Genomic DNA, 50,678 nt, shown 5'->3' on the forward strand with positions numbered 1-50,678 from the left:
AGCCGTAGCCGGCTGACAATGCCGGAGGCATCCGCGACCTGCCCGAAGGTCTGCAACTGCTCGTCGAGGCGCCGGCCATTATAGGCCGTCAGGCCGTGGGTGTCGTACTCGACGCCGATCCGGGCGCCGAGCAGGTCGAGTTCGTTGAGCAGATTGCGCAGGTCTACCGCCGGATTGGCGCCGTTGCGGTCCGTCCACAAAACGATGTTGTCGATGATCGAGGTGTGGCGCGCCTGGCGCAAGTCGGCCGAACGCGTCAGCAGCACCATCGAGCCGTCGGCCTTGACCACCAGGCACTGGAAAAAGCAGAAGCCGAAGGTGTCGTAGCCGGTCAGCCAATACATGCTTTCCTGGGCAAACAGCAGGACGGCGTCGAGCTTCTTTTCGGCGATCTCGATCATCAGTCGATCGCGCCGCGCGTCGAATTCCGAGCGTTCGAAATGCAGCGCCATCAGTCAGCCTCCAAAACGATTGCCGAAACCTGCCGCCCGTAGTCGGGCTCGTTGCGATGCGTGCTGCGCCGATAAGAGTAGAAAAGCTCTTCCTCGGCATAGGTGCAGCGGCCAAGTCCCTCGGCGTTGACGCCAGCCTTGGTCAGCCGGTCGACAGTGTAGCGGTTGAGATCGAACATCGCGTGTCCGGCATTTGCGGAGGGCGCGAAATAGCGGGCATTGCCGGCATCGGCGTCGACGAAGCGGGCGACGAATTCCGGTCCGACTTCGTAATTTCGTGGGCCGATGGAAGGACCGAGCACTGCGACGATGCGGTCGCGCCGGGCGCCAAGGCTTTCCATTGCCGCGACGGTGTTTTCCAGCACGCCGGTGAAAGCGCCTTTCCAGCCGGCATGGGCGGCGCCGATAATGCGCGCCTCGGAGTCGGCGAAGAGGACCGGTCCGCAGTCGGCGGTCGAGGCACCGACGGCAATGCCCGGCCGGTCGGTGACAATGGCGTCGGCCTTGGGCCGCTCGCCGGCGAAAACGTCCCTGGCAATGACGACGTCCGGCGAATGAACCTGGTGAGCGGTCAGCAGATGGTTTGCAGGCACGCCCATCCATTCGGCGACCCGGCGGCGATTCTCGCGCACCAGCGTCTGGTCATCGCTCGAGCCGGTGCCGATGTTGAGCCCCCGGTAGATGCCGCTGGAAATGCCGCCGACGCGTGTGAAGTAGCCGTGGCGGATGCCTTGCGCCGTTTCCAGCAAGGGCGACCGAACGGGATCCGGTTTGGTCTGATTCAGCATGGCGGCTTTGTTGTCCGTATGGGCGATTTCGTCAAGCGAGTTCAGACGGGGCGAGTTGAAGGCTGGTCAGTTAAGGCTGGCGCAGTTGATGTCGGGCGCTAGTCGAAGATGGGAGAGTGGGAGAGGCGGCAGCGAAAAGTCAATCCGTGCTTGGAAACGGCGGAACGGCAATGCCGGCGGGGAGGACGGCAAGCACCTTGAAGAGTTCGCCCATGGCCAGCGGGCCGGCGAGGCGCTCGACGTCGGCCGCTATCTTTTCGCGAGCTGCCTCATCCGCATTGGCGCCGAGCCGGCCAGCCCGTTCGAGAAGCCCCATCTTGAGCAGGAATTCACCTTGCGTTGAGAGGTGGGCATCGAGGCCGTGTGCCCGAACGGTTGCCGCAAGGGCAGCGAAATCGACATGGGCGGTGAGATCGGCCTGCCCCGGATTGGCCAGCACGTCCTCATGACCGTGCTTGCGCAATGCCTGCAAGGTGTCGCCGATCCCGGGCTGGAGGTGACCGTAGTCGAGAAACAGGCCGGCGCCGCCAAATCCGGCAAGTCGCCCGGCGATGGCCGCCATCAGGGCAGCGCGGGCTGGCGCCACCTCGACGATGGCACCTTGCGGCGCATTCTCGGCACCCTCCGGCAGCAGCATCGGGTCGAGCGAGCCGGCGCCGACGAAAAAGCGCAGCCGGTTCGTATCGTCGAGACCGATCATCCGTTCGCGCCAGCCGGCTCCAGCGCGGACGAACTGGCGGATAGGCACCGCGTCAAACAGCTCGTTGCCAACAATCAGAAGCGGCCCCTGCGGTAGTGTGTCAACGGCCTCATGCCAGGCGATGGTGGCCGACGTCCCGGCAAGCGTCCGTTTCTGGACCTCGGTCAACCGCGGACTGGTCTCGATCAAAGCGAACGATGCACTGGCGGCAAGCGTCGGATCAAGCCGCGAAAGCGTGCGCAGCATATCTCTCATCAGCGTGCCGCGGCCGGGGCCTATTTCGGCGATGGCGACCGGCGTCGGCCGGTCGATCGCCAGCCACGCCTGGTAGAGCCAGATGGCGACCAGTTCGCCAAACATCTGGCTGATCTCCGGCGCGGTGACGAAGTCGCCGGCGGCGCCGAACGGCTCGCGTGTCGTATAATAGCCGTCCTGCGGATCGAACAGGCAGAGCGCCATGTATTTGCTGATGGGGATCGGTCCCACCGCACCGATCAGCTCGGCGATGCGGGTCTTCAGCCGCGTCATGCCGGCTGCGGGTTTGCCACCGGCTTGGCTGTAGCCATCGCCCAGATGCCGGCCAGCACCATCGGCAGTGACAGCACCATCCCCATGGTCAGCCAGCTCGTGCCAAGGAGATAGCCAAGCTGCTGGTCGGGCTCGCGAAAGAATTCGATGAAGATGCGCGAGGCGCCATAGCCGGCGATGAAGGCGCCGCCGACGAAGCGCGGCGTCTTCAGCTTGAGCCGCGAATGGGTGAGGAAGCGCAGGACAAGGAACAACACCAGCCCTTCGAGGAGCGCCTCGTAGATCTGGCTCGGATGGCGTGGAAATGGGCCTCCATTGGGGAATTCGAATGCCCATGGAACGTCGGTCGGCCGGCCCCATAGTTCGGAATTGATGAAGTTTGCCAGGCGAACGAGGCCAAGCCCCACCGGCACGCCGGCGGCAACCACGTCGAACAGTGACCATGTGCGGATGCCGCGAGACCGGGAAAACAGCGTCATTGCGAGAATGACGCCGAGCAGGCCGCCATGAAACGACATACCGCCCTGCCAGACGGCGACGATATCGAGCGGATTGGCAATGTAGCGCGGCAGGTCGTAGAACAGCACGTAGCCGGTGCGTCCGCCGAGCACCACACCGATGGCTGCCCAGACGATGAAGTCGTCGAGGTCGACGGGCTTCATCGGCAGGGTGCCGTCAGGCCAGAGTCTCGGGTTGGTGACGAGGCGCTTGGCATACCACCAGGCGAACAGAATGCCGACGATGTAGCCGACGCCGTACCAATGCACCGCCAGTGGTCCGATCCTGACGATGACCGGGTCGATGTTGGGAAAGGGCAGGGCGGCCAGCGGCAGCAAATATTCGCTCAACAGGGTCTCCGGGTTCCAATCAGGTTCGGGCGCGGACCATGCGGCAGGGTTTTGGCAGGGTCAAGGCAAGCATATGCTTGCATTCCGAATCGTGCGCCACTACGTCAATTCAACCAAGCGAGGATTTGCCATGGCGACCGGACCGAACCGCATTCTCGATGAATTCGCCAAGCTGATGACCGACGCAGCCGGTGCCGCGCAAGGCGTGCGGCGCGAGGTCGAGACCGCCTTCAGGGGCCAGGCCGAGCGCATACTCAACTCCATGGACGTGGTGCAGCGCGAGGAATTCGAGGCCGCTCGCGACATGGCGGCGAAGGCCAGGGAAGAAAACACCCGCCTCGCCGCTCGCATCGAGGCGCTCGAGGCCAGGCTTGCCGAATTGACCGGTCAAGTAGCGCCTGCGGCTGCGGCGAAGCCGCGTGCAAAAAAATAATAAGAAATAAATCATTAAACTTTTCCACAAAGCTGGATCGCAAAAAGCGCTTTGTCGTGAATCGCTTACCGGTACTGCGTGAATCTTTGTGACAGCGCCTTTCCACATGCGAATGACGCAGTGCGAAAAATTTGGCTGGTCACGCGACTCCCGATCAATAGACTGAATTTGTTGCATGATTCGGAGCAGGGTCATGCGCCGGGCGGTGGGGTCCGGTCCGGGGTCTTTGCGTTGACGAAGTCCTGGCCGTCCGAGTTCTAGGCAGAATTGTTCGAGTGTGCCTCTCCCGCGGAGCGTGTGGTGGCGCTCCCAGAACGACAGGAAGCATTTCATGGAACTTCTCGAACTCGAATTCTCCCGCGAAATCCATCCGGTGGATGTTATCGAGCAGGTGGCGCACAACAACGACTGGTCCTTCGAACGGGCCGGCGACGACGAGATCTCGATTTCGGTTGCCGGAAGCTGGACCGACTACCACGTTTCATTCTCCTGGATGGAGGACTACGAGGCGCTGCACCTGGCCTGCGCCTTCGACATCAAGGTGCCTGAGGCGCGCGCGCTCGAGGTGATGCGGCTGCTTTCGCTGATCAACGAGCAGATGCTGTTTGGCCATTTCGACTTCTGGGAGCAGGAAGGCGCCATCATGTTCCGCCAGTCGCTGCTGCTGGCCGGTGGGGTCGAGCCGTCGAGCCAGCAGGTCGAGGTGCTGCTGTCGTCGGCGCTGGAAGCCTGCGAATGCTATTTCCAGGCGTTCCAGTTCGTCGTCTGGTCAGGGACTTCGGCCAAGGATGCGCTGGCCGGCGTGTTGTTCGAAACCTACGGAAACGCCTGACCGTCGATGAGTTCGAGCAAGGCCCGAAAACCCGAGATCAGCTTTGCCGATTTCGACCGCATCGACATCCGCGCCGGCACGATCGTCGAGGCCGAGCCTTTTCCCGAGGCGCGCAAGCCGGCGATCAAGTTGAAAATCGACTTTGGTCCCGTGATCGGGGTGAAGAAATCCTCGGCCCAGATCACAAAATACTATACGCCCGAAACCCTGATCGGCCGGCAGGTGTTCGCTGTGGTCAATTTCCCGCCGCGCCAGATCGGGCTATTCATGTCGGAAGTGCTGACGCTCGGCTTTCCCGATGAAGAGGGCGCCGTCGTCCTTGGCGCGATCGAGCGCAGGGTGCCGGACGGCGGCAGATTGTTTTAACCGCGCTGTTGCTCAGGCGGCCAGTTTACGCTTGGTACCCAGCGCTTCTTCGACCGTTTCCATGAACATTTCCGCGCATGCCTTCCAGCTGTAGCGCATCGCGCGTTGCCGCGCCTCGGCGCGGTCGACGTGAAGGGCAGCGAGCGCCGCTTGCCGCAGGTCGTCCGACACCGCGCCGCCGATGCCGTCACCCACAATATCGATCGGTCCGGTGACTGGATAGGCTGCGACCGGCGTGCCGCTGGCCAGCGCCTCTATGATGACGTTGCCGAATGTGTCGGTGCGGCTGGGGAAGACGAAGGCATCGGCCGAAGCGTAGATCTCGGCCAGTTCGTCGTTCGGGCGATGGCCGAGGAAATGGGCATCGGGATATCTGGCCTTCAGCTTCGCCAATTCCGGCCCTTCGCCTACGATCACCTTGCTGCCGGGCAGGTCGAGGTCGAGGAAGGCCGGCAGGTTTTTTTCGACCGCGACGCGGCCGACGCAGAGGAAGATCGGTCCGGGAAATCCCAGGTCCTTTCTTTTGTCCGGCCGAAAATGATCGGTGTCGACGCCGCGCGTCCACGGCCGGAGCTTGGTGAAGCCGCGCGCCGCAAGATCGTCGGCAAGCGACTGAGTGGCAACCAGCGTGCCCTGTCCTGAATTGTGGAAATCGCGCAGCCAGCGATAGGCCCATGCTTCAGGCACCGGCAGGCGCGCGCTCAGATATTCCGGAAAACGTGTGTGATAGCTGGTCGTGAACGGGCGGCCGGCGTTGCGGCAGTAGCGCCGGGCCATAATACCGAGCGGTCCTTCGGTGACGATATGGATGTGGTCCACCTTGCGTGCCTCGATCAGCTGCGCCACGCGGTGCGGCGTCGTCAGCGCCAGCCTGATATCGGGATAGGTCGGCAGAGGCAGGGTGCGAAAGATGTTCGGCGTCAGGAAGTCCGTCTCGACATCGAAGGATTTCAGGGTCTCCGAGAGACGCTCCAGCGTGTGGACGACGCCGTTGACTTGCGGGCGCCAGGCGTCGGTGACCATCAGGATGCGCATGGCGGTCCCTTGGCGGAGAGCTTGATTGCCTTGCCGCGATACCTGAACGGCGACCACGCCGCAGCTCTGGCCTCGCACCGGCGCACCCGGGCAGGCGCGGGGTCGAAATGAGGCCGCAGGGCCGAATCAATCAAGATCGCGCGCTTCATTGGCGCTCTTCACCATGGTTTCATGACGGGCCGATGAAGGCCGGGTCTCGTTGCCGTCAAGCCGGAACCTTGATCACCGCCCGCAGGCCGCCGAGCGGGCTGCGTTCGAGGACGATGTCGCCGCCGTGGCTGCGGGCAATATCACGTGCGATGGAGAGGCCAAGGCCGGTGCCGCTGGCATCGAGGTTGCGGGCCTCGTCCAAACGCACGAAAGGCTTGAATACATCCTCCCGCTTTTCGGGTGGAATGCCCGGACCGTCATCGTCGATGGTGACGAGCAGCGAACCGCGTCCGTGATTGGCATTGATCTCCACCGTCTTGGCATAGCGGAATGCATTGCCGACGACGTTGGACAGCAGCCGGGCAAAGGCATTGGGGCGCACATGCACATGCGGATCGCCGACAAGCACGGTCGACATCTTGCGCTTGCGCAGCGCGGCTTCCTCGCGAAGCTTGTCGAAGAAGGCTTCGAGATCGAACTGACCGGCGTCTTCCGACGCTTCTCCGCGTGCAAAGGCAAGGTAGCCTTCCAGCATCGACTGCATGTCATCGATGTCCTGGTCGAGTGCCTGGGTATCGGCCGCCTTGGTCCCGGCAAGCGCCAATTGCAGCTTGAAGCGGGTGAGGATGGTCCTCAGATCGTGGCTGACGCCGCTCAGCATGGCGGTACGCTGCTCGAGCTGGCGTTCGATGCGTTCGCGCATCTGGATGAAGGCAAAGCCGGCGCGGCGGACTTCTTCGGCTCCGCGCGGGCGAAAATCGCGCGGCATCGGCCGGCCCTTGCCGAAGCTCTCGGCCGCCTCGGCCAGCGTCAGAATCGGCCGGATCTGGTTGCGCAGGAAGGGAATGGCGATCATCAGCAGCACCAGTGAGGTGCCGACCATCCAGATCAGGAAAATATGGGTGTTCGATGCATAGGCTTGGCTGCGGCGCACGAAGACGCGCAGCACCTTGTTCTCAAGCTGGACGCGGACCTCGACGATATTGGAATTGCCGACCGTATCGATCCAGAACGGACGGTTGATCTGGCGGGTGATCTCGGACGAAAGGATCTCGTCGAGGATCGAGAAGAACGGCTTTGGCCCGGGTGGCGGCAGCGGGTCGGGCGGCAGGAGGTCGACCTTCAGTTGCATGCGATCCTGGGCGATGCGGATGACGTTGGCGTAGTCGGCGTCGTGAGGATAGGTCTCTATCAGGTCGATGATGGCGGCGATGTCGCGCACCGTGGCCTGCGACAGGCGCTGCGTCACGGTCTGCCAGTGGCGCTCCATGAAGACAAAGGCGACGACCGACTGCAGCATGATCATCGGCGCGATGACGATGATCAGCGAGCGGGCATAGAGCCGCTTCGGCATGTAAAGCGACACCAGGCGCCAGAAACGGTTCCAGGCGCGCGGCACGGCCTTGAGCGCCCGCGTCGCGCGAGCGCTCAAGCCGCCATCTCCCGGCCGTTCGAGTTGCGTGGTCGCCATTCGTCTTTTCGCTCACCGGCGGCCCGGCAAAGGACCGCTGTCGGCGGCATTCTATTCCACGCTGAGCCGATACCCAATACCGCGCACGGTCTGCAGCCAGACCGGATTGGACGGATCGCGTTCGATCTTGCGGCGCAGCCGGTTGATCTGGACGTCTATCGTGCGTTCGCCGACCTCGGACTCGTCGCCGACAAGCTCATGCCGCGGTATCGTTTCGCCGGCACGCGCTGCGAAGATCGCCAGGATCTCCTGCTCGCGGTCGGTCAGCTTGAGCGCCTCGCCGCCGCGCTTCAGCTCACGCCTGGCGATCTGGAAGGTATAGGGGCCGAAGACCAGCTGTTCGACCTTGGGCGTTGTCGCGGGGCCGCCGCGGCGCAGGATATTGTTGATGCGCAGGATCAGCTCGCGCGGGTCGAACGGTTTTGGCAGATAGTCGTCGGCGCCGGCCTCGAGCCCGGTGATCCGGCTGTCGGTTTCCGACAGTGCGGTGAGCATCAGGATCGGTACGTTTTTCTCCGCCCGCAGCGCCTTGGTGAGGTCGACGCCGCTTTCACCCGGCATCATGACGTCGAGCACGATCAGATCGAAGTCGAGACCGGCGAGCTTGCGCCGCGCCTCTCCGGAATTTCCGGCGACGGTAACGCGAAAGCCGTTTTCGGTCAGATACTGTTTCAGAAGATTGCGGATACGGGTGTCGTCATCGACCACAAGCAGATGCGGCGCATCGTCTTCCGGTGCTGTCGGATGATCAACCCTCTCAATGGTCTCCATGGCTTTTCCCTGACATCTTTGCGGGCACAATGTCGATCTGCGCCCTTAGTTCCGGATTGACCATCGCTTCCAGGAACCGTTCGATAACGGCGCGTTCGGTGGCTCCGGAATCTTCCAATGCAGCATGGATGCGGCGCGACTGTGGCCGCGCCAGCGCCAGCGCCAGGGCACGGCCTTTGGCCGTCGGGTAGAGTTCGCGCTGGCGGCGGTCGCGAGGGCCCTGCAATTGCACGATATGGTCGGTGTCGATCAGTTGTTTGAGCACGCGCGCCAGGCTCTGCTTGGTGATCTTGAGCACGTCGAGGAGTTCGGCGACCGTCAGACCGGGCCTGCGATTGACGAAATGCAGCACCCGGTGATGGGCACGGCCAAAACCGTAATCGGCCAGGATCTGGTCCGGATCGGAGGTAAAGTCGCGATAGGCGAAGAAGAACAGCTCGATGATGGCGAAATCGATGCCGTCCTCGTCGGTGATCGCCGTCCTGATCGGCTCTGCGGCTGCGTGGCTCGTCATCTTTTCTCCGTGTGAAGCAGGAAATTATGTCAGCACTATTGACGTATTTTCCGCGTGATGGTAATTTTTGGCAAGCTTTTCGGCGGATTGCGAACGAAAAGGCAAGCGAAGCCGTTTTTTCCGGAACTTCCTGAGTTTGCCAGACCTTAAATATCCGCCTACGCTTTAGGACAATGGCGGCCTGCAGCGGCCGAAACGAAACACGCAACGACACAATGATGTGCGGGCTGCCGCCCGCGGGAGGTTACCATGGCATCCGTTCCCTTCGACCAACTGGACGGCTTTATCTGGATGAACGGCGAATTCGTCAAATGGGCCGACGCCAAGATCCACGTCTTGACCCACGGGCTGCACTACGCCAGCGCGGTATTCGAGGGCGAGCGCGCCTATGGCGGCGAAATTTTCAAGCTGACCGACCACACCGAACGCCTGCATGAATCGGCGCGCCTGCTTGGCTTCAAGATACCCTACTCGGTCGCCGAGATCGACGACGCCTGCCGTACGCTGTTGAAGAAGCAAGGTTTCCAGGACGCCTATGTCCGGCCGATCGCATGGCGCGGCAGTGAACAGATGGGCGTCTCCGCACAGAACAGCCGGATCAACTGCGCCATCGCCATCTGGCAGTGGCCGAGCTATTTCGACCCGGCGCAGAAGCTCAAGGGCATCCGCCTCGACATGGCCGAATGGCGCCGCCCCGACCCGCGCACCGCACCGTCGAAATCGAAGGCGGCCGGCCTCTACATGATCTGCACCATGTCCAAGCATGCCGCCGAGGCCAAGGGCTATGCCGACGCCATGATGCTCGACTGGCGTGGCCAGGTGGCGGAAGCGACAGGCGCCAACATCTTCTTCGTCAAGGACGGCAAGATCCATACGCCCAAGCCCGATTGCTTCCTCGACGGCATCACCCGCCGCACCGTCATCGGCCTTGCCAAGGACCGTGGTTTGGAGGTGATCGAGCGCGCCATCATGCCGGAAGAACTTGAAGGCTTCCAGCAGTGCTTCCTCACCGGGACGGCAGCCGAGGTGACGCCGGTTTCGGAGATCGGTCCCTACCGATTCGAGGTCGGCGATATCGCCAAGACATTGATGAACGACTATTCTGCGGCGGTTCAACCCAACCACGCGATTGCTGCAGAATAACGAAAGTCACAGGTTTTTTATCAAGTAGGGGCGGTTTTCGGGCCGCCCCTTTTATTTAAGCGTCTGCGCATTTGACTTTCATTCAATTCGGCGTCTCATGATGGCGTCGGCCTGGGAGGCTGGCGGCTATGGAGGGACTGGAAATATGGATATGAACACGCTTCTTCCGATCATTATTCAGGTGATTACGGGTATCATCGGTGGTCAGGCGGTCGGTGCGGCTATCAAGACTGCGGCGATGGGGCAGCTTACCAAAATCCTGGGCGGCGCTGTCGGCGGCGTCGGCGGTGCGGCCATCCTCAACAGTCTGCTGGGTGGCGCGGTCGATCCGGCAGCAGCCGCTACAGCGGCAGGGGCCGGCAGCGCGTTGAACATTTCAAATATAGTTGGCGGTGCCGGCGGCGGCGCCATCCTGACCGGCATCATCGGTGCGGTCATGAACGCGATGAAGAAATAAGCTCCGACGTTTCAGGCTTTTCCAATGGGCGGCTTCGGCCGCCCATTCCGTTTGCCGTTTGTGGAGCGGTGGACGCCGTTCGCGTGTGTCTCTACATCAGGACCTGGTTCAAGGTTAGGGCTTTCCTGACGCGTTCGAGGGGACGCGCAGCGCTCCGACAGCGTGAAAGGACGAATATGGGTCAGCTCAACGCCGGCATCGTGCCGGTCACGCCGTTCCAGCAGAATTGCACCATCCTCTTCGACATGGACGACAGACAAGGCGTTGTCGTCGATCCGGGCGGTGACATCGACAAGGTGCTGGCGGCGCTCGAGGACAATGCGATCACTGCCGGCGCGATCTGGATTACGCATGGCCATATCGACCATGCCGGCGGCGCCATGGAACTGAAGGAGGCGCTCGGTATCGAGATCATCGGCCCGCATGCCGCCGACCGGCCGCTGCTCGCCAATCTCGAGACCCAGGCGAAGCGCTACGGCATCACCGATCCGGTGCGCAACTGTGTGCCTGACCGGTTCCTCGCCGAAGGCGAGACCGTTTCGTTCGGCTCACATGTGTTCGAGGTGCTCCATTGTCCGGGCCACGCACCCGGCCACGTCGTCTACTACAACCGGGCGGCGAAGTTCGCCCATGTCGGCGACGTGCTGTTTCGCGGTTCGGTCGGCCGCACCGACCTGCCGGGCGGCGACCACGCCGCACTGATCGCCTCGATCAAGGAGAAGCTTTTGCCGTTGGGCGACGACATCGGCTTCATCTGCGGCCATGGTCCCGGCGGCCGCTTCGGCGAGGAGCGGCGGAGCAATCCGTTCCTGATCTGAAACCGCTTACCGAAACAAAAAAGCGCGGCCTGTGCGACCGCGCTTCTTTCCGACAGGAAACTGCCTCCGTTAATTGGCGGTGCAGAAATGCTGTTCGCCGTCATAGCCGGTGAACGTGCCGGTACGCGAGTTGAAGCTCCGGTAGCGGTCCGAGCAGTATTCGTACCAGCCGCGGGTCCACGGCTCCGCATAGCTTTCGGCATAGGCTACTCGCGGCTGCACGTAATAACGGCGCACCGGGGCAGGCCGGTAGTATTCATCATCATAGGCCGGATCGTAATAGCGGGGCTGCGGGCTGGCGAGCGCACCGCCGATCAGGGCACCGGCCGCAAGGCCGAGCACGCCGGCCGCAACGGCATCGCCGTGGCCGTGGTGGCGGCGGTGATGGCGCCATTCGTCGGCACTGGCCGCGGGCAAGGTCGCAAGCGTGGTCGCAACGACCGCGGCGGACAGGATGGCAGTCTTGAAAATTCGGTTCATGTCGGTCTCCTTCGTGCCGGCCCGGGTCGTTTTCGGGGGATGCGGTCCGGCTTTAACGAAGATTAATATGCGACCGTGGCTGAACGGGGGCTGAACGAAATTTGACCAGGCGGTTCATCTAACTGGGCGATTCAAGCGTGCGGCAAACACCGCAGGCCAGACCGGCCCACGTCCATTCTGTCCAGGGCTGGTTCAGCCGATCGACAGGTTGACGGCTTTCGGACCCTTGCCGCGCTTGTCCGGCTCGGTGTCGAATGTCACTTTCTGCCCATCCTCGAGACCGGGAAGACCCGACGCCTGCACGGCCGAAATATGGACGAAGACATCCTTTGCCCCGTCGTCCGGCGTGATGAAGCCGAAGCCCTTGGCGTGATTGAAGAATTTGACGGTGCCGGTCTGCGGCATGGGAAGCTCCTTTGATCCCACAAGTCCAGTCTCGGGCCGGCAAATGCCCGGACGGAAATTTGTCCTTTATTTTAGTGCCATCGGCAAGAGAAAGTTTTGCGGGCGCCTGCAAGCATCCCGGAACGCAAAAGGCGCGACGAAAACCGCCGCGCCTTTACAGAATCCAAGTTCACTCCAAAAGCCTTGCAGCATCCTCACACCCCGAAAGGACGCGCGGCACGCTGTGGTTTCAGGCAGCGCGGAGATTGACCGCTTTCGGACCTTTGCCCATACGGTCGGGCTCGACATCGAAGGTGACCTTCTGACCGTCGACGAGCGTGCGCAGCCCGGAAGCCTCGATCGCCGAGATGTGGACGAACACATCCTTGGCGCCGCCATCGGGCGTGATGAAGCCGAAGCCTTTGGTAGCGTTGAAGAATTTAACGGTGCCGGTCTGGGCCATTGGGGAAACTCCTTCACCCGTGTCAGTCTTGGTGGTTCCGCCCGCCGCCTGGCGCCGTGGGCAAGTCCCGGTGGTTGCTTCGGCAGTCATGCATTGGCGCATGGTAAAACCCCCCGCCGAAAACGGGGCTGTCAGAGATTCACAGTATCGGGGAAAGGTCGTCCAAAACGTTCCGCTCTCCGGGTCGCAAATGCCCGAACACAAAATTTATCGCACGGAAACGTGATGCTTGCAAGATACAGCCGCGGGCGGCCCCAACAGGCGCATCCCGACGCATCGCACCGATAGTCCCGGTTCTCCGCGCGGTCATCGGCCAGGCGCCACCCAGGCATGGTCCAGCAAGCGGGGCAGGTGCTGTTTTGGCTTTGCGCCGGCGTAAGCCCTTGGTTCGCCAGTTGCAAACAGGGGTTGCATTTGGCAGCGGAATGACGAGGATCGGCCGGACGCAGGCACCGTTTGTGCAGGCAGGAGTTTCGAGGGAGGAACATTCATGCGGTTTCTTGCGGCAATCTTTCCGCGGCAGGTTTTCTCCATCCTGTTCCTGTCGGCAATTCTCGCAGCCTGCACCGTCGTGGTGGATGATGAGGGACCGGGGCCGCGCCCGCCACGGCCGGGGCCGCAATTCTGCACCAAGCAATATGACCCGGTCTGTGCCCGGCGCGGCGGCGACCGCCAGACCTTCGCCAATGCCTGCCTTGCCGAACGGGCCGGATACCGCATCATCCGTGAAGGCGAGTGCCGTGGCGGTGGTGACGGCGGGGAGCAGACATTCTGTACCCGCGAATACCGCCCGGTCTGTGCCCGTCGCCATGGCGAACTGCGCACATTCCCCAACGAATGCGAGGCCCGCGCGGCAGATTATCGCGTCGTCGATGACGGGCCGTGCTAGCGCACCGGCCTCACTGTTCGTCCGGATAGGCACCATCGGCGGGGCCGACGTAGAGCTCGGCGCCGTCCTCGTTGGAGATGCGCAGGCGATCGGGGATCTGCGGCATCATCAGCGTGTGAAGCAGCGTGGCGGCGCCTTGCAGGGCGGCGCGCAGGTTCGGTGCCTCCAGCGACACTCGATCGAGTATCGCTTCGTCGGCATCGCGCGAGCGGTAGAACTCGATGACGAAGTTCAAGCACGCCTCCAGGCAGATTGTTGTGCGATCGAACCCTAGCCTTTGGACTTGGGTTTCACAGCGGTCTCCGCCTGCTTGACCGCCGAGCCGAAGGGCGAGGCCGGTTTTGCCGCCACCTTCTCCTTCTTGGGCTTGCGTGTCTCGCGATTGCTGCGCTGCTGACCCTTGGCCATTTTCTGATCCCTTATACGTGTTGCGGATTGCTTTCGGCTCAACTGGCCGGGTTGTCGACCGGTTCGAGATTGTCTTCCGTGGTGACCCGCTCATAGGTCTCCTGATCGCTGCGGATACGGTATTGCGGCGAGCCGTCCTTGACCGGCAGCCGGCTCTTGATCTGGAACAGCTCCGCGGTCTTTTGGGCAAGGCCGGTGCGGCTCTTCATGCGGACGGTCTGGCCGACGGTGAAGATATGCGCCGGCGTGTCCGTGCGCCGCGCACTCTGCTGGAAGCGGATCATGTGGCGTTCTCCTGGTCGTGCTGAAGCGCTGCCTCGAGCTCGGCATGGTCAATGGCGACAAGCTGGCTGGTCGCGCTTTTCACCGTCCTTGCCGGCAGATGGATGAAAGTGGCGACGCGGCGCCATGCCGGCCACGACATGCCGTCGATCAGTTCCTCGTCGTGGTCGATGTCATAATCGCCGGCCGGCTGCACGCTATCCAGCCCGCCAAGCACGAAAGGTGCCGCGAAATGCGCGATGGAATGGGTGGTGCGGGCAGACATTCTTGTGCCTCGAAGTTCTCGCTTGTGCCTTGAAGTTCTTGTGCCTTGAAGTTTCGTTCCGGCCTGGCCCCGGAAGCGGAGCCTGCATTGCGGTACCAGGTGTCGGCGATTTGGAAAAGTTTGGCGGGCCGAGAACCCCTGACGCCGCGAGGGCCAAGCATGACCCAAAAACGGTTTCGTACCATTAGTCCGAAAATGCGACTTATTCAAGAAGATTCCGGCCTTTTACCCCTACCAACGTAAAATTACTTTTCTATAGTTATTTGCAGAACGATGATACGATCCCGGTGCACCTCAAAAATTGTTTGAAGAACTTCCGGACAAATTCCTCCGGCATTTGTATTTATTTAGGTATGAAAGGAAGAGAGTCATGAACTCCGAAAGAACACCGGATGTCCCGACAGTTGCAGTTAGTCCCGTCACCAAGCCGATAAAGGTCTTGTCGCCGCGCCTCACGATAAGAAGCGACGAGGCGGCAAGGCGAAGGATTGCCGATACCGACGGCACGGCGCGGCGGGCGCGCCAGCTTGCCGAAAGCAATCGCCTGATTTGACGCGCAGGCCATGACGCTCAATTTTCCCAATCCCAGCCGCTCCTATGACGCGGCGGCCAAGCGCATTCGTTTCGTCGGCCATGACGGCATGCTCGAAGTCCCGTTCTTTGTCGAGGTTGCGGCACTTTCGGCGGCAAACCCGGCTGCAAGCGGAGCCGAGGCCGAATTCCTCAGCGCCTTCGACGCCAAGCGTTCGTCGATCCACGAGATTGCGCGCCAAGCCTACTCGCACGGCCGCAGGAACTTGTATGTGCTGACGCCGGCCGACTTTCGGTAAGTTCCCCGGGGTTCGGAGGTTTGCTTCGTAGCGACCGCCGTCTGCTCTTGCACGTGCCGCAGCGATGGCCTAGATCGCGGCAGGCAGACAACACGGCAGGTTTCCCATCAACAGAGATCCGAGACAACCGGCAGGCGCACGTTACGGCTCAGGCGGACAGCCGCCGCTGGGGCTCGACCAGCACGTGCAGCAGGCGCTGCAGCTGCACCAGGCGGGGCGCCGGCAGGAAGCCGAGGCGCTTTACCGGCAGGTGCTGTCGCAAAAGGCCAACCACCCGGCTGCTGCGCATTTCCTCGGGCTTCTGCTGCACCAGACCGGGCGCAGCGCCGAGGGGCTGGCGCTGATCGAACAATCGGTGCGTCTGCAGCCGAACAATCCGGATTTCCTCAACAATCTGGGCACCGTGTTGCGCGACCTCGGCCGGGTCGCGGCCGCCGCCGATCTCTTCCGCAAGGTGGTGGCGATCCGGCCGGACCAGTTGGCGGCGCGTGACAATCTCGGCTCGTCACTGAAGCAGCTCGGCCAATTCGAAGGCGCCGAGGATATTTATCGCGGCACGATCGGCCGCAACCCGTTCCATGTCCGCGCCCGCGTCGGGCTTGCCGAAACGCTGCAGGAAGCGGGCCGGCTGGATGAGGCACTGACTGTTTTTCGCGAGGCGCTGACGATCCGGCCGAAGGATGCCGATCTTTTGCACGGCCTGGGTGTCGGGCTGATGGAAAAGGGCAATCTCGACGAGGCTGCGGATCTTTTCAGGCAGGCGCTGGCGGTGGACCCCGGCATGGCCAGGGCCTGGCTGATGCTTACCCAGGTCAAGCGCCAGAAGGAGCGCGACGCCGAGCTTGCCCGCATGGAGTCGGAGCACACCAAGGCGCCGCAAGGCAGTCTGGCGCGCATGCAGCTTTCCTTTGGCCTCGGCAAGGCCAATGACGACCTCAGGGAGTATGGCCGCGCCTTCGACTATTTCGCCGAAGGCAACGCGATCCGCCGCCAGGGCATCGACTACGACGCCGGCAAGACGCGCGGCGAGTTCGAGGCGATGAAGGCGGTGTTCGACAAGGCCTTTTTTGAAAGGCACAGGCCGAGCGGGATCGCCGACGACACGCCGATCTTCGTTGTCGGCATGCCGCGTTCCGGCACCACGCTGGTCGAGCAGATCATCGCCAGCCATCCGCAGGTCTATGGCGCCGGCGAGCTCAGCATATTGAAGACGGCGGTCGGCAAGCAGTTTCCACTCGGCATGAAGGGCGGCTTTCCCTGGGGCATCGCCGACATGCCCGACAAAGCCTATGCCGAGGCCGGCCAGGCCTATCTCGACATGCTGCATGCCCGCTATCCGGGTTTTCGGCACGTCACCGACAAGATGCCCGGCAATTTCCTGTTGATCGGTTTCATCCACATGATGCTGCCGCAGGCCAAGATAATCCATTGCGCGCGCGATGCGGCGGCGACCTGCCTGTCGATCTACAAGGTGCACTTCCGCGGCGACAGCCATCGCTACGGCTACGATCTCGACGAGCTCGCCGATTTCCACAATCTCTACACCGATATCATGGCGCACTGGCACGCCGTGCTGCCTGATGCCGTGCACGACGTTCGCTACGAGGATTTCGTCGCCGACCAGGAAGCCCAGTCGCGGGCGCTGATCGCCCATCTCGGCCTGCGGTGGGACGACGCCGTGCTGTCGTTCCACCAGACCGACCGGCCGGTGCGAACGGCGTCGGCTGCGCAAGTGCGCCAGCCGATGTATCAGGGCTCGGTCGACCTGTGGAAGCGCTATGGCGACCGGCTGAAGCCGCTGCTCGATAAACTTGATCGAGGGGCGCCTACAGCTCGATGAAGGGCTGAAAACCGCCAAAGATCATGCGCTTGCCGTCGAACGGCATGGTCTCCCAGTCCTGCTTGAGACGAGGATCGGCCATCACCTTGGCCATCACCGCATCACGATGCTGCCTGGATTCATAGACGACCCAGGAGAAGACGACGACCTCGTCTTCCTTGGCCTGCACGGCGCGCGGGAACGAGGTGACCTCGCCATAGGGTACGTCGTCGCCAATGCATTCGACATAGGCCAACGCGCCATGCTCCTTCCAGACCGCGCCGCCCATTTGCGCCATCTTCTTGTAGGCATCGAGCTTTGCTTTCGGCACCGCCAGCACGAAACCGTCGACATAGGACATCTGTCTTCCTCCATGCGATTGTTTTCCTCTCCCTCTACAGCGGGGAGAGGTGATTTCAGACACAGCCTGCGTGGGATGCTAAGCTGCTTTCACCGGTGCGTTCATGGCCCATTCGACGCCGAACGGATCACGCATATTGCCCCAGCGGTCGCCCCAGAACATCACCTGCAACGGCACGACTTCCTCGCAGCCTGCCTCGATGGCCCGCTTCCACCAGGCGTCGATGTCGTCGCTGCCGAGATGGAGCTGCATGGTGTAGCCCTGCGGCTTCACAGCGGCCATTCCATGCTCGGGATAGAAGTCGGAAAGCATCAGGGTCGAACCGTTGATGTGGAGATGGATATGCATGGTACGGCCCTGTTCGTCCGACGGATAGGCAAAGACCTGCTCGGCACCGAAGGCCTTTTGGTAAAATTCTGCGGCTTTGAAAGCGCCGTCCAGCTGAAGGTAGGGCGTCAATCCGCCAAGCACTTTGGCGGCGGGCTGGGTCTGCGGCTGGTCATTCATGTCATGCTCCTCTTTGCGTCTGGTTTGCCTTTGCGAACCACAGGACGAACGGAACGGCGACGATCCTACACGGCCGATGGTTTTTTGGATTCGAAATGGCGTCTGCCGCGACGGCCAACTGCCACCTTTCAACCTTCGATGCGAATCCGCGGGCTGTTTTGCGCGTCGACGACGATTTCCGGCCAGCCAATATCTTTGCGCAGCTCGATCGGCAATGAAAGGATGGCGCGTTCGCTGCGATAACGGGCGCGAGCCGCCGAGTAACGCGTTACGGCGTGGCCTATGGATGACAGAATAGACATGATGCTTTCTCCTCGATTGGCGCCGGCATCACCGTGTCGGCGTCCCAAGGACGTGGCATGCGATCATCATCCGACAGAGCGCCGGAATTTTTTCCGCAATTTTTCAGCTGCCCGCTTCGGCAACCTCCTGGAAGAACCCCTCCGGGTCGTCGACTTCGGTCAGCCGCCGTTCTTGATCAGCCAGAAGCGGTTGCCAACCGCGCGGATGAAGGAGCGGTCGTGCGAGGCGAGCAGGCAGCTCGCCTGACGTTCCAGCAATTCCGCTTCCAGCGCTTCCTGGCCATCAATATCGAGGTGGTTGGTCGGCTCGTCGAGCAAATAGAAATTGGGATTGGCGAGCCTGAGCGCCAGCATCATCAGCCGCGCCTTCTGTCCGCCCGACAGCACGCCGATCCTGCGCTCCTGCATGTCGATGCTAACGCCGGCGCCCGCCAGCAGCGAGCGGGCGCGCTGCTCGCCGACATCGAATCTGCGCGAGAGCATCGCCAGCGGCGTGTCGTCGCCGCCGATGCCCGACAACGCCTGGTCGCTATAGCCAAGCACGGTCGACGGCGTCACCTTCACGCCTTGCGCTGCCGTTTCCGGCGCGACGATGGCATTCCGGATCAGGCCGATCAGCCGTGATTTGCCGACGCCGTTACGGCCGAGCAGGACGATGCGGTCGCCCTGGCAGATATGGCGCTTGCCGGTGCTGAACAGAACCGTGCCGTCAGGCGTTCCGACCACCAAATCGTCGAGCGTGATCAGCACCTTGGCATGGCTGCCGCGATTGGCGAGCTTGATCGCGCCCGCCGATCTTTCGCGGTGTGCCGGCGCTGCCGCTTCTTCCAGGCGCTCTGCCCGCTGGTTGAGCTGCTTGGTCTTGACCGTCAAAAGGTCGCTGCCGGAATTGATGCCGATATTGTTGAGCTTGGCCGCCTGTCGGCGCAGCTGCTGCGCCACTTTCATGTCGCGCTGGAATTTGCGTTCGGTCGAGGCGTCGACCTCGTCCAGCGCAAGCCTCGCCCGCGAATAGGACCGCGAAAACACCGGCGATTGTTCGGGACGCAGGAACAGCGTGCGGTTGGTCGTCGCGTCGAGGAACGCCCGGTCGTGGCTGGCGATCACCACCGGCACCTCGCGCGGCAGCGCGTTCAGCCAGGTCTCGAGCTGGCTGATCTTGGCGAGGTCGAGATGGTTGGTCGGTTCGTCGAGAAGCAGGACATCGGGATCGGTGACCCAGACGCGGGCGATCAGCGCCAGCCTTTGCCAGCCGCCGCTTAAGGCCCGCATCGGCCGCTCGCGCATCGGCTGCGGCACGTCGAGCGAGTCGAGAACCACATCGACGCGCCATTGCTCGCTTTCGGCCTGCTCGGCCGGCAAGGCGTCGGCCACCACCTCATGAAAGCTGCGCCCGGCCAGCGCGGCGGGGATGATTTGCTCGACATAGCCGACGCGCAGGCCGCGCGTGCGGGTGATGTCGCCTGTGGTGGCTTCGAACTCGCCCGTCAGGCACCTCAACAAAGTGGATTTGCCGCGACCATTGGCGGCGACGATGCCGAGCCGGTCGCCGGCGCCGATGGTGAGGTTGAGATGGGAGAAGAGCGGCGCACTCATGGTGACGCCGAGGGACTTGAGGCTGATCAGGGCCATGTCGATTTCTCTGGTCTGTCCGGAGTGATTCCGGCTGATGCACTTTGACGGTGCGCAGGCTGGCCATCAGGCTCGGCGTTGCAGCACCACGAAGGGCGGACCAAAAAAATCGAAGCGGGAAGAAAAACCCGGACCGTCTCTGGTCAGCCCTGCAAGCAAGCTCGCAGGGCAGAGACAGGGCCGCGCTGACGGTGGTGGTCGAAATACACGCAGCCCTCCTTTCAGAATGTTCGAGTATAGGGATTGGGTTACACCAGCGGCGGGGCGGATGGCAAGCGGTTGGCACTGGAGTGAGCGGAGCGCCGAAGCTGCCAATCTCCCCCCTTGTGGGGGAGATGTCCGGCAGGACAGAGGGGGGCGCGAAGGATCGCTACCGTCCCGGCCGACCCGTCTTGCCGGTGCGGCGCTTTTCGCGGCGGGCGTCGGCGGGATCCTCGTAGGAGCCGATACCGGCACGCTGGCGGACAATGGGTTTGGCGGAAACGTCGTGTTCCTTCGCGCCCCCCTCTGCCCTGCCGGGCATCTCCCCCACACGGGGGGAGATTGGCTGTGGTTTCGCCGGCACTTTTCCCTCAACCGGCTTCTCGGTCCGCCGCACCGTCATCTCGTCCAGTGAGTTCTTCCTGAACAGCGGCTTGGTCGGTTCACCCGGTATACCGAAATCCGAGCCGTGCGCCTCCTGCGCCGACTGTTTCTTGAACAGCGAACGGGACACCGCGCCTGACGGCGTCGGCATGTCGGTCCCAGGTCCCATATCGTCCAACGAAGGTTTCGCGAACAGCGGCTTCTTGACCGGCACGGCGCCGTCGGCGCCCATTTCGTCGAGCTCCGGCTTGCGGAAGAGGTTGGGCCGTGCAGCCTTGGCTGCCTCTTCGGCGGCACGTGCCTCGTCGAGCTTGCGGAAGCGCTCCTGTTCCTCTGATGTACGATGTTTGGCCACGCCCTTGTTGTGCTTGCCTTTTTCGCGGCCCGAGACCGGGCTTTCCATGTCGGCATATTTGGCCAGCGGATCGTCGGAGATGGACAGTTCCATCTCGCGCAGCCGCTTGATCTCGTCGCGGATGCGGGCCGCCTTCTCGAAATCGAGATTGGCGGCGGCGTCGCGCATCTGCTTGTCCAGGGCGTCGAGATGCGCCTTCAGATTGTTGCCCATCATCGCGCCGGCGCTGTCGGTGAACTGCGAAATGTCGGCGCGGACATGGTCCTTCTCGTAGACTGAATCCAGGATGTCCGAAATGCGCGACTTGACCGATTCCGGGGTGATGCCGTTGGCCGCGTTCCACTCCATCTGCTTTTCGCGACGGCGGTTGGTCTCGGCCATCGCCCGCTCCATCGAGCCGGTGATCTGGTCGGCATAGAGGATGACCTTGCCGTCGACATTACGCGCGGCACGGCCGATGGTCTGGATCAGCGAGGTTTCGGAGCGCAGGAAGCCCTCCTTGTCGGCGTCGAGAATGGCGACGAAACCACATTCTGGAATGTCGAGACCTTCGCGCAGAAGGTTGATGCCGACCAGCACGTCGAAGGCGCCGAGGCGCAGGTCGCGCAGGATCTCGATGCGCTCCAGCGTGTCGATGTCGGAATGCATGTAGCGGACGCGAATGCCCTGCTCGTGCAGATACTCGGTCAAGTCCTCGGCCATGCGCTTGGTCAGGACGGTGACCAGCGTGCGGTAGCCGGCTTTTGTCGTGTCGCGGATTTCGCCGACGACATCGTCGACCTGCGTCTTGGCCGGACGCACCTCGACCGGCGGGTCGATGAGGCCGGTCGGGCGGATGACCTGCTCGGCGAAGACGCCGCCGGACTGCTCCATCTCCCAGCCGCCGGGCGTCGCCGAAACCGCGACGGAAAGCGGGCGCATGGCGTCCCATTCCTCGAAGCGCAGCGGCCGGTTGTCCATGCAGGACGGCAGGCGGAAACCATACTCGGCCAGCGTCGCCTTGCGGCGAAAGTCGCCGCGATACATGCCGCCGATCTGCGGTATGGTGACATGGCTTTCGTCGACAAAGACCAGCGCATTGTCGGGAATGTATTCGAACAAGGTCGGTGGCGGATCGCCCGGCTGGCGGCCGGTGAGATAGCGCGAATAGTTCTCGATGCCGGCGCAGGAGCCGGTCGCCTCCAGCATCTCCAGGTCGAAGCGGGTACGCTGCTCAAGCCGCTGCGCCTCAAGCAGGCGGCCAGCCTTTTCAAGCTCTTGCAGGCGATACTTCAGCTCTTCCTTGATCGACTTGATGGCTTGATTCAAGGTCGGGCGCGGCGTCACATAGTGCGAATTGGCGTAGATCTTGACGCTCTTCAGCTCGCCGGTTTTCTGGCCGGTCAGCGGATCGAATTCGGTGATCGCCTCGATCTCGTCGCCGAACAGCGAGATGCGCCAGGCGCGGTCCTCGAGGTGGGCCGGGAAGATCTCGATCGTGTCGCCGCGCACCCGGAACGAGCCGCGGACGAAGTTGATGTCCTGGCGCTTGTATTGCTGGGCGACGAGGTCGGCGAGCAACGCGCGCTGGTCGAGACGGTCGCCGATCTGCATCTGGAAGGTCATCGCCGTATAGGTCTCGACCGAGCCGATACCGTAGATGCAGGACACCGAGGCGACGATGATGACGTCGTCGCGCTCGAGCAGCGAGCGCGTCGCCGAATGGCGCATGCGGTCGATCTGCTCGTTGATCGAGGATTCCTTCTCGATGTAGGTGTCGGTCCGGGGCACATAGGCCTCAGGCTGGTAATAGTCGTAGTAGCTGACGAAATACTCGACGGCGTTTTCAGGGAAGAATTTCTTGAACTCGGAATAGAGTTGCGCGGCAAGCGTCTTGTTGGGCGCCAGGATCAGAGCGGGGCGTTGCGTCTCTTCGATTACCTTGGCCATGGTGAAGGTCTTGCCCGAGCCGGTGACGCCGAGCAGCACCTGGGTGCGGTCGTTGCTGTTGACGCCCTCGACGAGATCCTTGATCGCGGTCGGCTGGTCGCCGGCCGGCTCGAAATCCGAGACCATCCTGATGGCGATGCCGCCTTCGGATTTCTCCGGCCGGGCCGGGCGGTGCGGCGTCCACAGCACGCCGTCCTTGTGCAGCGGATTGCCGGATTCGATCAGCGCCGACAGCGCTGCCACAGTGGCGGTAACGCCGCTGGAGGTCATCGTCTCGGCATCTTCGAGAGAAATGTCGAGGCCGGCAACCGGATTGAGACCGGCCGCAGTGCGCTCCCGCGCCGAAGCCGCGCCGCCCATCGAGGTGCCGCGTGCCGTACGGCCGGGGGAAGAGGAGCGTTCGGGGATCTTTTTCGCCGGCTTCGCTAATTTGCCGCCGACTTTGCCGGAAATGCGCCCTTCCTTCTCGGCTTCCTGCTCGATCTGCTCGGCCCAGTCGGTAATCGAGCCGGTCAGCGGCGCGCCGCTGAACTCGGCCTGCGGCGCCTCGGCAAAGCCACCCTTGTACAGAGGCTCCGAGGCATCGAGAAAATCGGTCAGCGGACTGCGCCGCTTGGGCGGCGAAGCGCGCTCGTCATTCGCCGGCGGCGGCGTTTTCTTGTCGGAGAGTCTGGCCATGGCCCGAATATGGGAGGTATCGGCCAAAATGGAAAGAGCGGAGTGGCGGGTGGCGCGAGGCGCAATTTGGCTGCTGACAGCAGGCTGTCAGGAGTGACGTCTAAGCACGCCCTCAGTTGAACCAAACGGCGAACGTCAGAAACCCGGCGCCGCCGAACTGGCGCTGGATCTGGTTGAACTCCTCGCTGGTGAGAACCTTGCCGCGTTCGAGATAGGGCGCGATGGCCGGGCCGGTGATCGACAGCACCAGGTCGAAGGGCTTCGGCTCGTCGAAGAAGCGCTTCATGTTGATGCCCTTGTCGGCGATGCGGAAATGCGGCAGCAAGCTGCGGCCTTCCAGGAGATCCTCGGCCATGGCCAGGGCGGCGAGCCAGGCCTGCACCTGCTGCTCGCCGACCTCGAGGCCGGTGAGCGGGCTGGCGCCTTTCTGTTGCGGCCCGGGCAGCCATTCGCGGTCATTGTCGGTTTCGGCGCGGATGGCTTTCCAGTCCTCGCGCGACAGCCGGATCATTTCCACGAGATGGCGGCGTGCCGCTTGCCGGCGTTCAGGTTCGACCACTTGCCAGTTGATGAGATGCACCAGGGAGATGAAGTCGGCGAGGCGCCATTCGGACGTCAGAATGCCGCCGCCCATGCCACCGTCCAGCGGCACGAGCGTATCCTGCAGCGGCAGTTTTGCGCGCGGGAACAGCATGTGGAAGGAGCCGTCGAACGTGTTCCTGAAATCATGCGCCAGCCAGAAGTCGGCCTGCGCCATCAGGAACTCGGCATAGCCCTGCAGCCAATAGCCGTCGGCGCGGTCGAAGCGGAAGGCGAGGGCGGCATCGGCCGGCGCGCCGCCCGTGCCTGACAGAGAGGCCATGATCGCCGCGGCGCTTTCGTCCGGCGCGATCTGGCCGTCCTCGTTGAGGTCGATGCCGAGGCGGGTTAGGTCGATGACCATGCCGATGTCCGCGTCGGCGGGTACCGAACCCAGCGTAGCTGCGGATTTCTCCAGCCGGTCGCGGAAGGCGACGAGAATGGCGCGGAATTGCTCGTAGGTCAGCGGCTCGGGATTGGCATTGTCCGGCACCGGCAGCCGCATCAGCGGCAGCATGAAGGATTGCGGGCTTTCGAAACCGTGGTGGTGCAGGCCGCCGGCCAGGATCTCCAGCGCGGTGAAGAATTCGCCGGCGCCGGCGGCGTAGGTCGCGGCCGGATCGCCGGGCGCGGCGGCTTCCAGCGCGGCAAGAGCGCTGTCGCGTTCAGCTACGGTTTTTGCCTCAAACAGGGCCGCCGCTTTGGGAGCCGCGGCGCTGGGTGAAGCCAGCGGGAGGAGAAGAATGATGGCGCACGCCACCAGCCTGGAAAAACGCTTCATCGTGATCGCCCCTTTTGTCGCTCCGCAGTGGATCATACACGCATTTGATTCGCTGCGCCTGTGGCCCTGTGGTTCACCGATGACAGTCGACGCTTCAATCAATCCGGCGGACGGTCTACACAAGGCAAACGATTGGGCGTCGCGTGTCGAACTATCCGCTTTCCTACAAACTGTCCTGGCTGCCACGCTTCCTCTGGCCTTCGCTCGATGGCGACGCGCGCGGCTTTGCACCGGCGGCCGCAGCCCTGCTCGAACCGCTGCCGGCGCGGACGGTGCGGCTGGCTTTCGTCGGCGATATCTCGGCGGTGGCCAATCGCCGCGCGCCGGACTGCGATCCGGCGATTGCGGCACTGCTTGCCTCGGCCGATCTAGTGGTCGGCAATTGCGAAAGCCCGGTGGTGGAGCGGCCGAGCGCTGTTTTGGGTACAAGGTTTGGCACGCATCACGCGATGAGCGAGCGGTTCCTTGCCGAGGCCCTGGCCGCCGTCGGCATCCCGCGTGAAAAACTGGTACTGTCGCTGGCCAACAACCATGTGCTCGACCAGGGTATTGCCGGCTTCGACGAGACCGTCGCCGCGCTGGAGCAATTAGGCATCCGCACGATCGGCACTGCGGCTCCGGTCGAGCGGTTTGCGGTTGGTTCGCTGACCATTGGCCTTGCCGCCTTTACCTTGTGGCGCAATACCGGCGCGGCTCAGTTCGCGGGCCGAGTCTCGATGCGAGGCGATCCGACGCAATGGCCGCACGATGCCGCTTCGGGTGTCGACCTCCTCTGCGCGGTGCCGCATTGGGATTGGGAATTCCGGCATTTTCCGCGTGCGAAGACGCGGGCACTGGCGCGGCTTCTGGCCGAACATGGCGTCGGCCTGGTGGCCGGACATCATGCCCACGTCGTGCAGCCGATCGAGCGGATCGGCAAGACGCTCGTTGCCTATGGGCTCGGCGATTTCTTCGGCACCGCCTTCGCGCGCCAGCCATGGCCGGGCCGCATCGGCGCCATTCTCGTCGTCGACATCAGCGACGATCCCGGCACGCGCGGGACCATCGCCGCCTACCGGCTGCATGCCTTCATGCGGCTGCGCGCCGGCGATCACGAGCGGCTGATGCCGGTCGAAGCGCTGGCGGGAAAATCCAGGCAAAGGGTTCTGGCCCGCCTCGATGCGATCTTCGGTGCCGGGCGCTGACGGCTGCGCTGACGCGGTCCATCAAACCGGCTATCATGCCCAACGCGGGCGGGCTTGTGGCGGCGGGTGGGTGATGGAAACTGCGGATTTCATGCCGAGCGAAGCGGTGATCGCCGGCCTCAGGAAGGACATCGAGGCCTACGAGGCGCAAAGGGCTTCGGCCTATCGCCGGACGCGCTGGCGGGTGCCGCTGTTCATCGGATCGGTGGTTGTCTTCGTGGTGTTTGTGGCCTGGCTCTTCAACGGGGTTGCCGACCCGAACGAGCAGTGGTTCTCGACCCCGCATGTGTTCCTCTATATCGGCGGATTCCTGGCGACGATCCTGCTCTATCTCCAGGCGATCAGGCCAGCGCGCAAATTGCAGCAGTCGTTCCGCAACACCTTGCTGCCGATCGTCTTCGGCTTCATCCAGGACGTGCGCTATCAGCATGGCGTAACGCCGAACTCCTTCGATCGGCTGCCACGCGAGACGATTGGCGCGTTCAACCGTTCATATTTCGAGGACGTCGTTTCCGGTCGGTACGAAGACTTTGCGTTCGAGCTCTATGAGGTGACGCTGCTGGAGAGGAACGGCAAGACCACATCGCAGGCCTTCAAGGGCGTCATTATCGCGTTCGACACCATTGCGCCGTTCCCGGGAAAGTTGGTGGCGGCGCGCCGTGCCAATATGGTGGTCGGTTTCTTCCGAGGCATGTTCGGCGGCAAGACGGAACAATTGTCATGCGGCGTACCCGAACTCGACGCCGCCTATGAGTTCCACACCGACAACATCGAAGCGGCGCGGCCGCTGGTGACCGGCCGGCTGGCGCAGGCGCTCGAATGGCTCGGCGAAACATGGCCGAAGGAACCGGCACGCGTCGCGCTCAACGGCAGCGACGGCTTTCTGCTGCTTCCGCAGACGAAGAACTTCTTCGAACTGCCGGACATCTCTGTGCCGCTCGACTATGCCAAGCATGTTGCGCCGATGATCGCCGACCTGGCCACGATCCTCGCGACCGCGGCACTGGTGCGCAAGATCGGGGCGAGGGACGAGGAGGCGGATTAGTCCGGCTGGGCGGTCAGCAATCGAAGCCGTATTGGCTACGCATGTAGTCGACTTCTTCCTTCGACATCGACTTGAACATCACACAAACGGTGAAACTGCCAACCTGGTGACCGTTTCTGGTGTATCCCCAGTCGGAAATATCGTCTCGGTTGAATTCGATATACTGGCCAGCCACGACGTTGTGGACACTATGTGGCTCATTCGCCAATATCCCCACGAATCCGTTTTCGGTCCGCTGGAACGGGATGACCCAGAAGTGTTCGGTGACGTTTCCGTCCTTGATCATCACCTTCAGTTTGAATGTGTCCGTTCCAGGTGGCGGTGTCTGGGATAATGCCAGGAATTCATCCAAGCTGGCACGTGCCTGTGCAGTCGCCGCCGCCATATCTGGATCGTCAGGCGCGACTGCGACGACGCTGTCGTCGCCCTGACTGGAATCCTGAGCCTCAGCGGATATCGGAGCAAGCGCTAGCATCAGGGACAGAATCGCGCGGGACAGGTGCTTCATGGAATGGCGCCCTTACAATGGTCAGCATCATCATGGATCCGTTCGTATTTTCAATCATAGCGCGAAAAATACCTTCGCTGCAACCATAAGAAAATGCTCCTGATGCCGCAACTGCCGCTCTAGTTCTGCTACGCACTCCGGCTATGGTTTTTGCCGGAAGCTCGCGCTATCTCTGAGGCGGCGAGGGGTAGCATGGTCGAAGAACGCAAGGGGTTTCGCCTGTCGCGGCGGCTGCTGCTGGGGGCGGCGGTGGTGGGCGGCGCGATGCTGTGGGGCGGCACGACCGTGGCGCGGCTGGCGCGCGGTCCGTCCGGGCAGAAGAATTCCGGGCGCATTGCCGACATTGACGGGATCGACCTGGCTCAGAAGCCGCTGGAGGGCCCGCCAGCCTACGATCCGGCGCTACCATGGCTGACCAAGGGCGGCGACATCAACGATGCCAGCGGCCTGTCGATGACGCCAGTCTACGGCGTCATCGAAGTCAGCGAGGAAGACCACATTGCGAGCGCGTTGGCCTTTGCCCGCACCAATGGCCTGAAGGTCTCGATCGCGGCGGTGCGCCATTCGATGGGCGGCCACGCTTTCGACGACAACGCACTGGTCCTCGACATGCGCAAATTCAACAAGGTCAGCGTCGATGCGGCGACGAAGACGATGACCTTGCAGCCCGGCGCGCGCTGGCACGACATCCAGAACCTTTTGCACCCGCGCTTCGCGGTGAAGGCGATGCAGTCGACCGACATCTTTTCGGTCGGCGGCTCGCTGTCGGTCAACGCGCATGGCATGGACCACCAGGCCGGCTCGGTCGCCGGCTCGATCCGTTCGATGCGGGTGATGCTGGCCGACGGTTCGGTGACAACCTGCTCACCAGCCGAAAAGACCGAGCTGTTCCGCCACGTCGTCGGCGGCTACGGCCTGTTCGGCGTGGTGCTGGAGGCGACGCTCGACATCGTCGACAACGCCGTCTACCGGACCTCGCGCGAGATCATCAAATCGGACGACTTTCCAAAGTTCTTCGCCGAGGTGCTGGAGCCAAACAGGGCGATCGGTCTGTTTTATGGGCATCTGTCGACTGCGCCGGGCAATTTCCTCGAGGATATGATCGTCTACCGCTATGACAAGGTGGCCGACCAGCCGCCGGCCGACCAGCCGGCAATCGGCGAACCGGGTTCGGTCGGGCTCAAGCGGGTGATCATCAACCTGGCGAAATGGGGCAGCCTGTTCCAGGAGCTGAAATGGTTCACCGAAAAGACACTGGAGCCGCAATTCGAGAGCTGCACGGTGGCGCGGACGACGGCAATGGCCGAGGGCGAGGCCTGCCTCGTCACGCGCAACAATCCGATGCACGATTCAGTGCCGTATCTGTTCAACGATCTGCTCGATGAGACCGACATCCTGCACGAGTATTTCATCCCGCGGGCGGCCTATAGCCCGTTCATCGCGGAAGCGCGCGAGATCCTGCGCAACCAGAGTCTGGCGGTGCTCAACGCGTCGGTACGCATCGTCCACAAGGAGGATGTGGCGCTGAACTATGCGCCGGAGCCGGCCTATTCGCTGGTGCTCTACATCAATCAGCCGACAGACGCCGACGGCAATGCCAGGATGCGGGCGCTGACAAGGGCGCTGATCGACGTGACGATCAAGCATGGCGGGCGTTTTTTCCTGCCCTACCAGCTTCATTATACGGGCAAGGAACTTCTTGCCTCCTATCCGGAACTGCCGTCCTTCCTGGCGAAGAAGCGGCAATACGATCCGGGCGAGCTGTTTTCGTCGATTTTTTATCGCGCCATCAAGGCACTGATCGGCACGGCCTGAAGCGGCGGTTACAGACCGTCAGGCAGCTTCGTCGCCAGCCAGTTCGCCGAACGCCTGGCGATGCCGATCGTTGCCGATGCGGCGCGGTCGAGATCGGTCTTGACCACGGCGTAGCCGGCCTTCGTGCGGTAGAGCACGGCGCGGCCGCCATCGACCGCCGCTTCATAGGCCACCGGCCGGACGGCTTCCGTTTCCGTCGCCGTAGCCTGCGTTCCGACCGCAGCACTGGGCCGATGGCTCAGTTCCGGTGGCAGCGGGTCTGTCGCTGCCGTGCTGGCCGTCGTCAATTCAGGCTCGGAAGCGGTCGCAGCGAGCTGCGATGACGAAGACGAGTTCTGTGTCCGGCAGATGCCCGAGACCAGCGGATAGTCGAAATTGCGCTCGTGCAGCATCTGGCTTTTCATCGCCGCTTCGCATTCGGCGATGGTCGACCATTTGGCGGGCGTCTCGCCGATATATTCGCAAAGCCTGGCGTCGCAATCGCAGCCGACGATGGTCATGGCGACAAGGGCGGTCTTTATCACGGTCTTGTCCCTCCGAGTTGCCTGGCGCATGTGCGCAGGACAAATTGCTGCGGCATCATCAATCATTGCGGAACAAGGCGGGATTTGGCCGCGATTGTGGAATGAGCGTGGCGGAGCCTCACGCAACGTCTTGTCGAGGCGGGCTGTGACCGAAAGGCCTCAGTAATCGTAGACGTGCTCGAGCCTGGCGCCCGCCGTCATCAGCGCCGGCAGCACGAGGTGCAGTTTGCGCACGGCGACGGTCAGGCCGGTGCGGCGCGTGGAGGGTTCCGCCGGAAGCGGGTAGCTGAACAGTGCGCGCGCACCTTCGGGAACATTGATCTCGTCATTGGAAAGCATAGTGACCATGATCTCGTCATTGCCGCCGATCTCGACGAAGGAGACGCCCTTGCCGATCAGGCGCGGGATCATGTCGGTGAACACCTGGTAGCGCCTGGTGACGAAGACCGTGCCGTCGGCGCCGAGATCGCGCTCCAGCAAGGTGTCGGGCTCGTTGCGCGTCACCTCGCTGACCGGACCCTTGGCCCAGACGTGAATGTCGAGCAAGGCCGGGTCGGTGGTGGCGGCGAGCGCCGACTTGATCAGATCGGCGTAGCCCTGCTTGATGGTGTCGGCGAGGCCGAAGGCGAGCTTGCGTTCGCTGGTGCGGACGGCGCTATCGTCCGCTGCCGGCTGGACGGCAAACAGGCCGGCACGCTTTTCGGCATAGGGAAACTGGTACCACGGCACCTGGTCGAGAAAACCGGCATAGTCCGCCGCCACCTTCGCCTGGTAGATGTCGACCGCGGTGCGCTTGCCGGCTGTCGCTTCGGTGACGCGGCCGACCGTATTCTCATAGGCCCACTGGATAGCGTGCTCGATCGTGTGGCTGGTGCCGATGATCACCAGCATCTGGTGGTTGTCGAGGTTGAACTTGTAGGTGGAGCTGGCGCGGATGACCATCGCATAGTCCTGCCAGAAGCGGCCGATATAGGAGAGATAGGGAAAACCGCTCGGCTGGTTCTTGTCGACGAAGCCGGCATATTCGCGGGCGGCGTAGACGATGGCCCATTCCGGATAGGTGAGAAAGGTCGATTCCTCCGGCCGCTGGTAGCCGGGGATCTCGGCACGGACCTTGTCGGCCAGCGCCTTCGGCGGGGCACCCTCAGTCACGCCCGGCAATGGTGTTGTGTCCAGCGACGGCGTCGTGAGAAAGCCGTAGGCCAGCCCGGCGATCGGGATCAACACGATAATGACGACGAGCCAGAGGATCGCCTTGATGATGCGCTTCAGCCAGAGGAACAGGAACATGGCCGGTCAGGCCGCGGCGAAATGGTCGTACACACGTTTCGACAGCCAGAACCCGACATAGACGGCGAAGCCGCCGATGACGATGTGCGGCAGGTTGGCGAAGAAGCGAGCCGGGAATTCGATGTCGTTCAGGGAGCGGAAGCCGTTGATGAAAATGCCGCCATCGAGGCAGCCGGAACCGGTGACCAGGCCGAGCACGCCGTCGAACAAGTAGACCGAGCCGAATAGCTTGAAATAGAACACCGCCTGGCGGTGCGAGATGAAGGCGGCAGCCAGCGCCCAGACGCCGGAGAAGGCGTGCAGCAAATCGTCGTACCATTGCAGCGAGAACAGGCCGAACAGATTGCTGCCGGCATCGTTGAAGGCCGGCACATAGCCGATGGCAACAACACCGAAGAACAGGAAGGCATAGGCAACAGCAAGCTTCTGGATGAGCGTCATGAAATGTCCCCCTGCCGTCAGCCCTTTTAAACGGCCCCCGACGGCAAATGGATAGTAGCTGATTTTGGCGCAGGGTGAAGCGTCGCCGGCAAAATCGTCTAGCGAGGCCACAAAGACAGTCGGCGCCGGGATTTCTCCCAGCGCCTCCCTGTCAGATCAGGACACGGTCGCGGCAGCAACTCCCGAAAGATGTCGCGCCATGCCGGCCTTGATTTTGACGGTCCTGCCAGTCGCCGCCCGAGGGCAGCGTCCGTTCCGGACCACGCCGGTCTCCGCTCGTGCGAGCTTTGCCCAGCGCGCCATCGAAGGTTTTTGCCGTCCTTCATGGCAGCATCGGTCCGCCGTCGGCGTTCGCACGCTTTCCGCGGCCCCGTAGGTCTCGGCGTCCATCCCTCCAACAGGCAAGCCTGTTCTCGTTCAGGGCCGTACGGGCCTCAGGAAATCCGCCGTTCCGCTTTGCCTTTCGGCGTGGCGATCGGTAGCCGCCTGAGATGGGTTTAATGTACGCCGGATAAGCGTTTGGCGAAACCGCCGCGAGCCTGTGGATAGCGGGATTATCGGGGACTGAGTCCGGCACTGGAGCGATTGCCGATCTTCGACGCCCACCGCCTGCCGGCGGCCGGGATTTGGCGTCTCGATGCCGAAACCGCGTTATTGGGCGTTCGTCCCTTGCCCCGCGGGCCGGCGCGGGCTTCAATGCCGGCAAATAATTGGAAGGCGTGTTCGATGGCCTTGGGGAGGGCGGGCTTGAAGGTCGCGGTGGTTCTCAATCCGATCGCCGGCGGCGGCAGGCTCAAGCGGCATTGGCCCGAGGTTGCGGCTTCGCTGAAAAGACATTTCGGCGATTTCGAGCTGCGTGAAACGCAGGCCGAGGGGGACGCCGAACGGCTGGCGCTCGACCTTGCCGCCATCGGCTTCGAGCTGGTGATCGCGGCAGGCGGCGACGGCACTGCCAGCGAGGTCGCCGACGGGCTGCTGAAGGCTTTCCGGGAGAGCGGCCGGACGGCCGAACTCGGGCTGCTGCCTTGCGGCACCGGCATCGACTTCGCCCGCGGGCTCGGCCTGTCGAACAATGTCGATCTGACGCTGAAGCGGATTGCCGAGGCCAAGCCGCGCAAGGTCGATGCCGGCTGCATCAGTTATGTCGACGACCATGGCGCACTGGCCAGCCGCCATTTCATCAACATCGCCAGTCTCGGGCTTTCCGGCGCTACCGACCGCGCGGTCAACGCCGACAAGCGCAAGGGCAAGGTTTCGGCCAGGGCGCTGTTCTACTGGCGCACGGTCTGGGAATTCCTCCGTTACCGCTTCCAGGAGGTTGCGATCACCATCGACGACGGTGCCCCGGTCGAGGCGCGCATGGCACTGGTGGCGGTGGCCAACGGCAAATTCTTCGGCGGCGGCATGATGATTGCGCCCGACGCCGAGCTTGACGACGGCGAGTTCGACATCGTCATCCTGCGCGCCGCCGGCAAGCTGAAGCTGATCTGGGACATCCGCCTGCTCTATGGCGGGCGGCACCGCAACCATCCGGCGATCACCATCCTGCGCGGCAAGAAAGTGGTTGTCGAGCCGCTCGGCGATGTGCAAAAGAACGCCGCGCTGATCGACATAGACGGCGAATCGCCGGGTCGCATACCGGCGACCTTCGAAATCCTGCCCGGCGCATTGACGCTGAGATATTGAATCAAGCCGTTGAGGGATTGATTCAAGTTCTTTCGGCGGTGATTCCTATCCTGCGTCCAACACGTTGAAATCGCGTGATATTGTCGCCCGCTCGACAGGTCACGGCATCAGCGGCGTCTGCATCATCTGCAAATGCAGGTCCTTGCCGGTCCAGGGATGCGCCTCGCAGACGGCTTCGTCGAGCTCGACGCCGAGGCCGGGCTCCTTCGACGGGATGACGTTACCGTCCTGCCATTCGATCTTCTTCTTAAGCAACTTCTCATGAAAACCGTCCCACTGTTTCAGCGATTCCAGAATGAGGAAGTTGGGCAGCGTCACTGCAAGCTGAATGTTGGCGGCGCCGACGATCGGTCCGGAATAACAGTGCGGCGCGACCTGGATGTGATAGGCCTCGGCCATGGCGGCGATCTTCTTGGTTTCGAGAATGCCGCCGGAGCGGCCAAGGTCGGGCTGAAGAATGGTCGCGGCACGGTTCTCGATGACCCGGGCAAATTCGAATTTCGTGGTCAGTCTTTCCCCTGTCGCGATGGGGATCGAAGTGCCCCTTGCGACTTGAGCCATCACTTCGGGCATGTCGGGCGGCACCGGCTCCTCGAACCACAGCGGATCGTAGGGCTCGATGGCGCGGGCGAGGCGCAGCGCACCCGATGCGGTGAACTGGCCGTGCGTGCCGAACAGGATGTCGGCTCTGGTGCCGACCGCCTCGCGGATCGCCTTGACCATGCGGGCGGAGAGGTCGATGTCGACGAGGCGCGGCTGGTGGCCGTCGAAGGCGGTGTAGGGGCCGGCCGGGTCGAGCTTGACGGCGTTGAAACCCTGCTCGACATATTCGAGCGCGCACGCTGCAGCCAGATCGGGATCGTTGTAGACGTTCTTGCCGCGGGCGTCCTCGGAGTGGACGCTGCCGCTGTGCGGGTAGAGGTAGGTATAGGAACGCAGCGTTTCGTGTACCTGGCCGCCAAGCAGCTTGTAGACTGGCTTGCCGGCCTCCTTGCCGATGATGTCCCAGCAGGCGATTTCGAGCGCCGAGAAACAGCCCATGCCCGACACGTCGGGGCGTTGGGTGAAGCCGGATGAATAGGCTCGGCGGAAGAAGTTTTCGACGTCGTGCGGATCGCGGCCGACGAGATAGCGCTCGGCCATGTCCTCAACCATCTTCGCCGTGACATGAGCCGAGAAGGTGGCGTTGTAGGCTTCGCCATAGCCGACGACGCCGCCATCGGTGGTGAGCTTGACGAAGATGAAATACTTGCCGCCGATGCCGGGCGGCGGATTGCCGACAACCCAGGTCTTGACGTCGGTGATTTTCATTTCTGATCCTCCAGAACCAGTTCGGCGCCCTTCCATCCGGTCATGATCGCGGCGGCGTTGGTGTTGCCGGTGATGTTGTCGGGAAAGATCGAGGCGTCGATGACGCGCAGGGATTCGAGGTCGTGCACCTTCAGGCGCGGATCGACGACGGCGCGCGCCGCGTCCGGCCCCATGCGGCAGGTCGAGACCGGGTGATAGACGGTGCCCGAGCGCTTCCTGAAATCCTGAATGAGATCCGCATCGGAGGTGATCGACGGACCCGGCAAAACCTCTTCCTCGATGATCTCCGCCATCGCCGGCATCGAGGCGATCTTCCGGACGAATTTCACCGCCGCCAGCATTTCGGCGACATCCGCCTCGGTCGAAAAGGCGTTGGCGACGATTCTGGGATAGTCGCGCGGATTGGCGGAACGGAGCATGATTTCGCCGCGGCTCGACGGACGGCAATTGGACAGCCCGATGGAAAAGCCCGGCCATGGATCGGGTGTCAGGATTGGCCGTTCGCCGCTCTTTGGAATGACCGTCGAAAACGCCTGGAAATAGAGCTGCATGTTGGGCCGTGCCGCCGCAGGGTCAGTGCGGAAGAAACCGCCGGCATTGTTCATCGACAGCGACAGTGGGCCTGAGCGCAAAAACACGTATTGCATGCCGACCAGCAGCTTGCCCCACCACGGGCGCAGGATCTGGTTGAGCGTCGGCAACCGGCCCTTGAAGGTGTAGTTGATGCCGACATGGTCCTGCAGGTTTGCCCCGACATTTTCGTTGACGTGAACGACAGGAATGCCGAGCGCGCCGAGAAGCGCCGACGGGCCGACACCGGAAAGCTGCAGCAGTTGCGGCGAATTGACCGAACCGCCCGACAGGATGACCTCGCGGCCGGCACGGGCGGTCTTTGTCTCGCCATTCTGGAGATACTCGACACCGACGGCGCGCTTGCCCTCGAACAGGATTTTTGTCGCCAGCGCGTTGATCTCGACGCGGACGTTTTTGCGCTTCATTGCCGGGCGCAGGAAGGCACGCGCCGCCGACATGCGGCGGCCGTTCCTGGTGGTGATCTGGTAGACGCCGACGCCTTCCTGCGAGGCGCCGTTGAAATCCGGGTTGAGCGGCAGGCCGGCCTGGTTGGCGGCGGCGAGATAGCGCTTGGTGAGCGGATGGACGGAGGTCGAGCAGTCGGTGACATGCAGCGGCCCGCCGACGCCGCGCCATTGGTCGGCGCCGGCCTGATTGTCCTCCAGCGCCTTGAACGCGGGCAGCAGGTCGTCGAAGCCCCAGCCGGGATTGCCGGCCGCTGCCCAGGCGTCGAAATCCTCGCGCGCGCCCCTGATCCAGACCATGGCGTTGATCGAACTCGAGCCGCCGAGCAGCTTGCCGCGCGGCCAGTGGTCGGCATTGCCGGCAAGCCCAGGGTCAGGCTCGGCTTTGTAGTTCCAGTTGACCGCCGGGTCGAAGAACGTCTTGCCGTAGCCGAGCGGCATCTGCACGTAGAAGCGACGGTCGCTGCCGCCGGCCTCGAGCACCAGCACCGAGAAGCGGCCGGAAGCCGACAGCCTTTCGGCCAGGACCGAGCCGGCCGAGCCGGAACCGACGATGATGAAGTCATAGGTCTGCATGGCGGCTGCGGCTGGCTCCGGAATTCGGCTCTAACCTAGGCTTCGGCGCGACGCGGCGTCGCCGGGTCTTCCGGCATCCGATGTGAAAAAAGCGACTGGTGATAGTCGGTTTGAATGGCCGCCTGTGGCCTGTTGCCGGAGTTCAGTCGCGTTCGCGCCCACCCGGGTCGAACAGGGCCGCCACCTCGTTGGCTTCTTCCAGCAGGAAAGTGAACACGCTTGGGTAGGATTTGATCGAACCGGACAGAGGATCATCACTCTCCCAGCGAAAGACCCTCCCATCCGAATTCATGCAAATTAAATCTCCGTTGTCCCCTAGCGCACCAATAAAGAGAACATCGTCTGGTGCATTGCTTGGCCGTCTCTCTATATTCGGTTCCAGTATGGAGAATGGTTGTTGACCTGCCTCCACCAAATTTGTGCGTGACCAGCTACGTCGCAGCCCATATACGCTTATACAATTCGCAAACAGACCCATCCCGTTGTGAAGCATGAGAAAACAACGGAAATTATCTGGAAGTCGATGCGAAAGTTCAAACTCAAGCTGCTTAATTCCGATGGCGCCAAGTGGCGCATACAGCTGATGCAAATGCGCTTGAGGCGCTCGATGTGGGGTATGGCCAATCCACTCCGTTCCATCCGGATAGGTCTTCTGCCCGAGGCGTTTCCATTTATCGACTAGGGTTCGGAGCTCTCTGTATGCACGAGCGTCTTCATTGCTTGACCATTCTTCCTGCGAACGCATTGTCCCTAATAGCTCCATTTACCCACTTTGACGGGTTCCTAGGGTCTACCTTGTCAACCTGACCTATCACATCGAAAACAACGGGCGAACATCACAGAGTTGGTAATCACGCCCGACGGTGACTTTCGCGCCTACAACTAGGGTTGCCAGCCAGTTCGTTCGGCCGGAGACGTGAGACTTGCCAAGCTGCGATCCGCTGCGGAAGTCCAGCTGTTGCAATGTCGGTGAGCCTCGCTACGGCTTTGATTGATCTGTTTGCGTTCAGTAATGTTCGCCGGTGACGCTCAACATTACGATTGCCGTTGAAGAGGTTAGATGTTCTCCAGCTTGATCGAAAGATTTCGTCGGCAGCCAGACCTCGGTCGTGCGCCTCAGCGTGGTAAAGCGTTGGGCGACATTGCCGCTGGAGCATTGGAAGGCGGCTTGGCATCCGATTTTCAACGAGTAGGGGATTTGTTCTGGGTTGGCAGTCCGACAAATCATATACGCTATCTGCTGAAATTTCAGGCGTTGAAAGGCATGACCTTCTCCGCGTGTTGGGGCGTCTCGATCGACTTTGTACCAATTTTCAAAGGCGGAAGCCTCCGGTGGAAAAGAACGGCGAAGTCAGCGAATTTTGACCTTTGCATTGACCCGATTGATTCATCGGGCCGGATTCCCAACTGGTGCTCATTCTATAGTAACGATAGCGCCTATCAGGTTGAACGCGCCACTTTGGCGGCGCTCAATGCTGCCCAGCAGGACTGGTCCAGAATCACCGAACTAAAGGACGTTGCTGCTAGTTTCGAACAACGATCCAAGATGAAATTTCGACGTTTTTCGTTGGAAAACTATGTGCAAACAGACCTCGCCTGGGGCTTGGCCCTTGTTGCCGTTGGAGACGCGGATCGGGGCCAGCATCACATCGACGCATTTTGTGAGCAATTTGCCGTTGCGCCGGAGACGACCATCCTCGCAAAAGCGAGAAGCGAAGCGGGCGCAATAGCGGCTGGATGACAACTTGCCACCCGTAGCCGAACTTCAAGCTGCGATCACAGGCGATGATCGGCAATCTGCTTGAATTCATAGCGCATGATCGGGCGGGCCGGCGTCCTGCGGGCAACGACCTTGAACCCGGCGCGCGCGAAGGTGGAGGCATATCCGCTGCCGGAAGCGCTCGGCGACACGTCGGCGTCGAAAGGATAGGCTTCGAGTGCCGGAGCATTTGCGCGCCTTGCGACTTCCAGAGCCTGTGCAATCAGCTGGGATGTTACGCCCCGCCGGCGGTATTGTTTTCGCACGTAGAGGCAGGACACGGACCAGACCGGCCTGTCGTCCACGCGCTTGAGCTGCCACAGCCGATCGAGCCAGGGCAGGGCATCTCGCGGTGTCACCTGGCACCAGCCGACAGCCACATCGCCGTCGAAAGCAAGCAAACCCGGAGGCGGACCATGCTGGACGGCTTGCCGGAACGCTGCCTTGTTTTCCTCGCCGGGCCGCTTTCGATAAGAACCACCGATCCGCCCGTACATACACCAACAACGACTGCACACGGCGCTGTCACCGAACAGGTCCTCGAGCGCCGGCCACAGATCGGGCGTCAGTGGGCGAATGCTGAGTTCCATGTCAGCCGTCATTCGCTATCGATGTTGCCCAGTCTAGCCTGCACTGCGCGCTAGCGCATCATAGGTTGCGGTCGATGCGGGGGATGTTCGAAACGGGCATTCACTCAGCATCCCCGCCGTGCTCCGGCTCAGCGCAGAAAACCGAGCACGGCCTCCATGAATTCGGCAGGGTACTCGACGTTCGACAAGTGGACCGCGGGCAGGACAACCAGTTTTGCGCCGGGCGCCGTCGCCGCGATCAGCTCGCTGTGGCTGGCGGCTGTCACCGTGTCGTGGCGGCCGGCGATCACCAGCGTTGGCCTGGAAATCAGCGCTACGGTTCGGCGAAGATCCACATCGCGAACCGCCGCGAACAGGCCAGCCAAGCCTTGCCGGTCGATGGCCAGCAGCATGGCGCGGAATTCTTCGATGACGGGCTCGTTGGCCGCCAGCATACGCGCAGGAAACCAGTTGCCCAGGAACATCTCGGCGGTTTCCGACATGTCCGGCGCCTGCAGCACGGCGGCAATCCGCTCGTCAAACTGCTTTGCCGGTCCGAGATAGGACGAGGTGTTGCTCAGGATCAAGCGCTCGATCCGCTCGGGCGCGTGGATGCCGAGCCACTGCCCGACGAAGCCGCCCAACGACAGACCGAGGAAGTGAACGCGTTCAATGCCCAGGGCATCGAGCAACTCGATCACGTCGCGGCCAAGCCGGTCGAGCGAATAAGCGCCGGCCGGAACGCTCGACCCTCCGTGGCCGCGAAAATCATAACGCAGAACACGGAAATGCTTCGACAACTCGTCGACCTGCATGTCCCACATCCGCAGTGTGGTGGCGATGGAATTCGACAGCATCAGCACGGGTTTCCCGGCGTTGGCGTCGATGCGGTAGGCGATGCGTGTGCCATCGCCGACGGTCACGAAATCCAGCTCATTCATGGTGAATACACCTTCCTTCTTGAAGCGTTGAATGTGGCAAAGCCTAGCTGTGGCGTGCTTTTGATGATATTACAAAGATAGGACGATCTCTGTAATAGAAGCTGACATGGCCGAATTCACCCTGCACGACCTGCAATGCTTCGATGCCGTGGTCCGCTGCGGCGGCTTCCAGCCTGCGGCGGCCATGCTGCATCGCTCGCATCCGGCGGTGTTCGCCGCCGTTGCAAAGCTGGAGCGGCAACTCGACCTCGTCCTTTTGGATCGCAGCGGCTATCGCGTGCGCCCCACCGAGGCAGGGCTGTCGTTCCATCGCAGGGCACAATCGCTGCTGCGCGAGCTGGAAGGTTTGCGGCTTCATGCTGCTCAGCTGTCAATGGGCGAAGAAAGCGAGATCCATGTGGTGATCGGCGACCTTTGCCCGCGCCCGCAGGCACTGGGCATGCTCGGACGGTTCTTCGCCCAGTGCCCGGGCACACGCCTGCATCTGCACTTCGAGGCGGTGGGCGGGCCGTGGGAGCGCCTCTTCGATGACGAAGCCGATTTGATCCTGCACTGGATCGACAAGAGCGATCCGCGGGTGGAATGGATCGATCTGTGCAAGGTGCCATTCGTCCCAGTTGTGGCGTCGGGCTTTCTGCCGGAGCGCATCAAGCACCCCATCACGCCGGATCAGATGCACGCGTTCACCCAATGTGTCATGCGCGACACGGCCCGCCATTCACCGCAACAAGACTACTTCATGATCGAGGGTGCGCCTCAATGCATGGTGGCCGATCAGGGCATGAAGAAGGAAATCATCCTGCAGGGCCTCGGATGGGGCCACATGCCCCGCTTCCTGATCGAGGAGGAACTGCGCGACGGACGCCTGCAATCCATTGCCGGCCGTCATCTGCCAGGCCGCACCGAGGAGTTGGTGGTGGCGCGCCGCCGCGACCGGCCGCACGGGCCGATCTCGAACCGTCTGTGGGACTATATCGAGCAAGAGGCGCCGAAATTGCGCCGGGCGCTCGAACCTCGGAAGCCTGTCCAGTAGGCCAAGCCAGGGCTCGGCATCGAGTGAGTTCTTCGAGGCCGCTTAGCGCACGGGCAAACCAGCGGCCTTACCCGCTTAAGTTCACTGCTGCACAATATGCAGCAGTGAACTGCATCCCATCGCTATTCCCGCTGTTTATGAGGCGCCTTATTGATGTCGCAAGGAGTTCGCCATGAACCGCGTTAACCCGCCCGAAGATTTCCATTTCCCGCGGGGTAGTCCAACGGTCGGCATCCGCCCCTGGCAGCGATCCCGTAGCCTGCGCCTAGCTTCGTCTACAATTCGAAGGACAAGACCATGAATATCGACCGTCGAACGTTCGGCCTCGGCACTCTTAGCGCCGGCGCCCTGCTACTTTCCCCGATCAGCCTCTTTGGGAGCAACGCTGCGGCTATCGCCGCCCCGTCTCCGGCTTCGCTTGCGAGCGCCCACAGGTTCATGCTCGGCAACCTCGAGATCACGGCACTGAGCGACGGCTACCTCAATCTCGGCCTAGAACTCTTCCCTTCCGCAGATCCGGCTGCCGCTGAAGCGCTGCTGGCAAAGGCATTCCTGCCAAAACTACTCCCGACCTCGGTCAATGCTTACCTTGTCACCAGGGGCGACAGACGGGTGCTGATCGATACCGGCACGGCATCGGCGATGGGGCCCATACTGGGACATCTACCTGAGGCACTCGCCACCGCCGGCGTCAGGCCGGAAGAAATCGACACGGTAATCATCACCCACCTCCATCCCGACCATGCCAACGGCCTTGTTGGTAGTGGCGGCACGGCCGCCTTCCCGGCAGCGGAGGTCGTGGTTGCCATGCCGGAATTCGCTTTCTGGCACGATGACGGGATCCTATCCAAGGCGCCCGACCGGATGAAGCCGTACTTCGAAATAGCGCGCAAATCGCTGGTGCCTTACCATGGCAAGATCCGGAAGATCGAAGGTGAGGTCGAGATCGCGCCCGGGATCACCGCATTGCCTGCGCCTGGACACACGCCGGGGCATCTCGCGCTTCGAATTGGCTCTGGTGACGCCAACCTGCTGCTCTTGACTGACGTAATCCACGCCTCCGCGCTGCAATTTGCGCATCCGGAATGGGCAATCGCCTTCGATGTGGACCAGGAGGCTGCAATCGCCACACGCAAGAAGGTGCTCGACATGGTGTCTGCGGATGGCCTGCTCGTCGCAGGCATGCACCTACCGTTCCCGGGCATCGGTCATGTTATCCGCGAAGGCAACGCCTACGCCTACGTCCCGACGCCCTGGCCCGCTTTGTGAACGGGACGGTTCCGGTCTAAAGCGCGTCGCCTCGACCGGCCTCATGCGACGCGCTTTAGGTTGTTGTTTTATGCATGTCGTTATCGCAAAACCGCCGCACACTTTTGCGCGACGTGCGTTAAGTTTATTGCCGACCATGACTTGGTTATGCAGTGAAAGCAAAATCTACGTCCCGGAAATTCGATTGGCGAGCAGCAACTGGCGTACGGCGGGAGCAGGATTGTGCTTTCTCCAGGCGAGCCAGAAGTCGATGGTGTGCGGCCACCACGACAAATATCGGAACTTGACGCCGGGAACCTGAGCCCGCGTGGCGCTCTCAGGGACGAAGCCTCGTCCCACACCCGCCTCGACCAGGCCAAGCATCGCCGACAGTTGAGACACTTCGTAACGGATTTCTGGCCGAAACCCAGCCCTGGCGCATTGTTGTGCAAACCGTCCTTGCCATGCTGCGTCTCCTTCCCGAGGCACCACGACCCATGCCACCCCATCCAGATGGGCTGGCCTTATCTGCCGCTTTAAGGCCAATTTGTCATCCGCCGGCAGTGCCAGCAGCAGGTGATCCGCTAGAAGCCGATGAATCACAACGTCGTCGTGTTCGGCGCGTGGCGTATAAATGATCCCGGCATCGATCACCCCATCTGCAAGCGCCGCAAGCTGCATCTCAGTGCTAAGTGGCATAAGCTCCACCGCGAGCGAGGGGCATTGCGCGCGGAGTTCCCGAAGATGCTTCGACAGCAGGCCTCCTTGCATCGCTCCATCGACATATCCAACCCGGATCCGCCCCTGCTCTCCTGATGACAGCGACTGGGCGCGCCGCCTGAAGCCGTCCACTCGACTGAGGATGGTCTTCGCATCGCCCAAGAGCAGTTCACCGACCGGTGTCAAGGTCAAGCGCTGCTTCTGCCGCCAGAACAAGTCGACGCCCAGTTCAGTTTCGAATTCGCGAATAGCTCTGCTCAGCGGCGGTTGCGATATGCGCAGCCGCTGCGCGGCCCTCGTCACCAGTTCGCTCTCTGCAACCGCAACGAAATATCTCAGGTGTCGCAGGTCCATCTCATACCCTTTTGGTCTGACCTTATATGAACAATGTCCTTTTCGGTATCGATATTGCCTGCTTATGGTTGCGAGCGAAAGATTGGGAAAGGAGATATTTGTGAAGGCGATCGTGTTTGAGCAGTCCGGCGCCGCCGAAGATGTTCTACGCTTTCGAGAGGTGCCCAAGCCCGCCTGCGGTCCTCGCCAAGTGCTGCTGCGCGTGTCCGCCCGGGTAATCCAACCGGCCGATCGGCTATTCATTGCCGGCAAGTACGTGACCCAGCCCGTCTATCCGCAGGTCGCGGGTTACGACGGTGCTGGCATCGTCGAGCAGGTGGGCGAAGAGGTTCGCGAGCTCGACGTCGGTCGCCGCGTAGCATTTCGCAGCCCGGGAGCATGGGCCGAGCACGCTGCCGTGCCGGTCGAGCACGTGCATCCGGTTCCGCTCGAACTCAGCGAAAGCCTTAGTGACGAGCTAGTCTGTCAGTTTCCACTCAACCCGCTCACCGCCTGGGGCCTTCTGGATCTGGCGCCGACGGCGCCTGCCCATCGGGTTCTACTCACAGCAGCGCGCTCCGCGGTTGCCGCCGTTGCCGATCAACTGGCGCGCAAGCGCGGCATGATTGTCGAACGTCTTGTGCGCGAAAAAGAATCCTATCGTCTCCTTGATGCCCAATTCCAGGTCATCGGATCCGGTGCCACTGTTGCAGCAGCGCTGAGCACCGCGGAGCCATACCATCTGGTGCTTGATCCCGTCGGCGGCCCCGATACGGTCTCACTTATCGAGCGCATCTCGCCGGGCGGAAGCCTGTTCTCCTATGGCGTTCTCGACGATCGCTCGTTCGAAGTTAAGGCCTCCATGTTGCTTTACAAGTCCTTGCGCTGGTGCGGCTTCGCGCTCAGTGGCTGGCAGCGCAGCGCCAGCCGGGAGACGCTTGCCAACGCCGCACGCGAATGTTGGGCGCTGCTCGCCGAACATCCCGGCACGCTGCCGGTAATTGCCCGGTATGGCCTGGAAAATTTCAGTTTCGCGCTCGAACATGCGGCGAGATCCGCAGGCGAGGGCAAGGTGGTGCTGATCTGATCTCGAAAGCAGCCAAGTCGAACTCTGTTGTAGATATTGGCCCGTGGCGGCTCGGCCTTCGCCATCGGGCCGCGACCTGTTCAATGGCGCGTTGACCTGTCCGTGCCGTGACGGTACGGGATCGGGACAATCGGTTCGAGAGGATTGGCCATGGTGCATTACGCGGACGGGCGGCCGATCGGCGATCTTACGCTCAGGACGCTGGCCATGCCTTCCGACGCCAATGCGGCAGGCGACATTTTTGGCGGCTGGGTGATGGCGCAGATGGATCTCGCCTGCGGCATCCGCGCCGCCGAGCGCGCCAAGGGCCGCGTGGTGACGGCGGCGGTGAAGGAAATGTCCTTCGCCAAGCCGATGAAGATCGGCGACACGCTGTGCATCTATACGCATGTCGAACGCGTCGGCCGCACCTCGATGACGCTCAAGGTCGAGGCCTGGGCGCAGCGCTATCTCTCCGACCTGATGGAGAAGGTCACCCATGCCGACTTCGTCATGGTGGCGCTGGACGGCGAAGGCAAGCCGAAGGCAGTTCCGGCGGAAGGCTGACCGGCCTGATTCCAGAAGACGGATATAAACAGCCGTCTCTCCCGCGCGGGGGATGCGGGCAGCGATCCCGCGTGGTCTTTGACTAACGGGTTCCCGCATGCGCCTGCAGCGCGACCGGCGGGATATTGGGAGGAAAGACAATGCGTCAACACATGCTGAACGCTGCCCTGGCGGGTGCCTTTGCAGCCTTGCTCTGCCTGTCGTCCGCGAGCGCTTTTGCCGAGGTCAAAAAAGGCGATCCAGGCGCTACCTGTACGTCGGAAAACCGCACCATCAACGGGCAGGCGGCCAAGTGCGAGATCTGCTCGGCGACGAAATGCGATACCAGCGGCACGACGGTGAGCAATTGCCGCAAGGAGACGACCACGACCTGTACGATTGGCGGGAGGGTGGTCAGTCCCAACCCGAAATGGAACCGGATCGAGAAGCTGCCGAAGAGCAAGATGCAGTTACAGCAGTAGGGCTCGTCCGGAGGATTCCGACAGGTTCAAACCCTTGCAGCGCAAGGGTTCAGCTGTGCATGGCGTCGAATTTTTCGCGCGCCGCCTTGACGCGCTCTGTGTTCTTGCGCGCCCATTCGCCGAGCGCATCGACCGGCACAAGCAGCTCGTAGCCAAGATCGGTCAATTCGTAGTCGACCCGCGGCGGGATGGTCGGGAATACCGTGCGGGTGACGAAGCCGTCGCGCTCGAGCCCGCGCAAGGTCGTGGTCAGCATCTTTTGCGAAATGCCGCCGACGGCGCTGCGCAGCTCGTTGAAACGCAGCGGCCCGTTGCCGAGCTTGCCGACGACGAGCACCGTCCATTTGTCGCCGACACGTTGCAGGATTTCCGAGATGGCGCGGCAGTCCTCGGTGCGGTGCGGGTGCCTTGGTAACAAAAAAGTGCCTCCTTGCACATTGAGGTGCCAGTTACTCATATAGCTCAGGTATCTAAACGATACCAGTATTCCCGTAAGGAGAGCCCCCTCTATGTCAAAACCCAAAATCGCCATCATCATTGGTTCGACCCGCGCGGCCCGCTTTGCCGACGTCCCGACCCAATGGATTGCCAAGATCGCCAAGTCGCACGCCGACATCGACGTTGAAGTCGTCGACCTGCGCGATTTCCCGCTGCCGTTCTTCGATGAGGTCGCATCCTCCGCCTGGGTGCCGTCGCAGAACGAAGTGGCGCAGCGCTGGCAAAAGAAGGTCGCCGGATTCGACGGCTTCATCTTCACCGCCGCCGAATACAATCATGGCCCGACGGCCGTGCTGAAGAACGCAATCGACTACGCCGCCAACGAGTGGAACAAGAAGCCGGCCGGCTTCGTCGGCTATGGCAGCGTCGGTGGCGCGCGCGCGGTCGAGCAGCTGAGGCTGCATGCGGTCGAGCTGCAGATGGCGCCGGTGAAGTCCGCCGTACACATCGCCTGGGCCGATTTCCTTGCTGTCAAGCAAGGCGACAAGAAGCTCGACGAGTTCGAGCACCTCAACCAGGCGGCAACCGCGCTGGTCAACGACATTGCATGGTGGGCCAGGGTGCTGAAGACGGCGCGTCAGGCCGATGCCGTCGCCGAGGAAGTCAAAGCGGCCTGAGCACAGGTTCGAACAGTCCTCCCAAGGATTAATTCTCCCAAGCATTGGGGCGGCGCATGCGCCGCCCTTTTTGTTCACACGGCATGGGCGTCCTGCGTTTGCCGTGGCCTGATGATGCAATCGGCAAGGCGGTCCATCTCGTTCAGCTCGTCGGCGTGATGCTGGCCCCACTGGCAAAGTGCCAGCAGGATCGGCTCGAGGCTGAGGCCGAGCCGCGTCGCCGAATATTCGACGCGCGAGGGGATCTCGGCAAAGATCTCGCGGCGCACGAGGCCGTGCTCTTCCATTTCGCGAAGCTGCTGGATCAGCACTTTCTGGGTGATATCGGGCATCAGCGCCTGCAGCGCCGACAGCCGCCGCGGCCCGTCGAAGAGATGGTACAGGATGACCGCCTTCCAGCGGCCCGAAATCACTTTAAGCGCGCGCTCTGCCGGCAGCATCGGCAGTCTCTTGATCAGCTTGGCCATGGTCACCTCCCGGTCAGCAGCCGACAAATCGGTGTGTAGTCGAAGCCAGGCAGATAGTGGCAAACAGCGGCCGATGCCAACAGCGATCGGTGCATGCGATGAGAGCCATTCAACTGAGCCGCTTCGGCGGGCCTGACGTTCTCGACATAGTCGCGGTGCCGAAGCCTGAGCCGCAAGCCGGCGAGGTCCTGGTCCGCGTTCATGCGGCCGGGGTGAATTTCTTCGAAGTGCTGATGCGCGCGGATCGCTATGCGGTGACGCCGCAACTGCCGATGATCCCTGGCGTCGAGGCCGCCGGGATCGTCGAGGCGCTCGGGCATGGGGTGGAGGCTTCCTTGCTCGGCATGCGCGTCGCCGCGCCGTTGTTCGCCTCGAGCCGCCCGTTTGGCGGCTATGCCGAGTATGTGACGATCGACGCAAGCCTGGCCGTGCCGCTGCCGCATGCGCTGTCGTTCGAAGACGCGACGGCATTGATGGTGCAAGGGCTGACGGCGCTGCATCTATCGCGGCAAAGCCCGCCGGCCGGCAAATCGGTGCTGGTCGCGGCTGCCGCGGGCGGCGTCGGTTCGTTGCTTGTCCAGCTTGCCAAGTGCGCCGGCGCGAGCCGCGTCATCGCGGCTGCAGGCAGCAAGGCCAAGCTCGACCTTGCTTTGTCGCTGGGGGCCGACGCTGCCGTCGACTACAGCAAGACGGATTGGCCGGAGCACGTCCGGGCAGCGGCAGGCGGCGCCGGCGTCGACATCATCTACGACATCGTCGGCGGCCCGCTGACGGCGGCCGCGCTCGGGGCCCTTGCGCCTTGTGGAGAGCTGGTATTTGCCGCACTGGGGAGATACAGGCTCGGCGCCCCGCAGATGGAGGCGATGATCGGCCGCAACCAGTCGCTGAGGGGTTTTGCCCTGCTGCCGTTGCTGTCTCCAGACGTCCTCCGTGACGGCCTTTTGGAGCTTTTTCGATCTGGCCGCGAGCGGTGAGCTCAAGGTGACCAACGGCGGCCGCTTCCCGCTCGACCAGGCCACCCACGCGCATCGCCTGCTGGAGGAGCGCGGCGCGACCGGCAAGGTAGTCTTGATACCTTAGCGTGGTGCTCCGCAAGGATCCGAGGATCCGGGCTTGTGCCGTTCCGGCCGTCAGCGAACTCGGTAGAACGGATTAGGCAGCAGGAACAGCTTCTCGGCATGCCCGCCGAACAGGTCGGATGGCTGGTCACCGACATTGGCAATTATCGTGTAGCCGGCCTTTTCGATTTCGGCCCTTATGGGTGCCTTGAAATCTGCGGCGGAGCCGTATTTGGCCCCAGGCTGGACCATGTAAAGTTGCTCATAGCCGGCATAACCGGCCGACTGCAGGTTCTGTTCGGTTGCCTGACGCTGGTCCTCCGGACGTCCGGTGATGAAGAACACTGTGACTTTCGCCGTTTGCGCCTGCCGGAAAACCTCCAGCACAGGGTCGATAGCCGGATCCTTCGCAAGCTGGTCCCAGGCGGCCCAGCCACAGGGACCGTCGATTGCGATGTCGCAGGCGCCGCCGATCGGGCGGCCGAAATTATCACGTGTGATCACTTCCCAGTTGGCCAAAGCCGTCTCGTCGATGTCGAGCACCAGTGCTGGGCGACGCACCTCCATTGCGCGCTTGACGACCCAGTCGCCGGCCTGCTTCGCCACTGCGGCAAGGTCGCGATCATAGTCGCCGGAATCATGATAATTGGCGGCCGCCAGCATCGCATCGCCGACATTGGCTGGCTGGGACGGGCTTGTGAGAAGGAGCGAGTCGGAACGCGCCGGCCAAGGAACATTTGTGCCAATCATCAGCACGATTGCCCCGGCACGCGCAATTCTATTCCAGCCAATCGCCCGCATCACGAGACTTTGCTGTCACGAGAAGTCGGCTGTCAAGCGAGGTCTTCCACGGTAGTGTCTCAGTTTGAAATTTGAAATATGCGAAAGCGCCTATCCCGGTTTGCTTGGTCAATGGATGATCTGTGCGAGAAGATGGACGCCGTTGCGCCCAAGCCCGGCAAGCGCGGTTCCTAAAAGAAACGGTAAGATCGTCCATGGCAGATCGAGATCGTTGGATAATTCATATCAAAGAGCTTCGCTCTAGGCACGGCGTAAGTCTCCTCGAAGCGGAACGCATTGCCTTGTCAGATCCTCACTGGCGACGTTGGGTCGAACGCCACAAAAGCGGTGTGCCGCTCACACCATGGCGGGATAATTCCGGGATTATGTAGATGCCACCCCCGCCGGCCGCGCCCGGCGGCAGCTTTGCGGCCAGCAATGGAAGATCGTTGACCTTCGAAATGCGCTACTACCGGTCGTTGACATTAGGCTCGAATGTCAAGCAATAATATCCGCAGCGGACCACGCGGGATCGCACGTCAAAGAACACGTAGACCGTAGCGTGGCATTGTCGCGAGTGCATTCGAGCGCGAGTGTTCAAGCGCGTTCAGAAAACGAAGCACCTTCATGGATGCCGACGGACCGATTGTCACTCCTCTCACTCGCCTGCTCGGTATTCGCCATCCAATCGTGTCGGCCCCGATGGGGCGTGCATCACGGCCGGAACTTGCAGCAGCAGTGACCAACGCCGGGGGCCTCGGCGGGCTTGGGTTCAGTTGGGACAGCCCGCAGCGCATCGAAGAGCTAGTCGGTGCCGTGCGGCGGCTTACTGATGATGCTCCCTTCCTCGCCAACTTCGTCCTTGAATGGGATCAGCACCAGAGGATGGAAACTGCGCTATCGGCCGGCGCTCGGATCGTCTCTTTCTTCTGGGGTGACATCGCGCCCTACATGGATCGTGCAAAAGCCGCGGGTGCGCTGGTCGTTCACACCGTCGGGACTCCGGAAGAGGCGCGTAGATCAATTGATCTCGGTGTGGATATTCTGGTCGCGCAGGGCAATGAAGCCGGTGGTCACGTGTGGAGCCAGCTATCAACCATGGTGCTCGTGCCACTTGTGGCCGATGTGGCCGGGAAGGTGCCCGTTCTCGCGGCTGGTGGAATTGCCGATGGGCGAGGCCTTGCTGCGGCTCTCATGCTGGGCGCGTCAGGTGTATGGCTCGGCACACGGTTTCTTGCGTCGACTGAAGCGGCTTGTCACGCCGATTACAAGCGGCGTCTCATCGAAGCTGCCGCGAGTGACACGATCGAGACCACTCTTTTTGACGGAGGCTGGCCGGATGCACCGAGCCGCGTGCTGCGGAACCGCACGGTCGAGGCATGGGAAGCGGTGGGGCACCCCGAGTCCGGTTCGAGACCTGGGGAGGGCGAAGAGATTGGCCGCACTCCCGATGGCAACCCAGTGCGGCGCTACTCGTTCGCCAGCCTTCTCAGTGGAGGTCAGGGGGAAATCGACGACTTCGCCATTTACGCGGGCGAGTCCGTCGGATTGGTGCATGAGATTCTACCAGCGTCTGACATTGTCAGAGCCTTGATCGAGGATGCAGCACAGATCATGGCGCAGCGAGCCGGTCATCGCAGCGACTGCTCGACAAAGGGCTGAGAGGACGGCGTGGGTGTAATTCTGATGGGAGATTGAAGCAGTCGTGGCATACGAAGCTACGATCTTGTGGCGTCTGCTACATTATTCCGGATAGTTCCACGGAAGCAGCAAATCAACACAGATGAGCGCTGTCGCAAATTCGCACGCACTCACATGGCAGCCAATCATCAAGCCTCGCTAATCTACAAGATGGCGGTGTACTGAAAGTGCGCTAGCGTGCGAACTTCGACACGTGCGATAATGGGATTACAGTCTAGATCTCAAACTGAGACACTACGCTTCCACAGGTCCTGGAGACTGCGACGCTGAATTGGACATTCCAGATGCCGAATGTCTCTATGGGTTGCTGTAAGCTACACGATTTCCGCCGTCGCGGTCTTTCCCTCCGACAGGTGACGCATCGCCGGAACCGCCGGTCGAAATGCGTCACCCGAAAATCGTGGCGGATACGCGCTTTGCCGTGCCCTATGCCGCCTGAACGATCTCGACCAGTTCAACGTCGAACACCAGATCCCGTCCCGCTAACGGATGATTGCCGTCGAGCTTGACGCTGGTGTCGTCCTGACCTTGCCCCTCTGATCTAATCCGGTTTGAAGTTCGTTCTGGCCATCGAGAGGACCAGGACATGAAACGCAGCCGCTTCTCTG

Annotated in this window: 55 protein-coding genes and 3 pseudogenes (1 of these 58 running past the window's edge); 23 read left to right on the forward strand and 35 right to left on the reverse strand. The window is 62.2% G+C overall.

Annotated elements, in window-relative coordinates:
- From NKH21_RS06045 to lgt, 4 genes are all read right to left on the reverse strand, one after another.
- On the reverse strand, positions 1-452 hold the beginning of the coding sequence (locus NKH21_RS06045; protein ID WP_352863546.1) for a M24 family metallopeptidase. The gene continues 700 nt to the left of window position 1, outside the view; the window shows 452 of its 1,152 coding nt (coding positions 1-452); it begins with the start codon at positions 450-452; its stop codon lies beyond the left edge, outside the window.
- On the reverse strand, positions 452-1,240 hold the full coding sequence (pgeF, locus tag NKH21_RS06050; protein WP_352664678.1) for a peptidoglycan editing factor PgeF: 789 nt from the start codon (positions 1,238-1,240) through the stop codon (positions 452-454). The genes NKH21_RS06045 and pgeF overlap by 1 nt, the downstream gene beginning before the upstream one ends.
- 139 nt (positions 1,241-1,379) lie before the next feature.
- On the reverse strand, positions 1,380-2,468 hold the full coding sequence (locus NKH21_RS06055; RefSeq protein ID WP_352664680.1) for a class I SAM-dependent methyltransferase: 1,089 nt from the start codon (positions 2,466-2,468) through the stop codon (positions 1,380-1,382).
- Positions 2,465-3,316 (reverse strand): prolipoprotein diacylglyceryl transferase, encoded by an 852-nt coding sequence (lgt, locus tag NKH21_RS06060; protein ID WP_352664682.1) that lies wholly within the window; start codon positions 3,314-3,316, stop codon positions 2,465-2,467. The genes NKH21_RS06055 and lgt overlap by 4 nt, the downstream gene beginning before the upstream one ends.
- A gap of 130 nt (positions 3,317-3,446) precedes the next feature.
- Between lgt and NKH21_RS06065 the strand changes: the two genes are divergently transcribed.
- From NKH21_RS06065 to NKH21_RS06075, 3 genes are all read left to right on the forward strand, one after another.
- On the forward strand, positions 3,447-3,749 hold the full coding sequence (locus tag NKH21_RS06065) for an accessory factor UbiK family protein (protein WP_352469177.1): 303 nt from the start codon (positions 3,447-3,449) through the stop codon (positions 3,747-3,749).
- Positions 3,750-4,080: 331 nt separating this feature from the next.
- Positions 4,081-4,581, forward strand: coding sequence for a type III secretion system chaperone family protein (locus NKH21_RS06070; RefSeq protein ID WP_352664684.1), 501 nt, complete (start codon positions 4,081-4,083; stop codon positions 4,579-4,581).
- 6 nt (positions 4,582-4,587) lie between these two features.
- Complete coding sequence (locus NKH21_RS06075; protein WP_352863549.1) at positions 4,588-4,947, forward strand: tRNA-binding protein; 360 nt, start codon at positions 4,588-4,590, stop codon at positions 4,945-4,947.
- 12 nt (positions 4,948-4,959) lie between these two features.
- Here NKH21_RS06075 and NKH21_RS06080 read toward each other — a convergent pair whose 3' ends face one another.
- The 4 genes from NKH21_RS06080 to NKH21_RS06095 all read right to left on the reverse strand — a co-directional run bounded on the left by NKH21_RS06080 (position 4,960) and on the right by NKH21_RS06095 (position 8,888).
- Positions 4,960-5,982: a glycosyltransferase family 4 protein gene (locus NKH21_RS06080; RefSeq protein ID WP_352664688.1), complete on the reverse strand. Its 1,023-nt coding sequence runs from the start codon at positions 5,980-5,982 to the stop codon at positions 4,960-4,962.
- Between the two features lie 205 nt (positions 5,983-6,187).
- On the reverse strand, positions 6,188-7,603 hold the full coding sequence (locus NKH21_RS06085) for an ATP-binding protein (protein WP_352664690.1): 1,416 nt from the start codon (positions 7,601-7,603) through the stop codon (positions 6,188-6,190).
- A 51-nt stretch (positions 7,604-7,654) separates the two neighbouring features.
- The gene (locus NKH21_RS06090; protein WP_023678415.1) at positions 7,655-8,374 is read right to left on the reverse strand and encodes a response regulator; all 720 of its coding nucleotides are present in this window, start codon (positions 8,372-8,374) and stop codon (positions 7,655-7,657) included.
- On the reverse strand, positions 8,361-8,888 hold the full coding sequence (locus tag NKH21_RS06095; RefSeq protein ID WP_023719182.1) for a MarR family winged helix-turn-helix transcriptional regulator: 528 nt from the start codon (positions 8,886-8,888) through the stop codon (positions 8,361-8,363). Before NKH21_RS06095 ends, NKH21_RS06090 begins: the two co-directional genes overlap by 14 nt.
- 249 nt (positions 8,889-9,137) lie before the next feature.
- Between NKH21_RS06095 and NKH21_RS06100 the strand changes: the two genes are divergently transcribed.
- From NKH21_RS06100 to NKH21_RS06110, 3 genes are all read left to right on the forward strand, one after another.
- Complete coding sequence (locus NKH21_RS06100; RefSeq protein WP_352489012.1) at positions 9,138-10,031, forward strand: branched-chain amino acid aminotransferase; 894 nt, start codon at positions 9,138-9,140, stop codon at positions 10,029-10,031.
- 145 nt (positions 10,032-10,176) lie between these two features.
- Entirely contained in the window at positions 10,177-10,488 is a 312-nt protein-coding gene (locus NKH21_RS06105; RefSeq protein ID WP_352615707.1) for a hypothetical protein, read from the forward strand.
- Between the two features lie 176 nt (positions 10,489-10,664).
- A complete protein-coding gene (locus tag NKH21_RS06110) occupies positions 10,665-11,306 on the forward strand; it encodes an MBL fold metallo-hydrolase (protein WP_352664693.1) in 642 nt (213 codons plus the stop codon).
- A gap of 69 nt (positions 11,307-11,375) precedes the next feature.
- Here NKH21_RS06110 and NKH21_RS06115 read toward each other — a convergent pair whose 3' ends face one another.
- From NKH21_RS06115 to NKH21_RS06125, 3 genes are all read right to left on the reverse strand, one after another.
- Positions 11,376-11,786 carry a BA14K family protein gene (locus tag NKH21_RS06115; protein ID WP_292661272.1) on the reverse strand — a complete coding sequence of 137 codons (411 nt, stop codon included), beginning with the start codon at positions 11,784-11,786 and terminating at the stop codon, positions 11,376-11,378.
- A gap of 192 nt (positions 11,787-11,978) precedes the next feature.
- A complete protein-coding gene (locus NKH21_RS06120; protein ID WP_006202521.1) occupies positions 11,979-12,191 on the reverse strand; it encodes a cold-shock protein in 213 nt (70 codons plus the stop codon).
- A gap of 229 nt (positions 12,192-12,420) precedes the next feature.
- Positions 12,421-12,633, reverse strand: coding sequence for a cold-shock protein (locus tag NKH21_RS06125; RefSeq protein ID WP_006202520.1), 213 nt, complete (start codon positions 12,631-12,633; stop codon positions 12,421-12,423).
- Between the two features lie 490 nt (positions 12,634-13,123).
- On the opposite strand from NKH21_RS06125, the gene NKH21_RS06130 reads away from it, so the two are divergent.
- Complete coding sequence (locus NKH21_RS06130; RefSeq protein WP_352863553.1) at positions 13,124-13,522, forward strand: Kazal-type serine protease inhibitor family protein; 399 nt, start codon at positions 13,124-13,126, stop codon at positions 13,520-13,522.
- A gap of 10 nt (positions 13,523-13,532) precedes the next feature.
- Here NKH21_RS06130 and NKH21_RS06135 read toward each other — a convergent pair whose 3' ends face one another.
- Genes NKH21_RS06135 through NKH21_RS06150 form a run of 4 tightly spaced genes read right to left on the reverse strand, consistent with a single transcriptional unit; the run spans position 13,533 to position 14,477 of the window.
- Positions 13,533-13,757: a hypothetical protein gene (locus tag NKH21_RS06135; protein WP_292661267.1), complete on the reverse strand. Its 225-nt coding sequence runs from the start codon at positions 13,755-13,757 to the stop codon at positions 13,533-13,535.
- Positions 13,758-13,792: 35 nt separating this feature from the next.
- Positions 13,793-13,930, reverse strand: a complete 138-nt coding sequence (locus tag NKH21_RS06140) for a hypothetical protein (protein WP_352664699.1) — start codon at positions 13,928-13,930, stop codon at positions 13,793-13,795.
- Positions 13,931-13,968: 38 nt separating this feature from the next.
- A complete protein-coding gene (locus NKH21_RS06145; protein ID WP_352469164.1) occupies positions 13,969-14,214 on the reverse strand; it encodes a hypothetical protein in 246 nt (81 codons plus the stop codon).
- Positions 14,211-14,477 carry a hypothetical protein gene (locus NKH21_RS06150; protein ID WP_352664701.1) on the reverse strand — a complete coding sequence of 89 codons (267 nt, stop codon included), beginning with the start codon at positions 14,475-14,477 and terminating at the stop codon, positions 14,211-14,213. The genes NKH21_RS06145 and NKH21_RS06150 overlap by 4 nt, the downstream gene beginning before the upstream one ends.
- A 370-nt stretch (positions 14,478-14,847) precedes the next feature.
- Between NKH21_RS06150 and NKH21_RS06155 the strand changes: the two genes are divergently transcribed.
- The 3 genes from NKH21_RS06155 (at position 14,848) to NKH21_RS06165 (ending at position 17,147) form a co-directional block, all read left to right on the forward strand.
- Positions 14,848-15,030 (forward strand): hypothetical protein, encoded by a 183-nt coding sequence (locus tag NKH21_RS06155; protein ID WP_352664703.1) that lies wholly within the window; start codon positions 14,848-14,850, stop codon positions 15,028-15,030.
- A gap of 10 nt (positions 15,031-15,040) precedes the next feature.
- Entirely contained in the window at positions 15,041-15,307 is a 267-nt protein-coding gene (locus tag NKH21_RS06160) for a DUF1488 family protein (RefSeq protein ID WP_352664705.1), read from the forward strand.
- 184 nt (positions 15,308-15,491) lie between these two features.
- Complete coding sequence (locus NKH21_RS06165; RefSeq protein WP_352863556.1) at positions 15,492-17,147, forward strand: tetratricopeptide repeat-containing sulfotransferase family protein; 1,656 nt, start codon at positions 15,492-15,494, stop codon at positions 17,145-17,147.
- Here NKH21_RS06165 and NKH21_RS06170 read toward each other — a convergent pair.
- The 6 genes and pseudogenes from NKH21_RS06170 to NKH21_RS06195 all read right to left on the reverse strand — a co-directional run bounded on the left by NKH21_RS06170 (position 17,134) and on the right by NKH21_RS06195 (position 24,835).
- Positions 17,134-17,487, reverse strand: a complete 354-nt coding sequence (locus NKH21_RS06170) for a DUF1428 domain-containing protein (RefSeq protein WP_352664709.1) — start codon at positions 17,485-17,487, stop codon at positions 17,134-17,136. The two genes, NKH21_RS06165 and NKH21_RS06170, sit on opposite strands and share 14 nt — an antisense overlap.
- Positions 17,488-17,565: 78 nt before the next feature.
- Positions 17,566-17,994 carry a VOC family protein gene (locus tag NKH21_RS06175; protein WP_352664711.1) on the reverse strand — a complete coding sequence of 143 codons (429 nt, stop codon included), beginning with the start codon at positions 17,992-17,994 and terminating at the stop codon, positions 17,566-17,568.
- A 128-nt stretch (positions 17,995-18,122) separates the two neighbouring features.
- The gene (locus tag NKH21_RS06180) at positions 18,123-18,296 is read right to left on the reverse strand and encodes a hypothetical protein (RefSeq protein WP_023719167.1); all 174 of its coding nucleotides are present in this window, start codon (positions 18,294-18,296) and stop codon (positions 18,123-18,125) included.
- A 103-nt stretch (positions 18,297-18,399) separates the two neighbouring features.
- A pseudogene (locus tag NKH21_RS06185) lies at positions 18,400-19,928 on the reverse strand (ABC-F family ATP-binding cassette domain-containing protein).
- A 370-nt stretch (positions 19,929-20,298) separates the two neighbouring features.
- Entirely contained in the window at positions 20,299-23,475 is a 3,177-nt protein-coding gene (gene uvrB, locus NKH21_RS06190; RefSeq protein ID WP_352664713.1) for an excinuclease ABC subunit UvrB, read from the reverse strand.
- Positions 23,476-23,587: 112 nt separating this feature from the next.
- The gene (locus tag NKH21_RS06195) at positions 23,588-24,835 is read right to left on the reverse strand and encodes a hypothetical protein (protein WP_352664715.1); all 1,248 of its coding nucleotides are present in this window, start codon (positions 24,833-24,835) and stop codon (positions 23,588-23,590) included.
- Between the two features lie 143 nt (positions 24,836-24,978).
- Here NKH21_RS06195 and NKH21_RS06200 point away from each other — a divergent pair, with 143 nt between their 5' ends.
- On the forward strand, positions 24,979-26,019 hold the full coding sequence (locus NKH21_RS06200) for a CapA family protein (protein ID WP_352664717.1): 1,041 nt from the start codon (positions 24,979-24,981) through the stop codon (positions 26,017-26,019).
- Between the two features lie 73 nt (positions 26,020-26,092).
- Positions 26,093-27,064, forward strand: a complete 972-nt coding sequence (locus tag NKH21_RS06205) for a DUF3137 domain-containing protein (RefSeq protein ID WP_352664719.1) — start codon at positions 26,093-26,095, stop codon at positions 27,062-27,064.
- Between the two features lie 13 nt (positions 27,065-27,077).
- On the opposite strand, the gene NKH21_RS06210 is transcribed toward NKH21_RS06205, so the two are convergent.
- Complete coding sequence (locus NKH21_RS06210; protein ID WP_352664721.1) at positions 27,078-27,572, reverse strand: YegJ family protein; 495 nt, start codon at positions 27,570-27,572, stop codon at positions 27,078-27,080.
- A 192-nt stretch (positions 27,573-27,764) separates the two neighbouring features.
- On the opposite strand from NKH21_RS06210, the gene NKH21_RS06215 reads away from it, so the two are divergent.
- Entirely contained in the window at positions 27,765-29,387 is a 1,623-nt protein-coding gene (locus NKH21_RS06215; protein WP_352664723.1) for an FAD-binding oxidoreductase, read from the forward strand.
- An 8-nt stretch (positions 29,388-29,395) separates the two neighbouring features.
- Here NKH21_RS06215 and NKH21_RS06220 read toward each other — a convergent pair whose 3' ends face one another.
- The 3 genes from NKH21_RS06220 to NKH21_RS06230 form a co-directional block, all read right to left on the reverse strand.
- On the reverse strand, positions 29,396-29,911 hold the full coding sequence (locus tag NKH21_RS06220) for a hypothetical protein (protein WP_352664725.1): 516 nt from the start codon (positions 29,909-29,911) through the stop codon (positions 29,396-29,398).
- 159 nt (positions 29,912-30,070) lie between these two features.
- Positions 30,071-31,201, reverse strand: coding sequence for a hypothetical protein (locus NKH21_RS06225; protein ID WP_352664727.1), 1,131 nt, complete (start codon positions 31,199-31,201; stop codon positions 30,071-30,073).
- Positions 31,202-31,207: 6 nt separating this feature from the next.
- Entirely contained in the window at positions 31,208-31,642 is a 435-nt protein-coding gene (locus NKH21_RS06230; RefSeq protein ID WP_352664729.1) for a DUF4383 domain-containing protein, read from the reverse strand.
- 747 nt (positions 31,643-32,389) lie between these two features.
- Here NKH21_RS06230 and NKH21_RS06235 point away from each other — a divergent pair.
- Positions 32,390-33,328, forward strand: coding sequence for a diacylglycerol/lipid kinase family protein (locus NKH21_RS06235; protein WP_352664731.1), 939 nt, complete (start codon positions 32,390-32,392; stop codon positions 33,326-33,328).
- Positions 33,329-33,427: 99 nt separating this feature from the next.
- Here NKH21_RS06235 and NKH21_RS06240 read toward each other — a convergent pair whose 3' ends face one another.
- From NKH21_RS06240 to NKH21_RS06250, 3 genes are all read right to left on the reverse strand, one after another.
- Complete coding sequence (locus NKH21_RS06240; protein ID WP_352664733.1) at positions 33,428-34,639, reverse strand: mandelate racemase/muconate lactonizing enzyme family protein; 1,212 nt, start codon at positions 34,637-34,639, stop codon at positions 33,428-33,430.
- Entirely contained in the window at positions 34,636-36,252 is a 1,617-nt protein-coding gene (locus NKH21_RS06245) for a GMC family oxidoreductase (protein ID WP_352664735.1), read from the reverse strand. Before NKH21_RS06245 ends, NKH21_RS06240 begins: the two co-directional genes overlap by 4 nt.
- A gap of 142 nt (positions 36,253-36,394) precedes the next feature.
- Positions 36,395-36,997 (reverse strand): SMI1/KNR4 family protein, encoded by a 603-nt coding sequence (locus tag NKH21_RS06250; protein WP_352863562.1) that lies wholly within the window; start codon positions 36,995-36,997, stop codon positions 36,395-36,397.
- A gap of 315 nt (positions 36,998-37,312) precedes the next feature.
- Here NKH21_RS06250 and NKH21_RS06255 point away from each other — a divergent pair, with 315 nt between their 5' ends.
- Complete coding sequence (locus tag NKH21_RS06255; protein ID WP_352664739.1) at positions 37,313-37,993, forward strand: hypothetical protein; 681 nt, start codon at positions 37,313-37,315, stop codon at positions 37,991-37,993.
- Between the two features lie 35 nt (positions 37,994-38,028).
- Here NKH21_RS06255 and NKH21_RS06260 read toward each other — a convergent pair whose 3' ends face one another.
- Together NKH21_RS06260 and NKH21_RS06265 are read right to left on the reverse strand one after the other, a co-directional pair.
- A complete protein-coding gene (locus NKH21_RS06260) occupies positions 38,029-38,613 on the reverse strand; it encodes a GNAT family N-acetyltransferase (protein ID WP_352664741.1) in 585 nt (194 codons plus the stop codon).
- Positions 38,614-38,729: 116 nt separating this feature from the next.
- Positions 38,730-39,521 (reverse strand): alpha/beta fold hydrolase, encoded by a 792-nt coding sequence (locus NKH21_RS06265; RefSeq protein WP_352664743.1) that lies wholly within the window; start codon positions 39,519-39,521, stop codon positions 38,730-38,732.
- Between the two features lie 106 nt (positions 39,522-39,627).
- Between NKH21_RS06265 and NKH21_RS06270 the strand changes: the two genes are divergently transcribed.
- Positions 39,628-40,554, forward strand: coding sequence for a LysR family transcriptional regulator (locus NKH21_RS06270; protein ID WP_352664745.1), 927 nt, complete (start codon positions 39,628-39,630; stop codon positions 40,552-40,554).
- Between the two features lie 297 nt (positions 40,555-40,851).
- A complete protein-coding gene (locus NKH21_RS06275; RefSeq protein WP_352664747.1) occupies positions 40,852-41,823 on the forward strand; it encodes an MBL fold metallo-hydrolase in 972 nt (323 codons plus the stop codon).
- A gap of 165 nt (positions 41,824-41,988) precedes the next feature.
- Here NKH21_RS06275 and NKH21_RS06280 read toward each other — a convergent pair whose 3' ends face one another.
- Positions 41,989-42,876: a LysR family transcriptional regulator gene (locus tag NKH21_RS06280; protein WP_352664748.1), complete on the reverse strand. Its 888-nt coding sequence runs from the start codon at positions 42,874-42,876 to the stop codon at positions 41,989-41,991.
- A 100-nt stretch (positions 42,877-42,976) separates the two neighbouring features.
- Between NKH21_RS06280 and NKH21_RS06285 the strand changes: the two genes are divergently transcribed.
- The 3 genes from NKH21_RS06285 to NKH21_RS06295 all read left to right on the forward strand — a co-directional run bounded on the left by NKH21_RS06285 (position 42,977) and on the right by NKH21_RS06295 (position 44,949).
- Positions 42,977-43,942 carry an alcohol dehydrogenase catalytic domain-containing protein gene (locus tag NKH21_RS06285; protein WP_352664750.1) on the forward strand — a complete coding sequence of 322 codons (966 nt, stop codon included), beginning with the start codon at positions 42,977-42,979 and terminating at the stop codon, positions 43,940-43,942.
- 150 nt (positions 43,943-44,092) lie between these two features.
- Positions 44,093-44,488, forward strand: coding sequence for an acyl-CoA thioesterase (locus tag NKH21_RS06290; RefSeq protein ID WP_023678380.1), 396 nt, complete (start codon positions 44,093-44,095; stop codon positions 44,486-44,488).
- A gap of 152 nt (positions 44,489-44,640) precedes the next feature.
- Positions 44,641-44,949, forward strand: coding sequence for a hypothetical protein (locus tag NKH21_RS06295; RefSeq protein WP_352664752.1), 309 nt, complete (start codon positions 44,641-44,643; stop codon positions 44,947-44,949).
- A 49-nt stretch (positions 44,950-44,998) separates the two neighbouring features.
- Here NKH21_RS06295 and NKH21_RS06300 read toward each other — a convergent pair whose 3' ends face one another.
- Positions 44,999-45,367: a winged helix-turn-helix transcriptional regulator gene (locus NKH21_RS06300; RefSeq protein ID WP_023678378.1), complete on the reverse strand. Its 369-nt coding sequence runs from the start codon at positions 45,365-45,367 to the stop codon at positions 44,999-45,001.
- Between the two features lie 91 nt (positions 45,368-45,458).
- Here NKH21_RS06300 and NKH21_RS06305 point away from each other — a divergent pair, with 91 nt between their 5' ends.
- On the forward strand, positions 45,459-46,064 hold the full coding sequence (locus NKH21_RS06305; protein ID WP_023678377.1) for an NADPH-dependent FMN reductase: 606 nt from the start codon (positions 45,459-45,461) through the stop codon (positions 46,062-46,064).
- Positions 46,065-46,138: 74 nt separating this feature from the next.
- On the opposite strand, the gene NKH21_RS06310 is transcribed toward NKH21_RS06305, so the two are convergent.
- Positions 46,139-46,531: a winged helix-turn-helix transcriptional regulator gene (locus NKH21_RS06310; RefSeq protein WP_352664754.1), complete on the reverse strand. Its 393-nt coding sequence runs from the start codon at positions 46,529-46,531 to the stop codon at positions 46,139-46,141.
- 98 nt (positions 46,532-46,629) lie between these two features.
- Here NKH21_RS06310 and NKH21_RS06315 point away from each other — a divergent pair.
- A pseudogene (locus tag NKH21_RS06315) lies at positions 46,630-47,611 on the forward strand (quinone oxidoreductase family protein).
- 50 nt (positions 47,612-47,661) lie between these two features.
- On the opposite strand, the gene NKH21_RS06320 reads toward NKH21_RS06315, so the two are convergent.
- A complete protein-coding gene (locus NKH21_RS06320; RefSeq protein WP_352664772.1) occupies positions 47,662-48,390 on the reverse strand; it encodes an HAD family acid phosphatase in 729 nt (242 codons plus the stop codon).
- A gap of 606 nt (positions 48,391-48,996) precedes the next feature.
- Here NKH21_RS06320 and NKH21_RS06325 point away from each other — a divergent pair.
- The gene (locus NKH21_RS06325; protein ID WP_352671800.1) at positions 48,997-50,031 is read left to right on the forward strand and encodes an NAD(P)H-dependent flavin oxidoreductase; all 1,035 of its coding nucleotides are present in this window, start codon (positions 48,997-48,999) and stop codon (positions 50,029-50,031) included.
- Between the two features lie 465 nt (positions 50,032-50,496).
- On the opposite strand, the pseudogene NKH21_RS06330 reads toward NKH21_RS06325, so the two are convergent.
- Positions 50,497-50,678 (reverse strand): annotated as a pseudogene (locus NKH21_RS06330) (hypothetical protein); the annotation flags it as partial.

This window comes from Mesorhizobium sp. M1329 (genome assembly GCF_040318035.1).
Lineage (GTDB): Bacteria > Pseudomonadota > Alphaproteobacteria > Rhizobiales > Rhizobiaceae > Mesorhizobium.

What these genes read in the sequence shown, in the direction of transcription:
- pgeF (WP_352664678.1), bottom strand. Translation starts at nt 1,240, where the DNA reads ATGCTGAATCAGACCAAACCGGATCCCGTTCGGTCGCCCTTGCTGGAA.
- NKH21_RS06055 (WP_352664680.1), bottom strand. Translation starts at nt 2,468, where the DNA reads ATGACGCGGCTGAAGACCCGCATCGCCGAGCTGATCGGTGCGGTGGGA.
- NKH21_RS06065 (WP_352469177.1), top strand. Translation starts at nt 3,447, where the DNA reads ATGGCGACCGGACCGAACCGCATTCTCGATGAATTCGCCAAGCTGATG.
- NKH21_RS06070 (WP_352664684.1), top strand. Translation starts at nt 4,081, where the DNA reads ATGGAACTTCTCGAACTCGAATTCTCCCGCGAAATCCATCCGGTGGAT.
- NKH21_RS06075 (WP_352863549.1), top strand. Translation starts at nt 4,588, where the DNA reads ATGAGTTCGAGCAAGGCCCGAAAACCCGAGATCAGCTTTGCCGATTTC.
- NKH21_RS06080 (WP_352664688.1), bottom strand. Translation starts at nt 5,982, where the DNA reads ATGCGCATCCTGATGGTCACCGACGCCTGGCGCCCGCAAGTCAACGGC.
- NKH21_RS06085 (WP_352664690.1), bottom strand. Translation starts at nt 7,603, where the DNA reads ATGGCGACCACGCAACTCGAACGGCCGGGAGATGGCGGCTTGAGCGCT.
- NKH21_RS06090 (WP_023678415.1), bottom strand. Translation starts at nt 8,374, where the DNA reads ATGGAGACCATTGAGAGGGTTGATCATCCGACAGCACCGGAAGACGAT.
- NKH21_RS06095 (WP_023719182.1), bottom strand. Translation starts at nt 8,888, where the DNA reads ATGACGAGCCACGCAGCCGCAGAGCCGATCAGGACGGCGATCACCGAC.
- NKH21_RS06100 (WP_352489012.1), top strand. Translation starts at nt 9,138, where the DNA reads ATGGCATCCGTTCCCTTCGACCAACTGGACGGCTTTATCTGGATGAAC.
- NKH21_RS06105 (WP_352615707.1), top strand. Translation starts at nt 10,177, where the DNA reads ATGGATATGAACACGCTTCTTCCGATCATTATTCAGGTGATTACGGGT.
- NKH21_RS06110 (WP_352664693.1), top strand. Translation starts at nt 10,665, where the DNA reads ATGGGTCAGCTCAACGCCGGCATCGTGCCGGTCACGCCGTTCCAGCAG.
- NKH21_RS06115 (WP_292661272.1), bottom strand. Translation starts at nt 11,786, where the DNA reads ATGAACCGAATTTTCAAGACTGCCATCCTGTCCGCCGCGGTCGTTGCG.
- NKH21_RS06120 (WP_006202521.1), bottom strand. Translation starts at nt 12,191, where the DNA reads ATGCCGCAGACCGGCACCGTCAAATTCTTCAATCACGCCAAGGGCTTC.
- NKH21_RS06125 (WP_006202520.1), bottom strand. Translation starts at nt 12,633, where the DNA reads ATGGCCCAGACCGGCACCGTTAAATTCTTCAACGCTACCAAAGGCTTC.
- NKH21_RS06130 (WP_352863553.1), top strand. Translation starts at nt 13,124, where the DNA reads ATGCGGTTTCTTGCGGCAATCTTTCCGCGGCAGGTTTTCTCCATCCTG.
- NKH21_RS06140 (WP_352664699.1), bottom strand. Translation starts at nt 13,930, where the DNA reads ATGGCCAAGGGTCAGCAGCGCAGCAATCGCGAGACACGCAAGCCCAAG.
- NKH21_RS06145 (WP_352469164.1), bottom strand. Translation starts at nt 14,214, where the DNA reads ATGATCCGCTTCCAGCAGAGTGCGCGGCGCACGGACACGCCGGCGCAT.
- NKH21_RS06150 (WP_352664701.1), bottom strand. Translation starts at nt 14,477, where the DNA reads ATGTCTGCCCGCACCACCCATTCCATCGCGCATTTCGCGGCACCTTTC.
- NKH21_RS06155 (WP_352664703.1), top strand. Translation starts at nt 14,848, where the DNA reads ATGAACTCCGAAAGAACACCGGATGTCCCGACAGTTGCAGTTAGTCCC.
- NKH21_RS06160 (WP_352664705.1), top strand. Translation starts at nt 15,041, where the DNA reads ATGACGCTCAATTTTCCCAATCCCAGCCGCTCCTATGACGCGGCGGCC.
- NKH21_RS06170 (WP_352664709.1), bottom strand. Translation starts at nt 17,487, where the DNA reads ATGTCCTATGTCGACGGTTTCGTGCTGGCGGTGCCGAAAGCAAAGCTC.
- NKH21_RS06175 (WP_352664711.1), bottom strand. Translation starts at nt 17,994, where the DNA reads ATGAATGACCAGCCGCAGACCCAGCCCGCCGCCAAAGTGCTTGGCGGA.
- NKH21_RS06180 (WP_023719167.1), bottom strand. Translation starts at nt 18,296, where the DNA reads ATGTCTATTCTGTCATCCATAGGCCACGCCGTAACGCGTTACTCGGCG.
- uvrB (WP_352664713.1), bottom strand. Translation starts at nt 23,475, where the DNA reads ATGGCCAGACTCTCCGACAAGAAAACGCCGCCGCCGGCGAATGACGAG.
- NKH21_RS06195 (WP_352664715.1), bottom strand. Translation starts at nt 24,835, where the DNA reads ATGAAGCGTTTTTCCAGGCTGGTGGCGTGCGCCATCATTCTTCTCCTC.
- NKH21_RS06205 (WP_352664719.1), top strand. Translation starts at nt 26,093, where the DNA reads ATGGAAACTGCGGATTTCATGCCGAGCGAAGCGGTGATCGCCGGCCTC.
- NKH21_RS06210 (WP_352664721.1), bottom strand. Translation starts at nt 27,572, where the DNA reads ATGAAGCACCTGTCCCGCGCGATTCTGTCCCTGATGCTAGCGCTTGCT.
- NKH21_RS06215 (WP_352664723.1), top strand. Translation starts at nt 27,765, where the DNA reads ATGGTCGAAGAACGCAAGGGGTTTCGCCTGTCGCGGCGGCTGCTGCTG.
- NKH21_RS06225 (WP_352664727.1), bottom strand. Translation starts at nt 31,201, where the DNA reads ATGTTCCTGTTCCTCTGGCTGAAGCGCATCATCAAGGCGATCCTCTGG.
- NKH21_RS06230 (WP_352664729.1), bottom strand. Translation starts at nt 31,642, where the DNA reads ATGACGCTCATCCAGAAGCTTGCTGTTGCCTATGCCTTCCTGTTCTTC.
- NKH21_RS06240 (WP_352664733.1), bottom strand. Translation starts at nt 34,639, where the DNA reads ATGAAAATCACCGACGTCAAGACCTGGGTTGTCGGCAATCCGCCGCCC.
- NKH21_RS06245 (WP_352664735.1), bottom strand. Translation starts at nt 36,252, where the DNA reads ATGCAGACCTATGACTTCATCATCGTCGGTTCCGGCTCGGCCGGCTCG.
- NKH21_RS06250 (WP_352863562.1), bottom strand. Translation starts at nt 36,997, where the DNA reads ATGCGTTCGCAGGAAGAATGGTCAAGCAATGAAGACGCTCGTGCATAC.
- NKH21_RS06255 (WP_352664739.1), top strand. Translation starts at nt 37,313, where the DNA reads ATGTTCTCCAGCTTGATCGAAAGATTTCGTCGGCAGCCAGACCTCGGT.
- NKH21_RS06260 (WP_352664741.1), bottom strand. Translation starts at nt 38,613, where the DNA reads ATGACGGCTGACATGGAACTCAGCATTCGCCCACTGACGCCCGATCTG.
- NKH21_RS06265 (WP_352664743.1), bottom strand. Translation starts at nt 39,521, where the DNA reads ATGAATGAGCTGGATTTCGTGACCGTCGGCGATGGCACACGCATCGCC.
- NKH21_RS06270 (WP_352664745.1), top strand. Translation starts at nt 39,628, where the DNA reads ATGGCCGAATTCACCCTGCACGACCTGCAATGCTTCGATGCCGTGGTC.
- NKH21_RS06275 (WP_352664747.1), top strand. Translation starts at nt 40,852, where the DNA reads ATGAATATCGACCGTCGAACGTTCGGCCTCGGCACTCTTAGCGCCGGC.
- NKH21_RS06280 (WP_352664748.1), bottom strand. Translation starts at nt 42,876, where the DNA reads ATGGACCTGCGACACCTGAGATATTTCGTTGCGGTTGCAGAGAGCGAA.
- NKH21_RS06290 (WP_023678380.1), top strand. Translation starts at nt 44,093, where the DNA reads ATGGTGCATTACGCGGACGGGCGGCCGATCGGCGATCTTACGCTCAGG.
- NKH21_RS06295 (WP_352664752.1), top strand. Translation starts at nt 44,641, where the DNA reads ATGCTGAACGCTGCCCTGGCGGGTGCCTTTGCAGCCTTGCTCTGCCTG.
- NKH21_RS06305 (WP_023678377.1), top strand. Translation starts at nt 45,459, where the DNA reads ATGTCAAAACCCAAAATCGCCATCATCATTGGTTCGACCCGCGCGGCC.
- NKH21_RS06310 (WP_352664754.1), bottom strand. Translation starts at nt 46,531, where the DNA reads ATGGCCAAGCTGATCAAGAGACTGCCGATGCTGCCGGCAGAGCGCGCG.
- NKH21_RS06320 (WP_352664772.1), bottom strand. Translation starts at nt 48,390, where the DNA reads ATGCGGGCGATTGGCTGGAATAGAATTGCGCGTGCCGGGGCAATCGTG.
- NKH21_RS06325 (WP_352671800.1), top strand. Translation starts at nt 48,997, where the DNA reads ATGGATGCCGACGGACCGATTGTCACTCCTCTCACTCGCCTGCTCGGT.